Source organism: Streptomyces sp. NPDC005492, assembly GCF_040605995.1.
Taxonomy (GTDB): domain Bacteria; phylum Actinomycetota; class Actinomycetes; order Streptomycetales; family Streptomycetaceae; genus Streptomyces.
Map to the genome: position 1 here is coordinate 1 of NZ_JBEXDX010000061.1, position 45034 is coordinate 45034.

General features: G+C 68.5%; 37 protein-coding genes and 2 pseudogenes. 25 read left to right on the plus strand and 14 right to left on the minus strand.

Annotated features, from left to right (window positions below):
• The 12 genes from ABZT04_RS41685 to ABZT04_RS41740 all read left to right on the plus strand — a co-directional run.
• The coding region (locus tag ABZT04_RS41685; protein WP_356064705.1) for a helicase-related protein at nt 1-1513 on the plus strand (1513 nt) is incomplete at its 5' end.
• A gap of 495 nt (nt 1514-2008) precedes the next feature.
• Nucleotides 2009-3559: a type I-E CRISPR-associated protein Cse1/CasA gene (gene casA / locus ABZT04_RS41690; protein ID WP_356064707.1), complete on the plus strand. Its 1551-nt coding sequence runs from the start codon at nt 2009-2011 to the stop codon at nt 3557-3559.
• 58 nt (nt 3560-3617) lie between these two features.
• Entirely contained in the window at nt 3618-4316 is a 699-nt protein-coding gene (locus ABZT04_RS41695; RefSeq protein WP_356064710.1) for a type I-E CRISPR-associated protein Cse2/CasB, read from the plus strand.
• Between the two features lies 1 nt (nt 4317).
• Nucleotides 4318-5514, plus strand: coding sequence for a type I-E CRISPR-associated protein Cas7/Cse4/CasC (gene cas7e, locus ABZT04_RS41700; protein WP_356064712.1), 1197 nt, complete (start codon nt 4318-4320; stop codon nt 5512-5514).
• Nucleotides 5511-6302 (plus strand): type I-E CRISPR-associated protein Cas5/CasD, encoded by a 792-nt coding sequence (gene cas5e, locus ABZT04_RS41705; protein ID WP_356064715.1) that lies wholly within the window; start codon nt 5511-5513, stop codon nt 6300-6302. Before cas7e ends, cas5e begins: the two co-directional genes overlap by 4 nt.
• Nucleotides 6299-7009 carry a type I-E CRISPR-associated protein Cas6/Cse3/CasE gene (cas6e, locus tag ABZT04_RS41710; protein WP_356064718.1) on the plus strand — a complete coding sequence of 237 codons (711 nt, stop codon included), beginning with the start codon at nt 6299-6301 and terminating at the stop codon, nt 7007-7009. The genes cas5e and cas6e overlap by 4 nt, the downstream gene beginning before the upstream one ends.
• A 34-nt stretch (nt 7010-7043) precedes the next feature.
• On the plus strand, nt 7044-8651 hold the full coding sequence (locus ABZT04_RS41715; protein WP_356064721.1) for a transposase family protein: 1608 nt from the start codon (nt 7044-7046) through the stop codon (nt 8649-8651).
• Nucleotides 8648-9481, plus strand: a complete 834-nt coding sequence (locus tag ABZT04_RS41720) for an ATP-binding protein (RefSeq protein WP_356064723.1) — start codon at nt 8648-8650, stop codon at nt 9479-9481. The genes ABZT04_RS41715 and ABZT04_RS41720 overlap by 4 nt, the downstream gene beginning before the upstream one ends.
• 610 nt (nt 9482-10091) lie before the next feature.
• Nucleotides 10092-10568 (plus strand): RNA polymerase sigma factor, encoded by a 477-nt coding sequence (locus ABZT04_RS41725; RefSeq protein ID WP_356064726.1) that lies wholly within the window; start codon nt 10092-10094, stop codon nt 10566-10568.
• Nucleotides 10565-11422, plus strand: coding sequence for an ECF subfamily RNA polymerase sigma factor, BldN family (locus tag ABZT04_RS41730; protein ID WP_356064729.1), 858 nt, complete (start codon nt 10565-10567; stop codon nt 11420-11422). Before ABZT04_RS41725 ends, ABZT04_RS41730 begins: the two co-directional genes overlap by 4 nt.
• A gap of 735 nt (nt 11423-12157) precedes the next feature.
• Nucleotides 12158-17617 (plus strand): DUF6531 domain-containing protein, encoded by a 5460-nt coding sequence (locus ABZT04_RS41735; protein WP_356064732.1) that lies wholly within the window; start codon nt 12158-12160, stop codon nt 17615-17617.
• Nucleotides 17618-17619: 2 nt separating this feature from the next.
• A complete protein-coding gene (locus tag ABZT04_RS41740) occupies nt 17620-18030 on the plus strand; it encodes a hypothetical protein (RefSeq protein WP_356064734.1) in 411 nt (136 codons plus the stop codon).
• A gap of 560 nt (nt 18031-18590) precedes the next feature.
• On the opposite strand, the gene ABZT04_RS41745 is transcribed toward ABZT04_RS41740, so the two are convergent.
• The 9 genes and pseudogenes from ABZT04_RS41745 to ABZT04_RS41785 form a co-directional block, all read right to left on the minus strand.
• On the minus strand, nt 18591-19487 hold the full coding sequence (locus ABZT04_RS41745; protein ID WP_356064737.1) for a DUF6083 domain-containing protein: 897 nt from the start codon (nt 19485-19487) through the stop codon (nt 18591-18593).
• Nucleotides 19488-19647: 160 nt separating this feature from the next.
• On the minus strand, nt 19648-19911 hold the full coding sequence (locus tag ABZT04_RS41750; protein ID WP_356064739.1) for a helix-turn-helix transcriptional regulator: 264 nt from the start codon (nt 19909-19911) through the stop codon (nt 19648-19650).
• Nucleotides 19912-21388: 1477 nt separating this feature from the next.
• Entirely contained in the window at nt 21389-21613 is a 225-nt protein-coding gene (locus ABZT04_RS41755) for a helix-turn-helix transcriptional regulator (RefSeq protein ID WP_356064741.1), read from the minus strand.
• Nucleotides 21610-22188 carry a Uma2 family endonuclease gene (locus tag ABZT04_RS41760; RefSeq protein WP_356064743.1) on the minus strand — a complete coding sequence of 193 codons (579 nt, stop codon included), beginning with the start codon at nt 22186-22188 and terminating at the stop codon, nt 21610-21612. Before ABZT04_RS41760 ends, ABZT04_RS41755 begins: the two co-directional genes overlap by 4 nt.
• Nucleotides 22189-22199: 11 nt before the next feature.
• Nucleotides 22200-22426 (minus strand): annotated as a pseudogene (locus ABZT04_RS41765) (transposase); the annotation flags it as partial.
• Between the two features lie 43 nt (nt 22427-22469).
• Complete coding sequence (locus ABZT04_RS41770; protein WP_356064745.1) at nt 22470-23513, minus strand: alpha/beta fold hydrolase; 1044 nt, start codon at nt 23511-23513, stop codon at nt 22470-22472.
• A 407-nt stretch (nt 23514-23920) separates the two neighbouring features.
• Nucleotides 23921-24139 (minus strand): hypothetical protein, encoded by a 219-nt coding sequence (locus ABZT04_RS41775; protein WP_356064748.1) that lies wholly within the window; start codon nt 24137-24139, stop codon nt 23921-23923.
• Nucleotides 24136-24720 carry a hypothetical protein gene (locus ABZT04_RS41780; RefSeq protein WP_356064750.1) on the minus strand — a complete coding sequence of 195 codons (585 nt, stop codon included), beginning with the start codon at nt 24718-24720 and terminating at the stop codon, nt 24136-24138. Before ABZT04_RS41780 ends, ABZT04_RS41775 begins: the two co-directional genes overlap by 4 nt.
• A 534-nt stretch (nt 24721-25254) precedes the next feature.
• On the minus strand, nt 25255-25737 hold the full coding sequence (locus tag ABZT04_RS41785; protein ID WP_356064752.1) for a hypothetical protein: 483 nt from the start codon (nt 25735-25737) through the stop codon (nt 25255-25257).
• Nucleotides 25738-26015: 278 nt separating this feature from the next.
• On the opposite strand from ABZT04_RS41785, the gene ABZT04_RS41790 reads away from it, so the two are divergent.
• A complete protein-coding gene (locus ABZT04_RS41790; RefSeq protein ID WP_356064754.1) occupies nt 26016-29123 on the plus strand; it encodes a tetratricopeptide repeat protein in 3108 nt (1035 codons plus the stop codon).
• A 210-nt stretch (nt 29124-29333) separates the two neighbouring features.
• On the opposite strand, the gene ABZT04_RS41795 is transcribed toward ABZT04_RS41790, so the two are convergent.
• The gene (locus ABZT04_RS41795; protein ID WP_356064756.1) at nt 29334-29852 is read right to left on the minus strand and encodes a hypothetical protein; all 519 of its coding nucleotides are present in this window, start codon (nt 29850-29852) and stop codon (nt 29334-29336) included.
• Between the two features lie 98 nt (nt 29853-29950).
• Nucleotides 29951-32458 carry a Helicase associated domain protein gene (locus ABZT04_RS41800; protein WP_356064759.1) on the minus strand — a complete coding sequence of 836 codons (2508 nt, stop codon included), beginning with the start codon at nt 32456-32458 and terminating at the stop codon, nt 29951-29953.
• Here ABZT04_RS41800 and ABZT04_RS41805 point away from each other — a divergent pair.
• From ABZT04_RS41805 to ABZT04_RS41835, 7 genes are all read left to right on the plus strand, one after another.
• The gene (locus ABZT04_RS41805; RefSeq protein ID WP_356064761.1) at nt 32450-32695 is read left to right on the plus strand and encodes a hypothetical protein; all 246 of its coding nucleotides are present in this window, start codon (nt 32450-32452) and stop codon (nt 32693-32695) included. The genes ABZT04_RS41800 and ABZT04_RS41805 overlap by 9 nt on opposite strands.
• A complete protein-coding gene (locus ABZT04_RS41810) occupies nt 32676-32993 on the plus strand; it encodes a helix-turn-helix transcriptional regulator (protein ID WP_356064763.1) in 318 nt (105 codons plus the stop codon). Before ABZT04_RS41805 ends, ABZT04_RS41810 begins: the two co-directional genes overlap by 20 nt.
• Entirely contained in the window at nt 32990-34534 is a 1545-nt protein-coding gene (locus ABZT04_RS41815) for a helix-turn-helix transcriptional regulator (protein ID WP_356064767.1), read from the plus strand. The genes ABZT04_RS41810 and ABZT04_RS41815 overlap by 4 nt, the downstream gene beginning before the upstream one ends.
• The gene (locus tag ABZT04_RS41820) at nt 34527-35090 is read left to right on the plus strand and encodes a transcriptional regulator (RefSeq protein WP_356064769.1); all 564 of its coding nucleotides are present in this window, start codon (nt 34527-34529) and stop codon (nt 35088-35090) included. Before ABZT04_RS41815 ends, ABZT04_RS41820 begins: the two co-directional genes overlap by 8 nt.
• Nucleotides 35091-35439: 349 nt before the next feature.
• Nucleotides 35440-36591 carry a competence protein CoiA family protein gene (locus ABZT04_RS41825; RefSeq protein ID WP_356064795.1) on the plus strand — a complete coding sequence of 384 codons (1152 nt, stop codon included), beginning with the start codon at nt 35440-35442 and terminating at the stop codon, nt 36589-36591.
• Between the two features lie 80 nt (nt 36592-36671).
• Nucleotides 36672-36968: a DUF6247 family protein gene (locus tag ABZT04_RS41830; RefSeq protein WP_356064772.1), complete on the plus strand. Its 297-nt coding sequence runs from the start codon at nt 36672-36674 to the stop codon at nt 36966-36968.
• Nucleotides 36965-37231, plus strand: a complete 267-nt coding sequence (locus ABZT04_RS41835) for a hypothetical protein (protein WP_356064774.1) — start codon at nt 36965-36967, stop codon at nt 37229-37231. Before ABZT04_RS41830 ends, ABZT04_RS41835 begins: the two co-directional genes overlap by 4 nt.
• A gap of 150 nt (nt 37232-37381) precedes the next feature.
• On the opposite strand, the gene ABZT04_RS41840 is transcribed toward ABZT04_RS41835, so the two are convergent.
• On the minus strand, nt 37382-37585 hold the full coding sequence (locus tag ABZT04_RS41840) for a hypothetical protein (protein WP_356064776.1): 204 nt from the start codon (nt 37583-37585) through the stop codon (nt 37382-37384).
• Between the two features lie 656 nt (nt 37586-38241).
• Complete coding sequence (locus ABZT04_RS41845; protein ID WP_356064779.1) at nt 38242-38400, minus strand: hypothetical protein; 159 nt, start codon at nt 38398-38400, stop codon at nt 38242-38244.
• 156 nt (nt 38401-38556) lie between these two features.
• On the opposite strand from ABZT04_RS41845, the gene ABZT04_RS41850 reads away from it, so the two are divergent.
• The 3 genes and pseudogenes from ABZT04_RS41850 (at nt 38557) to ABZT04_RS41860 (ending at nt 41355) form a co-directional block, all read left to right on the plus strand.
• Nucleotides 38557-39477, plus strand: a complete 921-nt coding sequence (locus tag ABZT04_RS41850; RefSeq protein WP_356064782.1) for a hypothetical protein — start codon at nt 38557-38559, stop codon at nt 39475-39477.
• 18 nt (nt 39478-39495) lie between these two features.
• A pseudogene (locus ABZT04_RS41855) lies at nt 39496-39707 on the plus strand (transcriptional regulator); the annotation flags it as partial.
• A gap of 709 nt (nt 39708-40416) precedes the next feature.
• Nucleotides 40417-41355 (plus strand): hypothetical protein, encoded by a 939-nt coding sequence (locus ABZT04_RS41860; RefSeq protein ID WP_356064784.1) that lies wholly within the window; start codon nt 40417-40419, stop codon nt 41353-41355.
• A gap of 449 nt (nt 41356-41804) precedes the next feature.
• On the opposite strand, the gene ABZT04_RS41865 is transcribed toward ABZT04_RS41860, so the two are convergent.
• Complete coding sequence (locus ABZT04_RS41865; protein ID WP_356064787.1) at nt 41805-42323, minus strand: hypothetical protein; 519 nt, start codon at nt 42321-42323, stop codon at nt 41805-41807.
• Nucleotides 42324-42534: 211 nt separating this feature from the next.
• On the opposite strand from ABZT04_RS41865, the gene ABZT04_RS41870 reads away from it, so the two are divergent.
• Nucleotides 42535-43407 carry a hypothetical protein gene (locus tag ABZT04_RS41870; protein WP_356064790.1) on the plus strand — a complete coding sequence of 291 codons (873 nt, stop codon included), beginning with the start codon at nt 42535-42537 and terminating at the stop codon, nt 43405-43407.
• A gap of 660 nt (nt 43408-44067) precedes the next feature.
• Nucleotides 44068-44394 (plus strand): hypothetical protein, encoded by a 327-nt coding sequence (locus ABZT04_RS41875; RefSeq protein WP_356064792.1) that lies wholly within the window; start codon nt 44068-44070, stop codon nt 44392-44394.
• Nucleotides 44395-45034 lie beyond the last annotated feature (640 nt).

Sequence of the window (45034 nt, forward strand, 5' to 3'; positions counted from 1 at the left end):
GTCCGGGCGGACCGTCATCGTGGACGAGGTCCACGCGCTGACCCCGTTCATGCAGCAGATGCTGGGCCGCCTGCTGAACTGGCTGGGGGCACTGGGCTGCCCCGTCGTCCTGCTGTCCGCCACCCTCCCGGCCCGCACCAGCAACGAACTGGTGCGCAGCTACCTCGCCGGAGCAGGCCACTCCCGCGCCTCGTTGGCCGACCGCGACTGGGCGCCCGCCTACCCGGGCTGGCTGTTCGCCGCGGCCTCCGACGCCTCCCTCACCCGCATCGAAGCGCAGGCGGCCGACGAGCACGCCCGGCGTTTTCGCCGCACCGCCGCAATCCGCCTGCACCCGGTGCGCCACGACACGCACACCGACCCCGAGGGCACGCCCGTCCGCGAGAGCCGGCTGGAGCGCATCACCACCGAGATCGCCCCCGTCGTCGAGGGCGGCGGCTGCGCCGTCGTGGTGTGCGCGACCATGGCCGACTGCCAGCACACCTACCAGCACCTCCACGACGAACTGGACTGGCCCGGCGGAGCGGACGGCCAACTGGTGCTGCTGCACGCCCGCCTGCCCGGCCACCAGCGCGAGGACCTCACCCGCCGCATCCGCAACCGGCTGGGGCGCACCGGCGAACGCCCCGCCCGCCTCGTCGTGGTGACCACCAGCCTCCTCGACATGAGCCTCGACATCGACGTCGACGTCATGGTCAGCGACCTCGCCCCCCTGCACACCCTCCTGCAACGACTGGGCCGCCTCTGGCGCTTCGAGCACCTGTGGGACCCCGGCACCCAGCGCCGACCCGCCTGGCTGCGCGGGCGCGCACATCCCCGGCTGAGCGTCCTGCAGCCCACCGACCATGAAGGCGGCACCCTCCTGCCGGCCGGCTGGCGCACCCTGGAACCGCCCTTCCTGCCCCACGCAACCGCCGACCACCTGGCCCGCCAGATGGAGGGCACCCTCACGCTCACGCTGCCCGACGACGTCCAGCACCTGGTCGAAACCGTGCACGGCGACGCCGAAACCCTCGCCCGCACCACCCCCGCCCTCGAACACCGCTACCGCGCCTACCAGACCCGGCGCCGCGTCGAGGAACACCGCAGCGCCCTGCACCTCATCCCCACCGAGCGGCACACGCTCTCGCTGTCCGACCTGCACCGCCAGCGCCTTCACGCCCGTGACGCCGCCACCCGCCTGGGCGTCATGCCCCGCCGCCTCCTGCCCCTCCACCGCACCCCGGACGGCCGCCTCGCCCTCGACGCGGCGGGCAGCCAACTGCTTTCCCTGGAGCGGGAACCAGCCCTCGCGCAGATCCGCGCCATCCTCCGGCACACCCTGCCCGTCCCCGCCGCCTGGGTCGCCGATCTGCGCCCCGAACACCGCGCCCCCGCGGCCTGGCACAAGCACGCTCTGCTCGCCGATCTCGTCCTGCTGCCGCACACGGCCCATTCCCACGAGCCCGCGCGCTTCGGCCGCCACACTCTGTACGTCGATCCCGTGCTGGGACTGGTCCACGGCAGCGCCTGAACGCCTTCTCGCCGGCCCTGCGAAGGGGCTGTCCCTGCACGGCAGTTGGCCTTCACACCGGGTCTCGCGCCTGGGAGCGCGTGCAGTCAAGGAAGAGGGAAGCCGGACGAGTTGTGCTCAGCCTCCGGTTATGGCAGCCAAAAAAAGGGTGAACCCACCGGTATTTAAAGCGTGGACGAAGTGGTTCGAGGGCCTCTCATTCCGCGGCTAATATGTGAATGCGGCACCGGACACACGTTCGAATCGGTCGCCGTGTATTCCTCCTGTGCTGCCGCATGCCTGAGCACTACACCCCTTGGCGCTCTCATCGCGGCAACTCCGGCCCTGTCCGCGCGGCTTGACCTCCGCCTGCGCTCCCGGCCGGACCGTTAACCCTCCTTGCCTGCCGCCACCTCGGTGCCGTCACGGACCGGATCGTGCACATCACCGGCAGCAAGTATTTCCTCGTCTTTTCCATTCACCCTCCCTCCTCTGCCCGGCATTTGGAGCACCCCTGTGCCTGCGCCGCCATACCCCACAGACAAAGAACCCTGCATTCCCGCCCTGTTCCTCGACGGCCACCAGGAATACCTGGGCTGGCGCGAACTGCTCCTGCGCGCCCACGAAATCGAGGACCTGGCCCTGCCCCTGCCGCCGGCGGCCTCCGCCGCGCTCCGGATCCTGATCGCGATCGCCGCACGGACGACGGGCCTGGATGATCCCGAGATGAGCGCGGGGGAGTGGGCCGCCCGCCGCCGCGCCCTGCTGAAAGAGCCCGGCGGATTCGACCCCGACGTGGTCCGCGCCTACTTCGAGAAGTACACCTGGGACTTGTTCGACCCTGTACGGCCCTTCCTGCAAGACCCCCGGCTGGCCGCACAGTGCGAGCAGCGGGCCGGAGTCAACAAACACGTCTTCGGCCGCCCGGAGGGCAACAACCTTGCCTGGCTGAGCCCCCACACCGACACCGACCCGCAGCCCGTGCCCACCGAACAGGCCCTGTGGCACCTACTCATCCACCACTACTACGGCGCGTCCGGCACCTGTTCCATGCGCACCGTCGATGGCCGGCGCCTCGGCAAGGCCACGGCCGGCCCCTTGCGCTCCACGCTCTCCTTCCACGCGCTGGGCGCCACCCTGTACGAAACCCTCCTGGCCGGCCTGCCCAAGCCCGCCGACCACTGGCCCGATACCGCAGACCGGTGCCCGTGGGAGGAACCCGAGCTGCCAGACCCCCTGGCATCGCCACCCGCGGTGACCTGGCCGGGCCGCCTGCTGACCGGCCGCTCCTGCCACGCCCTCCTCCTGATCCCGTCCGCGGACGGCCGGGAGGTCACCGACGCCTACGTGACCTGGGCGAGCACGACCAAACTCCCTGCCGCCGACCCGTTCCTCATCCACGACGTCGACCCGAGCAAACCCGTCAGCCAACGCCACCAGCCCCGCCGTGCGGATGCCGACCGTGCCCTGTGGCGCGACCTGGACGCCCTCCTGCTCGCCGGTGACGAAACCGCTACCGTCCAGCGCCCCGATGCCTTCACCACCCTCAACGACCTGCCTCCCGAACTGCGCGCCCGCCTGCGGGTCCGCGTCCACGGCTTCGACCAGGAAGGCCGGACCAACAACCGCACCTGGTACACGGCCCTGACCCCGCCGATCTGGCCCTGGACGCAGGAACACGACCCGCGCACCGCCGAGTGGATCGCCGAATGCCGCAAGCAGGCCGAGGCCATCGGCACGCTGCTGGAGAAGGCCTCCAAAGACGCCTGGCGCACCATGACCGCACCTCCCACAGCAGGCCGCACCGCGCGGGCCCCCAAGCGGCTGCCGGCCTGGACCAAGCACGCCCGCACCGCGTACTGGCCGCGCGCCGAAACCGTCTTCTGGGAACTGCTGGCGCACCCCGATCGCGACGCGCGGTCAGCGTTCGCCACCGAGGCCGTCGCCGTCCTGAGGGACGTCACCCGCCCTGCTGTCGCCCAGCACTTCCGCGGCGCGCGCGCCGTCGCCCAGGCGGTCGCCGAACTGCGCCGCCCGCCGCGCCCCGCCCGACGCCGCGCCTCCTGACCGCCCCTCATATGCCCGGCCGCGGCCGGGCAGCTGCCGTCTCGACCGAGGACACACCGTGCCGACCCTCACCACCGCGCAACGCCGCGCCCACTACGACGCCTTCGTCGCCCAGGTCATCGAGCTGTGCGCCGTCAACGGCGTCCGTAGCGCCCTCGCCTCGGGACGAGGCCGCCCCGCCGAGGAATGCGACCGGATGAAGCCCTACCTGGTCGCCCGAATCGGCGCCTTCGGCGCCCGACAGGCGCACTACACGGTCGCCAGCCTGATCGCCGCCCAGCGCCACCTCGCGCACGAACACGAGCCCTACACTCCCGAAGCGGCCTTCCCCACCGACGCCGGCAGCACCGCCGAAGCCGACGGCCTTCCAGCGGACAGAGCCATCGGCCCTCTCCCGGACACCGGGAAGCGCGGCGACGGGGGAGCGGACAGCCCCGCCCAGCCCCCGGCCGGACCGGCCTGGCGGGCCCGCCCCAACCTCGGTACCACCCTGGCCCTCGCCGTGGCCCGGCACGGCTTCAAGCAGAACCGCATGGACGACCGCGTCAGAACCCTCACCCGGCTGCCGACCACGCTGCTGCACCCCCGCCTGTGGACGCTCACTGCCCACCTGAACAGCCGCGGTGCGGCCCGCCTCGACTTCGCCGTCCTGCTGGAAGACCTCGCCTGGTGGGACTACGACCGGCTGCCCATCGCCGACCGCTGGACCGAGTCCTACTTCCTCACCCTCGACCGCCTCGCCCCCCTGGAGAACTGACATGGCCCCCTACGCGCCCGCCCGCTACATCGACCTGCACGCCCTGCACCCCGTACCCGCCTCCCTCCTCAACCGGGGCGAAGACGACGAGCCGAAGACCATGCTGGTCGGCGGCACGGTACGCGCCATGGTCTCCTCCCAGGCCTGGAAGCGGCCCATCCGGCTGAGCATCGAGGAGGAACTCGGCGAACACGCCGCGCGCACCCGCAGGCTTCCCCCGCTCGTGGCCGACGCCCTGCGCGCGGCCGGCTGGCCGGACGATCTGGCCGCGTTCGCCGGAGCCCAGATCGCCCGCTCGGCCAACAGGGAGGGCCTGAAGACCGAAGCCAACCAGGGCGGTATCACCTCGGCCCTCCTCTACCTGCCCCGCGACGTCCTCGCCGAGCTGGTGGACCTGTGCCAGGAGCACCGAACGCAGATGGAAGAGGCCCGCGCCGAGGCGGCCGCCGCTGCAGCGGAGCCCAAGAGCGGCGGCAAGAAGAAGCCCGACATGCCCGCCGTCCTGCCCACCCGGACCGTCGCCGCACTGATCCGGCGCCGGACGGCGACCATCAACCTGTTCGGCCGGATGCTCGCAGAAATCCCCGACGGCGGCGTGGACGGCGCCGTGCAGATGGCCCACGCCTTCACCGTGCACCAAAGCGACCCCCAGCCCGACTACTTCACCGCTGTCGAGGACTGGTCACACCCCAACGATTCAGGCAGCGCGCACCTGCAGACCGGATTCTTCACCTCCGGCATCCTCTACCGCTACGCCACCGTCAACCTCACCGAACTCATCAACAACCTGGGCGGCGACGAGAAGCAGGCCCTGCACCTGCTCGGCCTGTTCACCGAGGCCTTCATCGAGGTCATGCCCCAGGCGAAGAAGACCTCCACCGCACCGCACACCCCGCCGCACCTCATCGCCTACGCCGTCCGCGACCGCCGCCCCGTCTCCTACGCCGCCGCCTTCGAACAGCCCGTCAAGCACGCCCCCGGCGGCGGCCACACCCTCCCCGCCGTCCGCGCCCTGTCCGAACACGCCGGCGCCCTCAACCGGCTGCTGGGCGAACGCCGCCGCGTCGCCCACGGCTACGCCACCGTCCAGCACACCCCCATCGACCACCTCGGCACCGCCCACGCTTCCTTCGAAGAGCTCACCAGCACGCTCACCGAGGCCGCCGCCCACCCCGCCCCGTCCCGAGCGACTGCATGAACGGCATCCTGCTGCGCCTGGCCGCCCCGCTGATGTCCTTCGGCGAACACGCCGCCTTCCGCTACCGCGACACCACCGGCTTCCCCACCCGCTCCGCCCTCATCGGCATGTTCGCCGCCGCCGACGGCCGCTCCCGCGAAGAAGCCCTCACACCCGACCCGGCCACCGGCGCCGTCCCCTACGCCGACCTGGTCTTCACCGTCCGTATCGACCGGCCCGGCCACCGCCACACCGACTACCACACCGCCGGCGGCGGCAGGCCCCACAAGCAGGGCCTGCGCACCAGCAGCGGCGACTACCGCAGCCAGAAGGCCTCCACCTTCATCAGTCACCGCGTCTACCTCGCCGACGCCGTCTTCACCGTCGCCGTCTGCGGCCCCGACCCGCTCCTGGAAAAGATCACCCACCGGCTGGAACAGCCCGCCTTCGCCCCCTACCTGGGGCGCCGCGCCTGCATCCCCGACGAACCCCTCGTCCTGCGCGGCCCCCACCCCCAGCCCGTCAGCGAACTCCTGACCCGCGTTCCGCTCAGCCTGCCCGCACCGCCCCGCACCGAACAGGCCACCGTGCCGGTCGACTTCGTCTGGGAGCACCCGCCCGCGCACGTCCCCGCGGCCAACGCGGACCGCGAACTCGCCGACGTACCCGTCGACTTCACCCCCACCCGGCGCTTCCACCACACCCGCCGCATCTGGCGCACCACCGAACCACTGCCCGCCGCCCTCTACGCCGCCCGGCCCCCGCTCGACGCCCTCACCGCCTACATCCAGCAGGACACCACGCCATGAATCCCGCACCCGCCGCCCCCACCGCGACCGCGACGCTGATCCGGATCCGTCTCAACCTCCGCAGCGCCGACGTACGCCGCGACCTGGCCCACCCCGACCGCCTGCACAAGACCGTCATGTCCCTGGCCCCCGACAACCTCGGCGAGCACCCGCGCCAGCAGGCCGGACTGCTCTTCCGTCTGGAAGACGCCGCCGGCCCCACCCCGCCCACTCTGCTGGTCCAAGCCCACCAGACGCCCGATCTCACCCGCCTGCCCCGCAGTTACGGCACTGCCGAAACCCGCGACCTCACCGCCATGTTCCACGCGCTGACTCCCGGCCGACGCGTGCGCTACCGCATCACCGCCAGCCCCCTCGTCCGCCGCAAGGTCCCGGGCACCGGCCGGGCCTTCGCCACCAAAGACCGCCACCGGGAACAACCCCTCACCGGTACGGACGCCATCGCCTGGTGGCAGAACAAAGCAGCCCAAGCCGGTCTCGGCCTCCACAGCACCGACATCACCCCGCAGCCGCGCAGCCGCCGTCCCACCATCCGCCGGCCCGAGCCCGGCAGCGACAAACAACCAGACGTCTTCCGCCACCCGCTGACCCGGTTCGACGGGCTGGCAACCGTCACCGACCCCGACCTGCTACGCCAAGCCCTGCTCGCCGGCATCGGCCGCGGCAAGCCCTACGGCGCAGGCCTGCTCTCCCTGGCCCCCGCCTAACCCGCTCCGGCGCCGCCGTGCGAACCGGCACCCGATGACGAGAAAGCACCCACCCGTGCCCGCCACACCACCACCCGACGGCCCCTACGACACCACCTCCCTACGCAACGCCGCCGTACGCCGCCTACTGCACCTGCGCGACGGCGAGCGTCTGACCCACCACGATGTGCGCACCGTCGCCGCCGCCTTCACCGTCCACTGGCGCACGGTGCGCCGCTGGATGGACAACGCCGACGCCCACCACGGCACTTACACCCCCCAAGGCCGCCGCCACTTCACCCTCACCCCGGCCATGCACGAAGCCCTGGCCCGATGGAACGGCAACGCGGCAGCCACCTACCGCGAACTCGTCACCGACGGCATCTTCGGCAGCCCTCCCTGCGTGTCCCAGGCAACCTTCTACCGCGCCGTAGACCGGGAACTCACCCCCGGCCAGCGTGCCGCCCTCAAGGGCGGAGAAGCAGCCCGCCGCCGACACGACGTCCACGCCCTGCGCCCGCACGGCAACCGCAACGACGTCTGGGAGACCGACCACGTCGAAGCCAGCGTCTTCGTCAACGTCGACGGCCGCCGCTGCAAACCCTGGATCACCTGGTTCATCGACCACGCCACCGCCGTCATCTGCGGCCTGGCCATCACCCCTCACCAGCCCAGCCAGGACGCCATCCTGGCCGCCGCCCGCGACGCCATCCTCTGCACTGATCACCACCGGCCCTTCGGCGGCATCCCCCGCAAGATCCGCACCGACCGAGGCCGCGACTTCCTCGGCAAGTGCGTGGCCGAGGCGTTCAACAAGTTCGGCACCGAACTCATCGTCCTGCCGCCCTACAGCCCCCACCTCAAAGGCACCGTCGAAGCCATCAACGGCGCCGTCAAGCACATGCTGTTCAAGGGCCTGCCAGGCTACGCCCACACCCCCCGAAGCCGCCGCGACCGCCGCGGCCAGCCCCTGTGGGCCCTTAACGAACTCCTCGACTACGAAACCTTCGTCACCGTCGTCCTGGACTGGGTGGACTGGTGGAACAACGACCACACCATCGCCCGCCTCTACCGGCGCACCCCTGCCCAGGCCTGGCGCGCCGACCTGACCCCCATCGACACCCTCGACGCGCACGACCTGCACACCTACACCCTCAACGACGGCGGCCCGCCTCTGAAGATCACCAGCAAGGGCGTCCGCTGGAAGAGCGCCTACTACGTCGGCACATGGATGCAGGGCCACGGCAGCGCAGGGGAGATGGTCCGCCTGCGCCACGAACCCCACCACTACCACCGCGTCGAGCTCTACGACGCCGACACCCTCACCTACCGCGGACCCGCCTTCCGCAGCGACGAGATGAGCCCCCGCCAAGCACGCGCACTGCGCAACGCCCGCCAGCGCGAAGCCGACCGCTACGCCGCCAAGGCCCGCCGGGCCCGCAAGAACGCCAAGCCCCGCTTCGCCGCCACGAGCCGCGCCACCGCGCTGGAGCCGCTCAACCGGCTCACCGCCAGCCAGGCAACCGCTCAACTGCGCGAGTTGCAGACACCGGAGCGGGACCTGCACGCCGAGGCCCGGCCCGACCTCCTCAACCGCCCCCAGCCCGCCTCCACCCGCTGGACCCAGCCCCTGCCCGCCCCCAAACCCCAGGACACTCCATGACCTTCACGCCCGGCGACCAGCCGGCCACCGGCTCCGGCTACCACTACATGGGACTGCCGGGCGCCCGCGCCATGCTGACCAGCGCCAGCGCAGAGACCTACGCCAACCTCGTCACCACCCTCAAAGCCGACGCCGGCAAAGGCGCCATCATGTGTGTCCACGGCGGCGTCGGCCTGGGCAAGACCTTCGCCGTCAACCTCCACCTCGACGAACTCGCCCCCCACACCACCCTGCGCATCAAAGTCGGCTCCGCCAAAATCCAGGCCCTGCGCGCCGCCCTGTACAAAAAGCTCGACCTGCCCGGCGAGGCCCCCCTCAACAGCACCCGCTGCGAAGCCATGCTCAAAGAAGCACTGTCCGACACCCCGCGCGTCCTGGTCGTCGACGAAGCGCAGTGGCTCGACACCCGCGCCTTCGAATTCATCCGCGAACTCTGGGACGACGAGGACACCCGTCTCGCCGTCGTCCTCGTCGGCGCCGAGACCTGCTACCAGAAGATCAAGAACCGGCCCGCGCTCGACTCCCGCATCCTCATCTGGCAGCGCTACAAACCCCTCACCCCCGCCGAAGTCCTCACCGTCATCCCCCAGTACCACCCGATCTGGGCGGACGTACCCACCGACGAACTGCTCTGGATCGACGATGTCGCCTGCCACGGCAACTTCCGTCAGTGGGCCAAAATCACCTACCTGCTCCGGGAAGCGCACGGTGACTCAGGCCCGAAGGGACCTGGCCTCACGGACCCGCCCGCACCGCTTGTTCCCTACAGCCGGGACCTTGTGCGCGCCGTCCTCAGCCGCCTCGACCCCACCCAACGCCACACAGACTGAACCGATCCGTCCCGGTATTGCGTCCCGGCGTACGGGTCACCTGCGTTGGCAGAGGAGCCAGATGCCCCGCCGCTGGCTACGGGTGGTCTCCCAGCCCGGCGGCTGGGACGCCGAACACCGCCCAGCCCGCCCAACCAGCATGCTGAGCAGGCCCGTTGGTCCGGACGTCTGGATGAGGGGGCCATCAACACCGCGACCGGTGCAGCGTTTTGACCGGCTGCCGCCTTTCCTGTGATGAGACCGCTCGCAGGCGGATGCCGGAACCGGCGGATGGAGACGGCGTGGGAACACTGACTGACGTGGCATCACTACTTGCTGCCGCGGCCGCAGCTCTGGCAGCCCGGTACAGGGGAGGGCATGCGTGGACGCTCCTCAAGGAAGCGATCCGCTCCCGTGAAGCGGTGCGTACCGAGCGGGAACGGCATGCCGGACTCATTGCCTTGGTGGAGTGCCTCCCGCCCGGCAGCAGGCTCGTTGTGCGGCAGGAGCCGGGCGGCCGCCGCAGTATGGAAGTCCGCACACAGCCGCACCCGCCAGCGCCCGACCGGTGCGGCACCCCATGACCGGCGCGCCATCCCGTCCACCGCAGACCGGGTACGAGGAGTTCTTCTTGGACCACGAGCCGCGCGTGCGCCGCTATCTCTTCGCCCGCGGCGCCCGCGACGGTGTACTGGAGGACGCTGCCCAGTCGACGATGGAGGAGGCACTGCGTTCCTGGAAGCGCCTCAAACACCACCCGAAGCCGCAGGCATGGCTGTTCACAGTGGCCGCGCAACGGCACGCCAAGATCCACATGGAACACCTACGGCTGGGCGAGCCGACCGATCCGGCCGATCTCGACCGGCTCTTGCAGGACGACGCCACCCTCTCCTGCGACGCGCGACTCGACCTCCTGCGCAGCCTGCGCGTGTTACCGCCGCAGCAACGTGAAGCCCTGGTACTGCGCTGCCTGTTCGACCTGCCCTACGAGCACGTCGCCGACGTCATGGGCGTGAGACCCAGCTCGGCGCGGTCCCATGTATCCCGCGCGCTGTCCCGCCTCGCCCAGATCTATGCCCAAGAGGAAGAGGAAGGGGGATGCACATGAGTGTCGCAGAGCGACTGGAGCAGACGCGCCACGCCCTGGCACAGATGTGGGCCGACGAGGAGGCAACTACCGAACGCCTGCAGCAGCTCCTGGCCCGCATCCACCCGGCCGCACCCCAGCCGGACACCCACGCCGCCGCCTCCGCCGTGCCGGGCGAACGGGCAACCGGCCACGCGGCAGTTGACGCCGCTGAAGACGAACTCGCCCGCCGCCCGGTATGCATGCGGGAAGCGACTGCCGGTACCGGCCAGCCGCGTACCATCGTCCTGGCAGATGTCCGCCTCTCGCCCCTGGCCGCGGAGCGCGGCAGTGACCGGGTGGCGGCTCTCGTGGAGCGTGCCCAGGCCGGAGAGGCCGACGCCTTCGGTCGGCTCTACGACCAGTACAGCGACACTGTGTACCGGTACATCTACTATCGGGTCGGCGGCAAAACCACTGCCGAAGACCTCACCAGCGAGACGTTCCTGCGCGCCCTGCGCCGCATCGGTACCTTCACTTGGCAGGGCCGCGATTTCGGCGCCTGGCTGGTCACCATCGCCCGCAACCTCGTGGCCGACCACTTCAAGTCCAGCCGCTTCCGCCTTGAGGTCACCACTGGCGAGCTGTTCGACACCGGCGAGGTCGAGCGCTCACCCGAGGACTCCGTCCTGGAGGCCCTCTCCAACGCCGCACTGCTCGACGCCATACGGCGCCTCAACCCACAGCAGCAGGAGTGCGTGACACTCCGCTTCGTGCAGGATCTGTCCGTCGCCGATACCGCCCGCGTGATGGGCAAGAATGAATCAGCCATCAGGGCACTCCAGTACCGCGCGGTGCGCACCCTGGCCCGCCTCCTCCCAGGCGACGCCGGCTGACCGCCTGGACGAGCCGCTGTTCTTGCAGCGGATGTCGCGGCGTGACTGTGCAGGGGGTGGGCTGTTCGCCGGGCGTCGGCGCCCGGAATGGCGCGGCGCCGATCGGCGTCACTGCGAGGGCCGTGGCGGTGATGGTCCTGGCGATCAGGCCGGACGCATCATCAATCGCAGATGGGTAGCTCGGCCGTCGTCTCATCCGCCGCGTCGATCGCACTGCCAGCCCGGGGGCACATGCGCCGCAACGGCAGCGTGCCGGCTGTCAGAAGCCGGTCAGGTCGTCGCTGCGCGGGTCGCAGGCGTGGCGGGTGCGGTAGATGTCGCCCTGCCGGGGGCTGGTTCGCTGGTTTCAGACCGCACCACCCCAGGTTCCGTGCAGGATGCAGCTTTCGGACATTCGCCCGGGCGGGTTGGGGTGATGCGTCGTGTGCACAGTCACATGCGTTGCCGGAGTTGGCCCTCGTTTCGGAATGCCACGGTCAACGCCCGACGAAGACCGTAAGCCCAGAGCAAAGAAGACCCCTGCCGCCACAGGCCGCACACAGACAACATGGGTGGCAAACCGCTGATTTCCACACCACCCGCCCATCTGGCGGAATCAGATCGCGCCCGCGCGGATCCGGAAAACGGACGCTGTTCCTCCTCGACGCGGCGGGAAATCATGCGTCGTGCGGCATGTTCATGACCGGCTGAGTGTCGCGGTGCCACGAAGTCGTTTCGGGCCTAGGGGGCTGTGTCATGAACATCCGCCGATTCAGAGCGCTCAGAGCCGGGGTGGTACTCGCCCTGCTCGCGGGTCTCAACGCCGCGATCCCGGCCACGGCGGTCGCAGCGCCCGCCGCGCCCGTCGCCGGCGGGGGATTCTCGGCCGGGGCGAAGCCGACGCCCGTCAAGTCGCAGCAGACGATGACGCTTTCGCAGCGGCACACCGAAATCGCGCGGGACCGTGCGAGCGGTACGCGTGCCGCGTCGGCGGTCGTACCCACCCACAGTTCACGGCCCACCGCGTCCGCGCTGCGCGAGAGCGTCAGCAAAGTGCGGAAGACCGCCTCCGCACACGATCACACCGCAACGGCCGCTGTGCGCACGGACGCGGCTGCCGCCGACACCAGCGTCTGGGGTGTCCCGGACAACGTCGTCATGTCAGGGTCGGGCGGCGATCCGCGCTCCTGGTCGGACAACGAGGTGTCACCCGGCTTGTTCAACATGGGTGTCGTCGTGCCCGGCGAGACCCTGACGCTGGCCGCGAACATCTGGGACTCGGTCGACGACTACGACTCGACGAGCGGCACCTATCTGGATGTCACCGCCACGGTGCACGTCACCTGGGAACTCTCCGGATGCGGCGTCGCGAACACCACCATCGACAACGGCCAAGTCGTCACCGCACACTCCTACTTCACGCGACTCAACACCAGCAACGGTGGACCGACTCCGGCCGCGCCCCGGGTGTCCACGACGTACACGGTGCCGCAGAACTGCGTAGCGAACGGGACGAATTACACGAGTCTGTTGGTGGTCGGCACGGTGACGGACACCGGCGGCACCGCCGGCTCAACCGCCGTCAACGCCTACGACTTCGCCTCTCTGCAGGCCGCCCAGACCTACGGCGGTCGCTGCGGCGGCACCGCCTCCGGTGCGGCCCGGCCGCAGGCGCTGGACTGCGACCCGGTGAACTCGGCGACCGGCGCCCTCTCCGAGGTGGCCACCGACGCGAGCGTGGCCGCGCCCGGAGTGCCGTTCACGCTGTCGCGCAACTACTCCTCGAACGACACCACTTCGGGGGCCCTGGGCGCCGGCTGGACCCTGCCCTGGGAGGCCTCGCTGACGGTGGCCGCGAGCGGTGACGTCACGGTCCGCGACGAGAACGGCGCCACCTTCACCTACACCAAGACCTCGACCGGCACCTTCACCACGCCGGTCCTCGGGCGGTCGATCCTGGCGGCGGTCTCAGGCGGTGGCTACACGCTGACCACCCTGGACGGCAAGGTGCTGACGTTCAGCGCCGCGGGCCAACTCACCGGCGAGAAGGACCGGTCGGGGCAGGGCCTGTCGTTCTCCTACTCCGGCGGCCAGCCGGTAACCGTGACGGACGCGGCCGGCCGCGCGGCGAGCCTGTCGTACAGCGGCAGCACGTTGAACCGGGTCACCCTCGCGGACGGCCGGCACGTCGACTACGCCTACTCCGGGAGCCGGTTGACGACGGTCACGGGACTCGACGGCGGCACCACCACCTACACGTACGACACCGGCGGCCGGCTCTCGAAGATCACCGACGCACGCGGCGAGGACGTGGTGAGCGATGACTACGACTCCTCCGGGCGCGTCATCACACAGACCGACGCCACCGGTGCGGTCACGTCGTTCGTGTACGGGAGCGGGGAGACGGACATCACGGCCCCGGACGGGGGCGTGTGGAGCGACCTGTACGCGGGCGGTCTCCTGACGGCCCGTTACGACCCCTTCGGCAACCGGACGTACTACGGCTACGACGGCCATGGCAACCGCACCTCCGTCCTCGACCCGCTCGGCGACCACACCACCTACACCTACGACGCCACGGGCCACATGCTCACCCATGTCACGCCCACGGCGACGGAGCGGTGGACCTACACCTCCGGCAACGTCGCCACCTATACCGACGGCCGCTCGGACAAGACGACCTACGGCTACGACACGACCGGCCGTCTGACGTCGATCACGGACCCGGCCGGCGGGGTGACCAACCTGACGTACACGGCGGCCGGGCTCCTCTCCTCCCGGACGACACCACGCGGCAAGGCCACGTCGTACGGCTATGACACGGCCGGGAACCTCACCTCGGTCACCTCACCGCTGAGCGAGAAGACCACCTACACCTACGACGCGTCGGGCAGGCGCCTGACCAGCGTCGACCCGCTCGGCAACACCACCACCTACACCTACGACGCCGCCGCCGACGTCACCTCGGTCACCGACCCGCGCGGCAAGAAGACGTCGTACGGCTACGACGCCGCGCACAACCCGACCTCCACGACCGATCCGCTGGGCGCGACCACGACGTTCACCTACGACGCCGCCGACCGCCTGACGTCCACGAAGGACGCGGCCGGCAAGAGCACCACCCGCGCCTACAACACTGCGGGCCTGGTCACCTCCGTCACCGATCCGCTGGGCGCGGCCACGAGTTACGGCTACGACAAGGCCGGCCGGCTACTGAGCACGACCACCCCGCGCGGCAACCTCTCCGGCGCCAACAAGGCGGCCTACACCTGGAGTTACGGCTACGACAGCGCCGGCGACCAGCTCACCGTCACCGACCCCACCGGTGCGACCACCGCCACCGCCTACGACGCCGACCACCGGCCGGTCAAGGTCACCGACCCGCTCGGCAGGGCGACGACGTATGCCTACGACGCCGACGACAACACCACCAAGGTGACCAACCCGCTGTCCCAGAGCATCAGCTGGACCTACGACACGACCAACCGCGTCACAGCCGTCACCGACGGACGCTTCTACAGCACCAACTACGGCTACGACACCGACCACGATCTGACCTCCGTCACCTCACCGCTGGGCGAGAAGACCAGCTACACGGTCGACGACGACGGCCGCCGCATCACCGCCACCGACCCGCGCGGCAACGTCTCCGGCGCCAACGCGGCTGCCTACACCTGGAGTTACGGCTACGACAAGGCCGGCAACCCGCTCACTGTCGCCGACCCGACCGGCGCCACGACCTACCGCTCCTACGATGCGGACGGCAACGTCGCCTCCACGACCGACGGCCGTGGCAACTCCACCGCTTACGCCTACGACGCCGCCGGCAACCTCACCTCCGTCACGGCACCCGACACCGGCGTGACGGCCTACACCTACGACGCCTTCGGCGATGTCACCGGCCGCACCGACGCGAACAGTCACGCGACGGCGTACACCTATGACGCCGACCACCGCCTCACCAAGACCACCGACCCCCTCGGCCGCGCCGTCTCCAACGCCTATGACGCCGACGGCAACCCGACCACGACGACCAACGCCCGCGGTCAGACGGTCACCGCGGCGTACGACGGCCGCGGCCGGCGGACCGGCGTGACCTACAGCGACGGCACGGCGGCCGCGTCCTACACGTACGACGCGGCCGGGCAGAACACCGGCATCACCGACGCCACCGGCAGCCGCACCGCCACCTACGACGGCGCGGGCCGCCTGCTCACCCTCTCCGCCCCCGGCAGTACCACGCCCTTCACCTACACCTACGACGCCGACAACGACGTGACGGCGCGCACCTACCCGGACGGCTACCAGGCCACCTTCACCTACAACTCCGACGACGAGGCCACCGCCCAGACCGCCAACTCGGCCACCACCAAGTACGCCTACGACGCCGCCGGGAACCTCACCACCACCACGCTCCCGACCACCAACGGCTACACGGAGACCCGCACCTACGACGGCGCGGGCCGACTGGCGACCATCGCCTCGGCCAACTCCACCAGCACCCTGGCGAGTTGGTCGACCACCCGCGACGCCAACGGCTCGCCCTCGGTGCTGACATCCACCCGCTCCGGCACCACGGCCCCGCCGACCAGCTACAGCTACGACACCAACGGCCGCCTGCTGTCGGAGTGCACCGCCCCCTCCGGCTCCACCGGATGCCCCACCGGTTCGTCGAAGACGGCCTACACCTACGACAAGGCCGGCAACCGCCTCACCAAGACGACCGGCAGCGCGAGCACGAGCTACACCTACGACGCCGCCGACGAACTGACCAAGGCCGTCACCGGTTCGACCACGACCGCCTACACCTACGACGCCGACGGCAACCAGACCGCCTCGGGCGCCAACACCTTCAAGTACAACGCCGCGAACCAGCTCTCCACCGCCACCGTGGGCTCCACGGCCTACGCCTACACCTACGACGCGGCTGGCAACCGCACCACGACCAAAACCAACAACACCCTCTCCCGCACCACCTATTGGGACGTCAACAACCCCCTGCCCCAGATCGCCGATGAGACCAACGGCTCCGGCACCCTGATCGGCGACTACCGCTACGACCCCCTGGGCGAGCCCCAGACACTGCGCACCACCGCGGGCACCTACTACGATCACCACGACCTGTCCGGCTCCATCACTGACCTCACCAGCTCGACCGGAGTCGACCAGGAGAAGTACGGCTACGACGCGTACGGCAACACGACGACCACCGCTCTGGTCACCGGCGCACCGGCCAACCCGTTCGCCTACACCGGCCAGTACCAGGACCCCGCGGGCACCGCTCTCGGCTACCAACTGCGCGCCCGCACCTACGACCCCGGCACCGGCCGCTTCACCAGCACCGACCCTGCGGGCAGCTCCCTCACCGAGCCCTACACGTCGTCCTACGCCTACACCGACGACGACCCGACCACCCTCACCGACCCGTCCGGCGCCTGCCCCGAATGCGTGAGTGCGGCGATCGGCGGCATCGTCGGCGGAGTCTTCGGCGGGATCAGCTACGCCGTCAGCCACCCCCACGACTTCAGCTGGAGCGGTCTCGGCACATCCGCCGGCAAGGGCGCACTGTACGGCTTCGGCGCCGGACTCCTCATGCCCGCAGCGGGCGCGGGCGCCGTAGACCTCCTGGGCCTGGAAGAGGGCAGCACAGCGGCCACGGTGACCTCGGCCACCGTCAACGCCGGCGTGGGCGCGGCCTACACCTGGGCCTTCGACAATGCCCTGTGCGAACCCACCACTCCCGGCGACCTGTTGCTCGGAGCACTGGGCGGCGCGTTCAGCGGACTCGGCCGCGGCGGACTGGGCGAACCGCGCGCCGTGGTCGACGGGGCCATGCCTGCGGGGAATCGCATCATCAGCACGTCGCAGAGCCTGGAGCAGAACATCGCATCGGTGAATGCCAGGGAACTGGGGGAGGCCTTCAGTGGTGTATACAGTCTGTCAACCGGCGAGCTTGAGGGCCGACTGAGCGGCGATTATCCAGGTACGCTGGTTCCTCGTAACGGCGGGCACGCAATAATTAATCGTGAGAGTTTCGGAAGGGCCGAGGACACCGTTGCCTTCACCGCGATTATCACAGAAGACGGGCTTAAGGTGACCTGGCGATCCTTGGGAGTCAACGGTATGAACTTCGGAGACCTGGAGGCGCCTGCCGAGTATCGCCAGGCGATACTCGACCTGTTGGAGGAAATTACCGGAATGACTGCAAGAGGGTGAGCGTGGACAGCAGTGTACTGATCGGTGAACTGCCTATCCCCGCCCGGTTGATTCAACTGATCAGGGCGGGGAAGTGGGTACCTCCGAGTGATGATGTCCTCCTCGAGGTCTTCGCGGAGGAACCGGTGCAGCCGCAGTTCTACGGAGAGGGCATGCTCATCCGGGAGAATCAAGCATGGCGGGCGTATCCGGAAAACGCGTGGCCCGGGAATCCTGATATAGAAGGGAATCTGGGAATCGCGGCTGAACGATCGATGGTAATCGCAGACCTCGGACCCGAAATGCCCATCGTCCTGGACTATCGTAAATCGCTTACCTCTCCACGAGTGATATACATGAGGGCCTCGTCGTGGGTGCAGGTCGCCGAAAATTTTGAGGACCTAATTGAGCGCTTGTACCCGAACTCATTATGAGGGAAGGCCAGGGCCCGCATTTTCAGGTAGTGGTCGTGTTCGAAGCGGACTGCGCCCTGCTCGGGGTTGTGCAGGTCGGTCCAGGCCTTGAGGGCGAACGGCAGGACCTGGTCGGTGAGTTGGGTGTGCTCGTCGGTGGTGTTCAGGCCGCGCGGGGATGGTAAGTGGTGGCGGGCCAGGGCGCGGTCGGCGGAGTAGCAGTAGCGGGTCACGGTGCGCAGCAGGGTGTGGGAGAACGACCTGGGGCTGATCTCGTGATCGCCGATGCGGATCGGGCGGGTGATGGGCGAGCACGCCGTCCAGCCGCCCCTCCAGCCTCCAGGCGCGCTCTCCCTCGCCGCGCCGGTCCGGATAGTGCGTGGTCAGGACGTCGGCCGGCAACCGTGTGCCCAGTCGGAGCCGCAGCACGTGCAGGGCGGCGCCCGGACTATGTGCCTGCTGAACGGCCAGCAGCCGGGTGCGGTCCGCGTTCGCGGCCAGCCCGATGGTGCGCCGCGCGTGCCGGAGTTCGCTGTGGGTGGCGGGCCTGGTCGGGATGATCTCGACGGCATGGCACCGTGTCATGGGCGGTCCGCCTCCTGCGTACAGCGGGCGGGACCGGGGCGGCGGGCGCGGCCGGGCAGGCGGGTGCGGATGTGCTCGTGGTGGCGCAGCGGGTCGAAGGGCTCCCAGTCGGCCACCGCCAGGTCGGCGGCCGTGGGCGAGGCTGCGTGCTGTAGGCAGCGCTGGGCGCGCCAGCGCAGCTGCTCGGCGTACGGGACGCCGCTGAGGTCGTAGACCGCCATGACCGCTGAAGGCAGGGCCAGCTGACCGTTCGTCGCGGTGGCCGGCATCAATCTCCAGGTGCCGGCCGGGGCGCCGGGGGAGAGCAGCGGGCTGGTGCAGCGGTGGCGGCGCCGGGTCTGGGCGACGCACTGGATCTCGTCCACCGCACAGGCCGCGAGGTAGCGGACGTACAGCAGCTGCACGACGGGGCGGGCTGGGCGGCAGACCGCTGCACCCTCTCCCCGGGATGCCGGTGCGTCCGGCGAGGCTGGGGGAGGGGTGAAGGAGCCGGCGTCGATCAGGCGGCGGGTGTTCACGGCCAGAGACCGGCGCAGCCCGGCCAGTTCGGGACAAGCCAGAGGGATCTCCCGGACGGGACAGACGACGGCGTGTGGCAGACGGCACCAGCTGCTGCCGTCTCCGGCCGGGTAGGCGACACCGGAGCTGACATGCCAGCGGCACCCGGCAGGCACCCGGGCGGCCGGCAGTTCGTGCGGATGGAGGCGTACCGGCCGGCGGTTGCTGCGGTGGTACCACTCGACCCGGTTGCCGCACTCGCGGCATCGGTCGCCTTGGCCGCAGCGCAGCAGCCGGCTGACGCCGTCGGGGGTGACCTGCAGGGAACGGCGCGCGCGGTGGGCGAGGACCGGGCTGCCGTCCCAGTGGCGGGAGGCGGGAGGTGTGGAGCGCATGCGCGTGAACCTGCCAGCCAACACGCCGCATCCGGGGCGGCGCTGCCGCCGGATCCCCCGCTTGGCCGCATGCGGTGGAACGGGAGCGCGAATGGGCGATCGCGTGTTCGATGCGGTCTCGCCGGTTCGGGTGATCCGCGGCGGCCCCTCGGGCGGGGTGTCAGTCTCCGCCGGACCCCGGCAGGTCGTGTCTGCGGCACAGGGTGCTGAAGAGCTCGTCGAGCGGGGTGTCCAGGGCGTGGGCGAGGGCGTGCCAGGTCTTCAGGGTGCCGATGGTGCGGCCCTGCTCGATCTCGATGACGGTGCGTCTGGCCAGGCCGCTGCGGGCGGCGAGCTCGTCGTAGGTCCACCCACGCGCGGCCCGCAGGCGCGCGAGTTCCAACCGCAGCGCGTCGAGGTCCGGATCGGGCGGCAAGATCGTCACCCGTCCATCCGACGGTGCAGACCCCTGCCCTGTCAGTGCAGACCTCTGCCCTATTTTCCCAGGTGACAGCAGCCATCAGAGGGCAGAGGTCTGCACTACGGTGGGCGGTCGCCCCCACCACCAAGGACCAGACCAGCACGGAAACAACCGGAGGAACACGCGCCCATGAGGCAGCGCACAGCATGCCCGGCGACACCACGCGCCTGGACCGTAGAACTGCGCCCACACTCCAGCGGGCTCGTCCTCGCATGCCAGCACTGCCCCCACGGCACCACACCCATCACCGCAACCTCCGCCCGCTCAGCCGCCCTCGCCCACCTCGCACGACACGCACGCGGCGACCTCCGCCCCCCGCACCTGCGGATCTGCCAATGCCACGAACGCGGCTGCCGCTGGCACCCCCGCCACCGCGGCTGCGCCGGCCCCATCCGCCTCCTCCTCGCATGCGAACACGGCGGACGGCTATGGCGACTCGTCGACGCCTGCACGGCCTGCGCCGCAGCGACAGCACAGGCCGCCGTCGTACCCGACACCGCCCTCACCCGCGCACCCCAGCAGCCGGCAACCGCTCGGCGACGTGGCAGACGCCGCCCCAAGGGCCCGGATGGACGAGTCCGGGTCCACGAAATGCTCAGCTACCTCGCCACCGCGCTCCCGGGGGACACCTCGCCCTCCGCGCACCTGCTGGCGCTGCAGTGCGCATTCCGTATGAACACCAGAATGCAAGTCCACCTGCCCAAAGGCGTGTTGCGCAGCCTCCGCCTCAACGCCACCTCGGGTCCGTGGCGCGAGTTGGAGCACGCGCGTTGGCTGCGTCCAGCCCCCGGGAACGCAACCAACGAGATCACCGCCCAACTACTCGACGTCACGCTGCTCAGCCAAGCCCCAGCCGGCCCCGACCGACGACGTGCCGCGGACTGGGCACTGCGCGTCGGATCCTCCTCTGCAGTCGGGGCAATCGAACCGTTGCCCCGACTGGCAGGCGTCTACCTAGCCGCACACACGGACCCCGAATCCGGCAGTGGTCTGGGCGAACTGGACCGGATGGCGCACGCCTGCGGTGCCCACCCCGCGGAACTGACCGGCACGCTTGACCAGTTGGCGGCAACAGGACTGCTGGGGTCATGGCAGGCCTGCCCGGACTCGGGAGATCTGCAGTGGACCCTCGCACGCGGCACGGGAATCCCCGCCGGTGATCCCCGGCGGGGAGTGGTCCGAGGAAACGTGCGGGGATAGGCCGGTGCCTCCGCACAAGCGACGCCGGCTACGACGGACCAGGTTCCGCGACATGCAGCCGTCACGCGTCCCCGTCCATGGCTTCATTCACGAAAATGAGGCTCTGGCACCGATCTTGGGGATCGGTTGCGGAGGGCCATCGCGGATCTCCTCAGAGGTCTACCGTCGTGAGTACAGCACTCCATGCGCCTGAGGGCGGCGAGTCCCGTGTCCGCGATCGTTTTCCCTTTTGATCATCTGGTCAGGATGAGGGCAGGGCCTGCCCTGAACCGGGCGTGAAGGTGACCGTCAGCCGGCAGTCCAGTGCCGAGGCGATGCGGCCCAGGAGTGCCAGGGTGGGCAGGTCCCGCCCGGATTCGATGCGTGAGATCGCGGCCTGCCCGGTCCCGGCGAGTTCGGCCAGGCGTGTCTGGGACATGCCCCGCTGCCGGCGCCAGGACCGCACCAGGCCGGCGGTGTCGTTCACCGTCCGGCGCCCGCGCTGTAGCGGGGCAGAGCAGTGGTGTCGATCTTCCAGCCGGCGACGGTGACGGTGTCTCCGAAGGTGTAGTGCTGCCTGTTGTCGTACGTAGGTTCGCCGGTGCGGCGTGCAGGCGCCCAGTGATGGACAGCCGTCCCGTCCCGGGGGTCGACAATCAAATAGTGCGGCACCCCCATGGCCGGATAGTCGCGCAGCTTGCCCTCGTAGTCATTGCCCGGGTTGGCCCGGGAAACGATCTCGATCACCAAGTGGCAGCGGCGCGGGTCGATGGCATCGCTGTCGGCCGTGGCCTCTTCCTCATCGATCACGACGAGGTCGGGGACCCGCAGGATGCCCAATGCTGCATCCTCCAGGTCGGTTCCGGGCATGAGGACCAAGTCCGTACCCAGTTGAGGCTCCAGCTGGGTACGCAGGCGGTGGGCAACGAGCTGATGCTGCTTCCTCGGACTCATCATCATCAGCAGCTGGCCATGACTGATCTCCGGCCAGGCCAGCGTCTCAGGCTTGTCGAAAGCCTCACGGAACTCACGAAGATGCCCGTAGATGCTCTGCTCCGTCACACCCCCACCGTATAGACGTCATGGTCGTAGCCGCGGTCGGCGAAGAGCGAGTCAGGTTTGCGGCGGGGGACGCCCGACCCGGCCGCGGACCGGCGGGATCGCGTCGAGCAGCGGCAGGAGCCGGGTGACGTCGTTGCGGTTTCCGACTGTCAGCAGGACTGCGAGCGCGGTGCCGTGGCCCGTCAGTGATCAGATGATGTTCCGAGCAGGGCCGGCCCCGGCCGGCCGGCGACGGGCCCGTGTCCTGGGCCCCACGGTTCGCGGTCGGGGGCTCGGCTGTTCTACGGAGCCGGGCTGATGTCGCCGTTGGTGTTCATGTTGAAGATGCCCTGGGTCTTGCCGTCGACTTTCAGGTGCTTGAGCCAGTGCTCCGAGAGGTTGTGCACGTTCTTGTGCTGCATCTCCCACACCACCGAATGGCCGGCGCAGTCCAGCTTGACCATCAGCTTGTGGTCACCGGCGATGGAGTTGTAGAGCGCGGGGACCGAGAAGTTGAATTCCGGATCTTCGCTCGACGTGTTCGCCTGCCTGTCGAACTCCCCGTACGCGATGAGGACCGGCACGCTGGCGCCGAGGACGGCGCCCTGCGCCGCGGTGGTCTTGTTCCAGCCCCACCGGACGAAGTTTCTGATGCGATTGCGCCCTTCACCGACCGGCCCCCACATGCTGCCCACCGGATCGCTTTTCATGATCGCGTCCCACACCTTGTCGCGCATCTCGTCTTCGCGCTGCCCGTCGCAGTGCACCTCGTTGCTCCACCCGTTCCAGGTTCCGTCTTTCGTGCTCAGGAACGTCGGGAAGCCGGGCTGCGGCAGCGGGTCGGGGGCGTTCGACGTGCCCTCGGGCGGGAAGATCGGCGCCAGCAGGAACAGGCTCGACACCTTGTCCGGGTTCTTGACCGCGTAGGGCCCCATCGTGAACGCGGCCGCGGACCAGCCGATGAAGGCGACCTTCTTCACCCCGCGCTCGCGGATGATCCACTCCACGACGGTGTTCAGTTCGTCCCGGTCGCTGTTGGAGTTGGTCAGCTGGAACGGATAGTTCGGCGGGCCCGGCGTGAAACTTGGAGGTCTCGGCTTCAGAAGGTACTGCTGGGCGGGGCTGACGTTGCGCGGGTCGTCCATCTTCGGCCGCGGCGACAGCCCCGAGCCCTGGAGGTCCATCATGAAGACGTCGTAACCGTCCTTCGCCAGCGCATCGGCCCAGCTGTACGACTTGTACTCGAGATCAAAGCCCGCGAGCACCGGAACGCTCCGGCCGTGGAGCATCAGGACGGCCGTGCGCTCGTCGAGGTGGCCGGGGGGCGTGCCGTCGCGCTCGCGCACGAAGAGTTCGACGTCCTCGTCCTTATTCGCGGGGACGGTGGACTTGTGGGGTACCCGGAGGTCTTTCACGGTGACGGGCATGAGGATCCGTTCTCTCCGCTCGGCCGGGGCGTCGTGGCCCCGCTCAGACCACACTCGATGTGCGAGACCGTCCGCGCCACAGCAGGGGGCCAGTCGTGTGACCTGCACTTTCTCCGTGCCGTTGGACCGGCGCTCCAGCCGTCCGTAGCCGACAGCCAGCGCCCTTTCAGCGCGCCCGAGTAGCGGACGGGCCGTTGAACAGGGTTTCTGGCCCCGTGCTGAACACGTTGCGCCCCACGGGCTTCATCGACCGCACCCCGCTACCGGACCCGGACCGCTCTCGCACCGCTCGCTTTACAGACCCGCCACTGAGTACGACGGACCCGCTACATCGGCCTGGCCAAGACACGCTCCGTGACCGAGTCCGCGACCGCCGATGACCAGGCGGAACCGTAGGCAGCCGACCGGGTCCGCGCCAAGTCCGGGCCCCGCGCGCGGCGGGTGTCCACGAGGGTGGTCAGCGCGTGGCTGAGGTGGACGTGGTGCTTCTGCTCGTCGTACGGCAGCCAGGTGTCCGACCGCTCGGGTTCGGGGAGCCGGTTCATGAGGGCGTCGGCGGCCGTGAGTGCGGCGCGGGCCTGCTCGCTCTGGTGGTTGAGAGCGTAGGCGCGGGCGGCGACGGCGGCGCCGGCACCGCGGCGGCGGTCGGCCGGGTGCCGGCGGCCCGCCGAGCTCGGCCGGCGAGTTCGGCGGCTGCCCTCGGGGCGCCGTAGTTGAGCGGCACCATCGCCTTCCGGCTCAGGACCCACGCGTGCAGCTGGTCGTCGTCGGATTCGGCGGCGGCCCGGGCGGAGGTCGCGAACCAGGCACGGGATTCGCGGCGGCTGCCCAGGTCGTGCAGGACGATCGCGGTCATCCCGGCCATCTGCCCGGCCGTCCAGCACAACCTGGTCCGGATGGGGGCGGGCTGCGGAACGGTGAGCAGCGGGCGCAGCGTCACGAAGTCGGTGACCAGGTCGGCCAGTACACGGGTAGGTGCCTGTCCGTGGTAGCCGTATCCGTAGCTCTCGGCTGCGGCCTCCAGGCCGGCCAGATCCTGGGGAGTGCCGGGGGAGAGGCTCTGGTCGACGTCGGTCCGGGCGGCGGAGAGCGCGGCGAGCGCCGGAGCGGTGAGGCCGGTGGCCAACGCGCCACAGCAGGTTGCGGCGCTTCATCGGATCATCTTCTCCATGGTCGGACTCCGTGCTGAGAACGGCGGCGTCCTCCCAGGGTTGTGCAGCAAGCCCCAGTAGGGCACCGGGAATGCGCCGTGAGGGGGGTGACAGATGTGATGCCCCGGGCGATCTGGCTGACCCGCTCGGCTTTGAGCGCGCACGCTTCGGCGATCCGGTTGAAGGAGATCCCCATGGCGTGGGCCATCGCGGACACCGCGGTGAAGTCCCGCTCACGCAGAGCCCGGACAATGCCGGGTCGGCCGGGGGAAGGGACGGTGCCGGCCGAGGCAGCCGCCCATCCATGAGCTCACTGCACCGGCGGGAACGCGTACATCGAGCGCACCTCCGGCGCGTTCACGCATCACCCGTCCCTCCCGCGACTCCGAGAAGCTCCCCCAGTCATGATCACCGTGGTGGTCCACCGCCGTACCGGCGAAGCCGAGCCCGCGCGCCGCGGCAACCGGGCCCCACCGGTTTCAGACCCCGGATCCAAGGAGCAGGTGTCTTTAGGCCTGGACGAGGACGGTGCACCAGACCTGGTTGCTGGCGCCGATGCCGCAGTCGGCGATCTCACCGGTGCGGATCTTCGTCCAGACGCCCTTTGCCCGCCAGTGCCACGTGCCGACCCGCGAGAACCGCTCGTGGTAGCCGTGCGTGGCGAAGGTGAAGGCGTCGACATCGACGCCGGTCCCGTTGCCGCCCCGCGTTCCGTTGCCGAACGTCAGCTGCCGGCACTTGGCGTGCTTGAACTCGCTCCCGGTGCCCCCGCCCCAGTTCCACACGTCGCAGTAGTGCGGGCCCTCGCCGAGGCTCGTCGTGTAGTGCATCGTCTCGCCGGTCCGGTTCTTGACCGCGCCGCACAAGGGGCCGACGCACCCGTCCGCGGAGGCGGCCGTGGCGCCCCCGACGACCACTGCGGACGCCATGAGGGCAGCGGTGACGGCGGCCAGGGCCGTCCGGTTCTTCACTCGGGACGTCATCGTGCGCATGCACAGATCCATTCTCTTCATCTCTCTTCATCGTGTTGCGCCGAGGGTCCACGGATGCCGCCGCGGGTGTGCCCCACAGCACGCGGCGTCCGTCGCGGTCCGCCTGACGGCAGATGACCTGAGGATCTACTGTGAATCTTGCGAAAATCTTGCGATGGTTGCCCTGCGGCGGCCCCGGAGCGAACCACGGAGGGCCGCCTGGAGCCCCGGCCGCTGCACGGCGCACGCAGTCCCTGCCACCAGCTGCCGCCCCTGCCGCCCGTCCCGCGTGAGGCACGATGACCCTTCACCTCCTCGGACCCCTGGAACTGCGTGTCGCGGGGCGCGTGGTCGACGTCGGCCAGCCCCGTCGCCGAGCGGTCCTGACGGCACTGGCGGCAGACACCGGCCGGCCCGTCCCCTTAAGCACATTGATGGACCGTGTCTGGGACACCGCCGCACCCCAGGGAGCCCGGTCGATCCTGTACGCGCACATCAGCCGCCTCCGGCGACTCCTCGACGGCGCGACACCCACGCGGGACGGGGCCGGGCCGCAGACACCCGCCCCGCCGCTCGGCATCCGCCGGAGCTGCGGCGGATACGTCCTGGAGGCCGACGAGGACGCCATCGACCTGCTCCGTTTCCGCTCGCTCGTCAAGCGGGCGGGGGAGGGCCACCTGTCCGACGCCCGCCGCGCGCAAGTCCTGGAAGAAGCCCTGCGGTTATGGCGCGGCACGCCGCTGGACGGGCTGCCGGGGGAGTGGGTGGACCGTACCCGCACCGCATGGACGCAGGAGCGGGTGGAGGCGGCCCTGGCCTGGTCCCGCGCCCTGCTGCGGCAGGGCGAGCCCGGGCAGGCGCCCGCCGTCCTGCAGTCCTTGCTGGCGGAACAGCCGCTCTGCGAGCCGCTCGCCGCAGAGACGATCCGGAGCCTGGCCGCTGCCGGAAGGACGGCCGAGGCGGTGGACACCTACACGAGCATCCGTCGACGGCTCCACACCGAGCTGGGTGTGTCGCCGGGCCGTGAACTGCGGTCGGTCTACGAGGACATGCTGCGCGCCACCGGGCCGGACAGGTTGTCGGCAGCGGGGTCCGGCCCCGTCACAGCTCGCGCGTCCACCCCGGCCCCTGCCGTGATTCCCGCCCAACTCCCGATGAAGGTCAGCGATTTCAGTGGTCGGGAGGAACAGCTGGCCGAGCTCACACGGTGGCTGGTGCCCGCGGACGGCCCGCAGACGGGCGGGAGTGGGTCGGCCGTGGTCGTCTCGGCCGTCTCCGGCACGGCGGGCGTCGGCAAGACCGCACTGGCCGTGCGCTGGGCACACCAGGCGAGGGAAGCGTTCCCCGACGGGCAGCTCTACGTCGACCTGCGAGGCTACGACCCGGACGAACCGGTCTCCGCGGCCCAGGCCCTCGTCGGCTTTCTCACCGCCCTGGGCGTGCCTGGCCAGGAGATACCGCCGCGGCTCGAAGACCGCGCGGCCCGCTACCGCACAGCGGTCGACGGACGGCGCCTCCTCGTCCTCCTCGACAATGCTGCCTCCACAGCGCAGGTACGCCCGCTACTGCCGGGCAGCCCGACCTGCAAAGTCCTGATCACGAGCCGTGACGCGCTGTCGTCCCTGGTATCGGTGCACGGAGCACACCGCGTGGTCCTCGACGTCCTGGCGCCGCACGAGGCGCTCGCTCTGCTGCGCGCCCTGATCGGGCCGCGCCTCGACGCGGACCACGCGGCAGCCACCGCCCTAATCGAGCAGTGCGGGGCACTGCCGCTGGCTCTGCGGATAGCGGCCGAACGTGTACTGACCCGCCCTCTGGACCCTCTGCCCCACCTCGTGGAGGAACTGCGGGACCACAAGAGACGTCTGGACCTCCTGGACTCGGCCGACGGAGACCCCCGGGGCGCCGTGCGGGCGGTCTTCTCCTGGTCCTACGACCGCCTGCCCGAGCAGGAAGCACGCCTGTTCAGACTCCTGGGTCTGCACCCGGGACCCGACGCGGACGTCTACGAGGCCACCGCCCTGGCGGGCGGGAGCGTCGAACACACACGGCGGTCCCTCGATGTCCTGTCCCGCGCACACCTGGTCCACCGCAGCGGTCCGGGCCGCCACACCATGCACGACCTTCTGCGTGCCTACGCCGCCGGACTCGCGAACCGGCCCGACCGGACTACGGAACGTGACGCCGCCCTGAACCGGCTCCTGGACCACTCCCTCGCGGCGTCGGCGGCCGCCATGGACGTGCTGTATCCCGCCGAACGCCATCTACGTCCGGCGGTCGCGGCACCGCCCACCGGCCTGCCGCCGCTGCGTACGGCCGACGAGTGCCGCGCATGGCTGCGCGCCACCCAGCCCACGCTCGTCGCCCTGTGCTCCCGGACCGAGGACCCCGGCCCGGCCCGCCACACCGTACGGATCGCCACCACGCTCCACCGCCACTACGAGCGCTCGGGCCACTTCGCCGACGCACTGACCGTGCACACCCACGCCTTACGCGCGGCCCGCGCGGTGGCAGACACCCGCGGCGAGGTCGACGTCCTCGCCTGCATCGGCGCCGTCCACCGACGCCTCGGCGACTACGCCAGCGCCCGCCGCCACCACACGGACGCGCTGTCGCTGAGCCGCCGGATCGGATACGAGGCCGGCGAGGCCCGCCATCTCACCAATATGGGCGTACTGCACGAACTGCAGGGCCGCTACCGGGAAGCCGCCGAACAGCACGAGAAGGCGGTCGAACTGTTCCGCGCGGTCGGCGACGCCCCCGGCGAGGCCGACGTGCTGAACAACCTCGGCATCGTGCAGGAGCTGCTGGAGGACTACCAGGCCTCGATCCAGCGCTACCAACAGGCATTGGCCCTGTACCGGCAGACGGGCCACACGTTCGGCGAGGCCAGTGCCCTCGGCAACCTGGGCATCGTCCTGAGGCGACTGGGTGACCACCCGGCCGCGGCCGGCCGTTTCGAGCAGGCGCTCGCCCTCTTCCGGCGCCTCGGACACACCGGCGGAGAGGCACACGCACTCTCCAACCTGGGCGACGCGAGGTGCCGCCAGGGTAGATACGAAGAAGCCGCCGAACACCAGCACCAAGCCCTCGCCCACTTCCGGCGCACCGGCGAAGCCTACGGAGAGGCCGGCGCCCTCAACGGCCTGGGCGAGGCACTGCACGGCACCGGCCGACACACCGAGGCCCTGGACGCCCACACAGCGGCGCTCGAAGTGGCCCGCGGAATCGAGGAACAGGAAGAACAGGCCCGCGCCCACATCGGTTCGGCCCGCATCCGGCAACACACGGGAAACCGGGACGACGCGATCGATCACTACCGGCAGGCGCTGTCCTTGTACACCGCACTTGGCTCACCCCGCGCGGAGGAAGCACGCAAGGCCCTCCTCGCCGTGACGGCCCCGTAGTCCGGCGTCTCGCGGCGCCTGCCCGGGACACCGCCACCTCGATGGCTTCACATACGTCCTGGGCCTGGAGCTGGATGATCCGGGGCTCCCTCGCGGCATGCCGGGTGGCCAGGGGGCGTCGCCGTCGTCGTCGCGTTCGGCAGCGGACAACATCCTCTTCCCCGGCCCCCGCGCGCCAGGAGGAACGGCCGGGCCGCCTGACACCTGCGGTCAGGGGGAGCCGGGACGCACGTTGGACTGCTCTACATCGACGAGCGGGAACTGTACACACCGCACCGGCTTCTCCTCGCCATCGATGAGTACGGTCACCGTGACGGTCTGCCCCCGGCGAAGGAGACTCGGCTCGACCAACAGGCCGCCTCGCTGCATACCCCCGGTACCCGGGATCAGCTCCTGCCACTTGTCGATCCCGGGCAGGAGGGCGTCCGCAGGATCGCTTGATACATCCAAAACCGCTGCCACCGCGTGATCGAAGTCGAACTTGATCTGCTTTCTCTCGTAGAACATCTCCGCGGTGACGTCCCGGTCTCCCGAGCAGCTGAGAATAAGCTCAATGATGCGAGGGTGCGTCAGCCGCGCAGTTCCCAGACTGACCGTCAGCATGGCCCCGTCGCCGGCCAGCCGCTCGAACAACGGGGTGTTGGACCGCACCCACCAGTTGATCTTCCGCTTGGGGTTCGCGGACCGCAAAGTAGCCCACACCGCCAGCCCACCGACCAGCACACTCACGGCACTCGTGATGGCGAACTGCCACCACAAGCCAGAATCCCACCAGTCGCCCGCAAGTCTCTCCATGGCTCCGGATTCAATCACCGGCAGGACAGCCGTCAGCCCGCCGCCCATTCCAGACCGAGCGCGGCCAGCTGCGCGCGGCGCTCCGTGCTCAACTTCCCTGCCCGGCGGCGGGTGTTGTCGAGGAACGCTCCGAGTTTGAATGGCTCGCCGTCCACGATCTCGACGTGCTTGCGCGCCGGCCGCAGGTGGCCTTCGCGGGCGTGGAACTGGCGGGCGGCGGCGAGGTTGGCGGTCCATCGGGCGTCCTGCGACCGCGGCCTACTCGCGACCACCTCGCCCTCACTACGAGGCTGCACTCCGATGGACTCCAGGAGGTACTGCTGCGCGGGCATCAGCCGTTCCCACCCGGTCCGCTGCCCGGCGATCCATACGCCCAGGTCCTCGCCCTGCACGAGTAGCTGCCCGGGTCCGGTCGGGAGTGTGCCGCCGGCCTGGACGTGGGCGAGGACAAGCCGGTAGCAGCGCTGCCAGCCGATCTCCCACGCCGGGCACCATCCCGGATCCACGTCCGCGAGGGCCTCCGTACGGGCCGCTGACAGCTCACCAGCGGCAGAGACGCCCGCTTCCCCCGCCTCGCGCCGTGCGGCGTTCTCCGCCGCCCTACGAGCCGCCGCCCGCTGATTTTTGGCCCACACCCCGAGCGGGAAGTCGTCCCAGACCACGGAGGCGGCAGGCAGGCAGTGACTGTGGACGGCCGCGTACGAGCGGGCCACGGCAAGGCCGGCATCCCACGCGGACGCCTGCACCGACCACACCATCCCCAGCGCCTCCAGCTCGACGACACGGGAGGCCTCCAGCACCCCGGCCGCGTAGTACCGGCGCTGATCGGCCACCCACACCCCCAGCGGATGCCCGCCGATCGCCGGCCAGTCCTCCGGCGTGACGTACGTGTACGGCACCCGCAGCTCACTGCTGCCACTCTCGCGCCGCCACCGGGTCGCCGCCTCGACCCCGCGCCGCCAGTACGCGGCCTCGGGGTCGATGACCCGCAACCGCACGAACTGGGTGAGCACGGCCGGGTCGCGTTCCTCGCTGAACCGCAGCACCCCGGCCGCCGCCAGCCCCACCCGTACGACGTCCTGCTCCTGGCCGTCGTCCTCGCCGCGCTCACCGCCCTCGCCCTGCTCGGGTTCGACGCTCTCGCCCGTCCCAGACCGGCTGTTGCGCACGCGCGGATCGGCGAGGGCCTCGATCGTCTCCGCGTCGTGCGCCCGCAGCGCCCCGAGGATCTTCGCGAGGGTCCCGTACGCATCCGAGGTGAGCAGTTCGTTGGCATCCTCGTTCTCTCCGAGGAATACGGGAACGATCAGCGTGGCCAGTTTCCCGACCCCTGGACGCATCCGCAGAGCACGCCCGACCATCTGCACGATATCCACCATCGACCCACGCGCGTCCGCGAAAAGAACCGCATCACACTCAGCAGTATCGACGCCTTCACCCAAAACACGAACCGAGGAAAGAACCCTCAATTCCGCACGCACATCCCGACCCTCGAATTCTGGCGTACCGAGGAAATCGGAGGAGAACTCATCGAGCACGTCACGGCGGTGCGCGGGCGCGTGCTCGCCGTATAGCCACTCCGCCCACACCTGCTCCGCGGGCGGGAAGGTCTCGGGGTCGTCTGTGGCGAGCCGGCCCGCCGTCACCGGCACCGCGGCCGCCATCGCCTCCGCCTCACCCACTCGACTGTGGAAGGACAACACCCGCCGGAACCGCTCCTGGGCCGCGGCCCGCATCAGCCCGGTCTGCACGGCCGCCAACCGCGCCCCGCGCACCGCGTCGGAGCCGGTCGCCTCCGTAGTCTGCGCCGAGTACAGCTCGGGATCGCGGATGTCCAGGCACAGCACCTGATACGGCGCCACCAGGCCCATGCGGATCGCCTCGGACAACCGGAGCTTGTACGCGACCGGACCGAAGACCTCGGAATCCTCATCCATCGACGCCACCATCCGCGGCCGGTCACCCTCCGCCTCCCACACCCGCGCGGTCGCGGTCATGTACAGCCGGCGGACCGCAGGAATCTGCGCTTGGTCGTGCACGGCAGCCCACGGCTTGCCCGCGTCCCCACTCGTGCGGTGCGCCTCGTCGACGACGACCAGGTCCCACACGGGCAGGCCTGCGGCGTGTGCGCGCTGGAGGGTGCCCATGCCGACCGAGGCGTACGACGCGAACACCGTGATCACCTCCGGGCCGGCCGTCCAGGCGACCAGTTCGTCCGGGTCGGTCGTGCAGGGCACACCCTGACTGTCGGCACCTCGCAGAGAACAGACCCCCACCATCGCGCCCCTGCGCCCGCCCTGACGCCACGCACGCGTCATCTGAGTGAGGAGATCCAGGGTGGGCACCAGGACCAGCACGCGGCGGGCGGACAGCCGGCGCGCCGACTCGACACCGATCAGCGTCTTCCCGGACCCGGTAGCAGAGATGACCTGCGCTCTGAGGCCATCGGCAGACATACGGCCGCCGGGGAGCCCGGAAAGTGCCCGGACAACCGAATCAACGGCCTCAACCTGATGCGGACGCAGCGTCACATGCGGCATCCGAACATCTTCCACCAGCACCTGATAGGTGCCCACCAGCAGCACCCTGCCGCCTGCGAAGACGCCGCCGACCGCATCGTGAAGACTGCCTCGAACCGGCCCGGGCCAGGTCAGGCCGCGATCAACGGCACCGGCTCCACCGCCACGCCCGGCAGCACCGAATACGCCAAGGTTGCGATATTCGCATTAATGGTGCGTATCTTGTATACTTCTCGCTATGAGTATGGCCCTGGATGAGCGGCTGCGGTCGGCGATCGCCGCGCTTCTGTATGCGACGGGTGAGTCGCAGGCCGATCTCGCGGCCTCGCTGGGGGTGAGTCAGGCGCAGGTGAGTCGCCGTCAGTCTGGAGCGGCCGCCTGGAGTCTGACCGACTGCGACGTCGTGGCCGCGCACTACGGAATCGACGTACTGGAACTGCTTGCCGGCCCCACCCAGGCCACAGAGTCCCTGCCCGCAAAACGCCGCCGACCGGTCGGCGGCACCGCAGCCCGCGCCCGCCGGACTGCTGCCGCGCAGGACGGGGGAGCCCGATGACGGACTTCGAGGCGATCGACGCCCTGCTCGCCCGAGCAGGGCAGGAAACCCCCTTGCCGCCCGTTGAAGAACGCCGCTCCCTGCGGAAGGCACTGAACGTCTCACGCGCTCAGCTCGCACAAGCTCTGGGCGTCGGCGCGTCCACGGTCGGGGGCTGGGAGTCTGGACGCGAACCGAACGGCGAAGTACGCGAGAAGTACGCGTACTTCCTCAACGCAGCCCGCACCAAGCTGGACACCGCCGCAACTGCAGTCACAGAGCCTGCCGTCGAACCCGCAGAGGAGTCGGCGGAAGCCGACGAGCCGGCCGACCTGGACGACGTCGAGGAGCTAGCCGTCCCGCAGCCGTGCGTACTGTGCGGGCAGCCAGCCCGCCACCAGGTCGAAGGATTCCCCCAGCACCTCGACCCCGCCGACTGCGGCCCTGCCCAACCCGCCCCGGCCGCCGAACCCGCCCGGGAGCCGGAGCCGGAGCCGGTCGGGCGTACCGAGGCGCAGCGTCCGGCGCCCGCCGGCAAGCCGGTACGGCAGGCCGGGCGCGGCGTGAAGGTCGTGCCGGTCGGTCGCCGTATGCAGCCCGCCGACACCCCGGACCTGATCGCGTCCGCGGTCGCGGCCGTCCTTGCTGAGCATGCCGGTGATGTGGAGGCGGCCACCGCGGCACTGGTGAAGCGGGCGATCCCGGACGCGATGGCGCTGCTGGACCACACACGCAAGGGCGGCCGCTACGACGTCGTCGCGCACCCGCCGCTGCCCGACGTGTTGCGCAAGCAGACCGCGCGCGGCGCCGACCAGGTCTGGGAGGCCCGCCCGAAATGGGCCCGCCCCGAACTCCCGGCCGGCGAGCACGAGGTGACCGCGCTCGATGTCAACGGCGCCTACTTGAGCGCGCTCAAGACCCACCTGCCACTCGGTCAGATGGAACACTCCACCGGCGGCCAGCACGACCGGCACCGCGCCGGCATCCACCTGATCACCCCGCCAGCCTGGGACCACGACGCGGTGCTGCCCAACCCGATCGGCAACCGCGATGAGGCGGGCCCGCTGTGGGTGACCGAGCCGACCCTGCGCCTGCTGCTGCGCATCTCCGGCCCGAAGTACGGACTGTGCGAGCCGCCGGTGATCCACGAGTCGTGGACGTCGGGCGCCACGGAAGGCCTGCTGGAGAAGTTCCGCATCACCCTCAAGGACGCCCGCGACACCGCGATCGCCGACGGCGACGACGTGACGCTGGAATACGTGAAGGCGATGTACTCGAAGTTCGTCTCGACCATGGGGGAGTCGAACTACAACCGGGAGCTGTACCGCACCGACTGGATGCACCTCATCCGCTCCCAGGCATTCGCCAACCTGTGGTGGAAAGCCCACCGCGCCTACGACGAAGGCCTTATGGTGGTCCGCGCCATGGGCACCGACGAATTGCATGTCATCGGCGACTGGCGGGCCGTCTTCCCGGAAGGGCGCGGCGTGACCGAGGTCAAGGTGAAGGACATTTACACCGTCGGCAGCACGACAGAATCAGAGGCGGCTGAAAATGCCTGAGCGCAATCTCGACTTCGGTAAATTCGGTGCGCGCGGCATCAAGGGCCACGAGGCTGTCGCGCGGCAGCTGGACGCGCTCGCCGGCTACATCGCCACCCCGGTCACCGTCCACCGCGGCCTGCTCGCCCGGCTGCACTACCTCACGCGGTCCGACCACGCGCGGGCCGCCGCCCGCGCGGCCGGCCTGACCGTCATGGACCGCACCGTGCGGGCCTGGCTTGCCGGCACCCGCACGCCCTCGCGGAAGAACCTCGCCGCGATCGAGCAGGCCTACCGCACGGTCCGGCGTGAGAACGTCGCTCGCTACCTCCTGGCCCGCCTCAACCGCGGCACCCGTGTCGAGATCCACCCGCTCAACCAGTCGCAGGTGGACCGTCCCCACCAACGGACGATGGAGTACCGGGCGATGAATGTCCGTCACTGGGACCGGATCGTCGCCGCGTGGGCCGCCGACGACGATCAGGGCCTCGATGACGCCTGGGTCGACCAGCTCGCCGACCTCGGCTCCCAGTGGGGCCAGTACGAGTACGTCACTAACATCGGCTTCGCCGCCTGAGCTAGGGCGGCGCGTTCGAGGTGCGCTGGTGCGCACGGTGGGACTGAGGGACAACTATTTGCACGGCTCGTACGACGAACCGCACGATGATCTAGAAGCCCATGTGTACCAGGTTCACCTTCATCGGCCTCACCCGAAATCCATGACGAGGATGGTCGTCTGACGTTACCGTTAGAGGCACATTTCCCTTTCACGGGGCGGAGTTGGAGCCATGGCGTTCCTGGTAAACCACGAAACCTGGGGCACTATCGATGCAACCGCCCCAGACCTTGGATGCGGCAGCTCTTGGGATACAGTGCACCGCGCTCGACCTGCCGCCCCACTTAGCTGCCGCGAGTGCCAGCACGCCATGGTCCCAGTTCGCTCTCCCCTCGGATTGCGTTTCTTCCGTCACGCACCCCGAGCCCCCCGCTGCTCCCTATCAGGCGGCGAGTCAATTGACCATCACCTGCTGAAACTCGAACTTGCTCATGCATCTCGCGCAGTGGGGTATCACGCTGAATACGAGGTTGCGGCACCGGATCGTTCTTGGCGTGCCGATGTGATGGCGACCAGTCCCGACGGTGCACAGCGGATGGCCCTCGAAGCGCAGCTTTCACCGATCACTCCGGAGGACATCCAGCAGCGCACGAATCGATATGAGCAGGATGGCGTCGAGGTCTGCTGGTTCGGCCTCAAGCCCCGCCTCTGGGTCGGGACTGTTCCCTCGATACTGCTCAATTCAGGCCATGAGGGTGGGGGGTGGTCTGTAAGTGCTGGAATCGCGCGCATGACGAAACTGGACCAGGATTCATCCTTCCAACAGTGGGTTCCTGTGGAAGGAGTAAGTCTCACTGATTCTGTGGCGTGGATTTTGACCGGCCGGATGCGGCCGCACAGGCCTCAGTCCCTGGCCAAGTCAGTTCTGGAGCAGGTAAGTCGGCAGTGGCCTTCGAGTTGGGTCGGCCAGAATTCTCACGGGTGGGACGTCTGGTGGACGACCTCCAGCCACATAGAAACCGATATCCAGCAGCATAACGATTACCGCGAGCAAGTTCACCTTGCAATTCTGCGTGCCGAATCTCCACTGAAAGCATTTCGCGTGCGTGCGAAAATTGAAAATATATCTGCCCTGGAAAAGCTAATATTGAAGCAATTCAACAATAATGCCATGCGTTCGCTCGCTGACTTTCAAATCCGACTTGATTCCAACTATGCAGACGGGCTAGCTTTCTACGGATACCGCTGGGACGGTTCTGGAACGATGCGGGACCTGAAACCATTTGTGGTTGTCTGCCCTGACATACTTGATCGCGGCAGCCAGTACTGGACCCATAGTGTGCCCGTGGCTTTCCCTGTCACCTATCGTGACCGTCTCGAAAATATAAAGAATGTGTGGCTGTTTGATCTTGAAAAGGGGGCCATATGGCCGATCGAACCGAAGAAATCAGTCACTGACGCTGCCCTCGAAAGTTGGAAATCTGTGAAGCCGACCGACAGCAGCTCGCCTGATATGACATGACGGTGGCTTCCGTGCGGAGAGCATCCCCGTCGTGGTCCCGCGCGCGTACCGTGACGAGGACGACCTGCCTGGAGGACGCCATGAGCGCGCAGTCCGAAGAAGCCCCCGCCCCGCCAGCCCCGGCCGCCGCCGCGCAGCTGCTTGCCGAACTCCGCGCCGACCGTCGCGCCAGCACATGGGTGCCGGCGTTCGAGCAGGACTGGGTTCGCGCACTGGACGACGCCCGGCACTCCTTCAGCCTCGCCCCGGTCCACGCCGTCGTCCGTACCTGGCGGGCCCGCCTCGCGGCGGCTCCGGCGGTCGACGCGTTCCTCACCGGCGGTTGCGACGACTCCGACGGCATAGACCTCGACCAGGTCTTCGGAGCCCGCACGTGAGTGACGGACAACCGCCCTGGCACGCCCGCCTGTCGCCCCAAGCAGCCGGTACCGCGCATGAGTTGCCCGAGCCGGTCCGCGAGATGCTGCGGGACGTCCTGGACATCGCCGGCCGCGACCCGTGGTCCTTCCCGCCCTTCGACGCCCGCGACCCCGAGGGCGAGGACGTCCGCGCCGCGTCGGTCGGAGGGCTCACGGTCGTCTACTGGGTCAACCGTCCGGCCGGACGCCTGTACGTCATCGACATCGTCTGGCTCGGCTGATCCCCCCACACTCGAAGATGCAGGTCAGAACACCTTGTCAGTGCGGCGTCCTACTGTGACAGCAGACAGGGAGGAGCTGGCGATGACCGTGTTGAACACACCAACCTTGAGCAGCGAGCCCGGGCGCTCCGTGGAGCGCCCGGGCATTGGTCAGCGCCGGATGTGCACGGTGATGTGGATGCCGCCGGCGGCGGCCCCCGCGGCGGCGACGGCCACTGCGGCCGCGGTGTTGCCGGTGAAGGCGAGGACGAGCACCGTGGCGAGGACCGCCAGGGTGCTCAGGACGGGCAGCCACGGGTAGTACTGGGCTGCGGAGGACTCCGTACCCGTTCGGGTACGGTCAAGGGACGTCACGCTTCTGGACTCCTTCGACAGGAACGGCAGCCCGACGTGAGGCGAAGGGGAGACCCCGGTCGCGAAGCAGCTTTCCTAGGGCATGGCTTCGCAGGGGTCTCTCCCTTCGTTGTCCGAAGGGCCGTGGACTTGCCCTTGACTGTAAAGGGCCTCACTGACACCCCGGAGGGGCATAGTTGGGGGCACTTGACCGCGTGTGGTCCCCACCTCTCGCAGTGAGCCCGAAGGGCCGTCGATTGCGAGGCTGTTGACCAGCGAGTCCATACTCTTGACGCCAGCGCCCACACCAGCGAGCTGTTCGCGCGACCACGCCGGCCGCAGTCCGCGGCGGCCCCGATGTGCATGTGCGTGTCGCTGCACTCCTGCGAGCACAGGGACTTGCAAGGGGGCCCACAACGTCGCGACCAGGTTCGAGAGCTTGAGCACCTCGAAGGAATGCACCGGGTACGTCACGTCTTTGGTCTTCACTGCGGAGGCGGCGTACCCCTCGATCTCACCCATCACGTGGTGCATGACGAACATGTCGAAGACATCCTCGACGACGTACTCCTTAGCCTTGCCCTCCTGGCCCTCGTACTGGCTGGACGAGGGCCAGGAGGGTCGAACTCGCGCCCGGCAGGCCCGGGCGCGGCATCTCTCTGGTGTGGCGGTAGGCCCTAGACGACGGACCTGTGGACCAGGTAGAGCAACTCGTGGATCAGGCCGCTGGCCAATGTGGCGGAAGCGGCGTAGAAGACCGTCTGCCAAAGGCCTTGGCCAAGGGGAGGGCGGGCGCGTCGCTGCTTCGCGTCGGGGCGGTGCGTACGGTGGGACATGACGGTCTCCGTTCAGGGGATGAGTCGGCTGGCCCCGCATCGCTTGTTCCTGGCCGGGATACGGTGCGGGGCGCAGTTTTTGCTGCCTCAAGCCTTCCGGGTGACGTCCGCTGAACGCAGCTCCTGGTGCTCGAATCTCGATGTAAGTTCGGCGCCATGAACGGAAATCGGCTCACTGCCTGGGCTGAGGGGACATCGGCGGATCTGGTCGCCGACGCTCTCGCTCTGGATGTGAAGGCCAGTCCCAGAATGGTGACCTCCTGGATCGAGGACGGGCTCCTCGCCAATCCTGAGCCGCGCAAGACGAGCGCGCACGGCAGCGATCCGCGGGTCTTCCCCCGCGAGCAGCGCGAGTTGTTCTCCAGGCTCCTGGAAGCGCGAAAGCGCTCCCCGCTGGGGCGTATTCCGCAGCGCTCCCTGGTCCGGGTCGTGCTGTACCTGTGGCTGATCGACGACACGGTTGTGCTCACCCCACAAGCACGCCGGGCCTGGCGTACCCACGCGCGCGCCATGGGCCAGACGACTGTGGTTAGGCGACGCGAGAGCAGCCGGGCGATTGTGGAGCAACTCGCCCATCCGTCAGCCAGCCTCAAGCAACGGCGCGTTGCCCAGCTCATCCTCGAAGAAGGCGAGCGGACCGGGCGGATCGACGTGGACAGACTGACGTCGGTCCTCACTGAGTTGTATTCGCCCTGGCCAACTCAGCCCGGCATGCCAAGGATCGAACGAGCCCTTCCGGGCCCGTTCGGGCCCGTCTCCGTCCAGCACCACATCACGATGTGGAAGGCCAGACAGCAGACGGTCCGCAGCCTTCGGCACGAAGAGATCGCCGAACCGGAACTCGACCGGGTACGCGCCATCTATCGGCCGATGTGGGCGGAGTATCAGGCCCGCCGGCCCACCCTGGCGACCATTGGCACCGGAGAGTTCGCGGCGTACTTTGCTGAGCCACACACCATGGAGGGTCGCGCGAACGAGGCGGTCGACGCCTTCGTGGGAACGCTGGCCGGCGAACTCGGCTTGATCGAAGCCGCGTCCCATGCTGCAGAAGCGGCACGCCTCAGACTGGCACGCTGAGACACCCCTGTGGGGATCCACCCCGCTCAACCAGTCACAGGTGGACCGTCCCCACCAACGGCCGGTGGAGTACCGGACGATGAATGTCCGTCACTGGGACCGGATCGTCGCCGCGTGGGCCGCCGACAACGACCAGGAGCCTGGACGACACATGGGTCGACCAGGTCGTCGACCTCGGCTCCCAGTGGGGCGAGTACGAGTACGTCACCAACATCGGCTTCGCCGCGTAATCCGAGAGAATCTAAAAGCATGGCGGACCGCGCGCTGGATCAGTAGATACTGCTGCATGGCACGGATGTTGGAAGACCTGCTCAACAACACCAGACGTCACGGGTGGGCCGCAGGCCAGGGCACCTTAGAACAGGTGAAACTGGATGCTGCGGCGCTTAAGTGGACTGAGGTTCCGACACGTCGAGGTGGCCCCACTGTGACCACCTTGCGTCCAGTCGATTCAGCTGAGGCTGCCCCCAACTCTCTCAGCGCACAGTATGGAAAGGGAGCCCAGCCGCTGCATTCAGACGGCGCTCATCTGCCTCACCCGCCGGACATCGTCGTCCTTTCCTGCGTCAATCCAAGCACTACGCCTACACGTCTGTGGTCCAGGAAGCGCTACGCGCGCTTCGTGGGAGGGCTACCAGATTTTGTCGAGCACGGAGTTTTCCTAATCAACAGTGGAACCGACAGCTTCTTTGCCACGGTTGCCGACGGCGGGCGTCTACGTTATGACCCAGGTTGCATGATGCCGTGCGATGCACGATCGCGCCGGGCGGTGCAGTTCTTTGAAGAACAGTATGAATCTACAACTGAGCACGCCTGGAACGAGCCGAACCTCATTCTCCTGATTGACAACCGGCGATGTCTCCACGCGCGGGCTTCCGCTGCCCAAGACCCGCAGCGGGAGATTCAGCGAATCGCCTTTCGCATGAATCACGAGGCATCATGAGCAATCCATTTGATCACGACGCTCTCTGGACGAAAGCCAAGCTTTTTCTGAACCGTGCCATGGACGACGACGCTAGATCGTTCGACGAGCAAGCCCTATGGGCTGCGCTGGCACTCGAACTACTAGCCAAAGCCGCCCTAGCGCGCGTATCACCCCTCCTGATCGCGGAACCAAATGAAGAGGGAACCAACCTCCTCATTGCGAGTGGACTTGTTAAAGGAGAGGCCAGATTCACTTCTGTCCGTGCGAAGACCCTGATGGCCCGATGTCATAAGGCGTTCAAGCCCTTTGACCAAGCCGAAGCAATGAAGATCATTAATGGACGTAACGAGTACCTCCACAGCAGTGGCACCGGTTTCATGTCGATTCCGTCGCACTCGTGGTGGCCCAGGTACTGGGCTCAGGCTGCCGTTCTTGTCACCGCACTTGACCGCGACATGGAAGAACTCGTGGGGAGCCTCCGTGAGATCGAAGTAACTAAGCATCTTGAACGGAACGCCAAGAACATCGAGCAGCGGACCGAAGCTCTGATCGAGAGGGCAAAGCAGCGTCGTCAGCAATGGCTTGACGGGAGTCTCCCGGCTAAGGTCGCTGCTGAGTGGAAAACAGCACAGTACCTCTCAGCGACCATGTCTCACAGCGAGGCCGCGACCTGTCCAGCCTGTGAATCGACCGGACTCCTCGAAGGCGAGGAGGTGGTCGAAGAGGAGATCAACTATCCGACGTCCGGCTACACCGACGATGGGGATACCTACTATCTGGACGACGGCTCGGTATCTCTCACCATCAGCGCCGATCATTTCAGTTGCGCCGGTTGCCAGTTGGTCCTGAACAGCTATGAGCTGATTAGACAAGCTGGATTGCCAACGGAGTTCGACGCGGAGGGCGACTTCGATGACTACGCTGCGCAAGAGCCTGAATATGGCAACGACTGATCTGAAATTGACCGTGCGTGTCGGCGTACACCTGAACGTGGCCAGAGAGGTACAGACATACGTCCCCACCTGAAGAGGGGCACCTGCAGGCCGGAGAGCCGGGGCCGCCCGATCTCTGAGGGTGCGTGACAGGACGGCCGGTCAAGGGCGCCCTTCGGGCGTCGCTGCGCGATGGGGTCTTGCCCCACCCTGGACAGTCCGCTCTGTCACGAGGCTGGCTGGCTATCGGCCGGCCCCGGCCCTGTGGCGACCACGCACTTGGCCACGTTCGCGTGTACCTGGCTGGGGAGAAAAGCCCGTACTCCGACAGACTCGGACACCTACGGATTCGTGGACGATGCGACCGCGAAAGCCTGGCTGCTCAACAACGGACTTCGTGACGCGGCTGAGCGCTGGTTCGGCGGACAGCAGCCAGCCTGAGCTGACACCAATCTCCCGAGACAGCCCAGTTAGACGGCGCAGTCCAGGACAGCCCAGACCTGGCGTCCGTCCGGGGTGAGTTCGGTGCCGCAGCTGACGGCCCCCAGCTCGTGCAGGCGCGACAGGACCGCGTCCTGGACGTCGGCCGCGTCGGGCTGGTGGCTGAGGGCGAGGATCAGCGCCTGGTGATCCTGCTCTCCGAGATGGACGCTGATGTGCCGGCCGCCGTCCCCGACTACGGTGGAGACGAGCAGCAGCACCACGTTGTCGAGTTCCGCCGGCCTGCAAAGTCCCCACTTGGCCAGACGCGCGGCGACGTTGGCGACCGCCTTCTTCCCCACCCAGGGCTGCGCCTCCAGGGACCAGGTGGCGCCCTGCCGGTTCGCCATCACCCGACACCCGCGGAACGCGTCCAGGCGCGCCGGCGCAGCGTCGACGCGGGTTTGCGGTGGGGGCGGCGACGGCGGCTTCTTCGGCGGCGGCGGTGTCTTGGGCGGGTAGTCGGGGCGCGGGCGGATGTCCTCGGTCCCGGTGTCCTGTGGCTCCACTGGTCCTCCCCGACGCCGCGCAGTGGTGCTGTTATCCATCGTAGGCGCGGGGACCTGGGCGTGCTCTGGGTCTGGCGATGTCCGTCCGGCGGAGGTGCTCGTCGCCTTCCGCAACATGTGACGGGTGTCACAGGCGGTGAACCTTCAAAACAGCTCTAGCGGCCGTTCTCCCCTATCGCACGAAGAAGTGTGAGCGAGCTGGAGACGGCAAATGACCAGTAGGGCAAAGGTGCCTGACGATGGGGAAGCCATGCGCGTGCGCGTGCGCGAACTCATCCAGAAGGCCTATCACCGTGGCGCGCTTGGGCATGAGGTGCGCGCCAAGCTCGACAAGGGGGTGTCGAAGGAGGACAACACCCCCGCTGTTGATGTCGAACCTCCGGTTCCGGATCAAAGGAAACCGCCTTGCGGGGACGGCCCGGATGAGGATGAGAGCGTCCGCGCTGAGGTGCTCAGGCAGAAGGAGCTGGTGGGTGAGCTAGCTGGCTATGCGCACAGCCGGGCGAGGCGACTTCGCGTTTCGCGTGCTGCGCGGCAAGACATTGCGCAGGACGCCATTACCAAAGCCCTGCATCGCATCGAAGGGGCCCCGCTCGTGCTCGACGAGCGTCCCGAGCATGCCCGGTACCAGATAATGAGGTTCCTTCGGCAGGCGGTGATCTACGCCTACCAGGATCATTATCGGAAGATCGCGGCCCGCGCTGTGACTCTGGCTGAGTACACAGAGGACATCGAGCTGCCGAGGACGATAGAGGGCGGGGAGAGCGCAGAGTCCGCGTTCTTTGCGGAGGCCGACAAGTCCATGGCGGAGGCGCTGACCGAAGGGTTCGCATCGTCAATGGACGACGCGATTAGGGAGGCCGAGCGCCTCGCCACCGCCATGCACAATCTGGTCGGTACGAAGGAATTGCTCTCCCTCATCCTGCACAGCGCGTTCGCAGTACCGGCGGACGTCGTCGCGGAGATGACTGGCTCATCAACAGCCAGCGTGCGAATGGCAGTCGGCGCCGCCAAGCCAAAGTTGAAGAAGCCAACAGCCAAGCGGACATTCCTGATGCGGCTTAATCGCGTAGACGCGGACTGAAACGGCTTGCTTCCAGGGTCCGGCGTCAGTGCACTCGTGGGCATTGAAGCCGGACCCGAGTGGGAAGCCGCTAGGGGGACGTTACCTCACCAATGACGTCAAAGGCTTTCCAGGAAAGAGGAGATCAAAAGTGAAACCCACCACTGAGTCCGGACCCGAACGGCCGCCTATTACCGTGCTACTCCTGACGGTTGAGCTGGTCGATTACCTGCTTGGCTTCGTTGGCGTCGTAAGGTACCGCACGGATCGGATGATTACCGCCGCGTTCGAAGCGTCCTTCGTAGTGCTTAGCTGGTTCCGAGGAAAAACAAAGCACTACCGGAACGGAGAATCAAACAACACCGCGCAGCCTGGAATGAGGGGTGTTACCGGATGATACGGGCGAAAATATAAACCACCCACGGGAGGGCCGTGGGAAATCTTCGCCATACGCCAGGAACGGAGCCATCGTGAAATATGTTAGTGCGTGCCGCAGTACATATGGATTACGCATCTATATGTAACTGCGCGAGTGTGACTTGAAACACAGGCCGGGCCCTTCGTTGAAGGGCCCGGCTGCGTTTTCTACGGGTGACATAGCAACCACCCGCTGCTTGTCCCCCGCGCGAGGGTTCAGCTCACCCGGAGGACGCGAGGCAGCACACACGAAAGAGCCCTGCCATGACCAGCATGCCCGAACGGCGCAACGAGGACGAGCAGTCCCCGCAGGACGACCTCGTCGAGGCCAAGGCCGAGCACGCCATGAATCGAGCCAAGACGCGCAAGTCCCGTACGGCGATCCGCGAGATCAAGCGAGACCGCCGCGCCAAGGCCATCGCCCGCGCCACGGAGAAGGCCGCGCCGATGACATGCGGAGGCCTGATGGCGGCCGGGACAGCATCCTTCGTCGGTGCCGCCACCCAGCTGGTCTCGGGCGATGGCAGTAGCGCCGCCAACTGGCTGAGCGCCGGCGTCAGCTGCTGGGCACTCGCCCTCATGCGTCGCTGACCTCCTACATCAAATGCGCTGCGCCCCCGGACAACACACTGTCCGGGGGCGCAGCGCATTTACAGCACAAGTCCGCTGCACGCCTGGTCCTCCGAAAATACGGACGATGTTATCGATAGCACCTCATCCTGATGCGGCCGCAATTCCATCCCGGCCATGAGACCTTACATCCTCGCATTACCCAAGAGGCAATCAACTCCAGACCAGATTTCATCCAGGCTCCAAAGTGACGAATTCTATTTCCTTCACCTGGGCACACTTTTACAATGCACCTTGACGGGATGGTAGTGGTCTACCATCCCAGAATCTAGCCACAAAATAAAGTGACGCACGCCATCTGTTCGAAAAGTTGGTGACGCATCGTCGAGTCCGAATCGCGTGACGCGATGCTGCACGAGGCCCCCGAGGGCCCCATTCCAGCCACCCTTGACCGGCGTGCGCATGACACCCGTCACCCCCTTTCCCAGTCAGATGCTTTTACAGGGCGGGGGCGCGGAGCGCACCGGTCCTGTCCGGGGCCGGCCGGAGGCTGGTCCCGTTGCCGGATCGCGGAGCGAGCCGGTGACCGGAACGGAGTTCCGGTCTTCCGCGCGGAGCGCGGTGAGTGTCGCGTAGCGACACCGCGTCGTGTCTGCGGAGC

Coding starts and splice junctions, on each gene's coding strand:
- ABZT04_RS41805 (WP_356064761.1), top strand. CDS start 32,450: ATGCGGCATCCGAACATCTTCCACCAGCACCTGATAGGTGCCCACCAG.
- ABZT04_RS41870 (WP_356064790.1), top strand. CDS start 42,535: ATGACCAGTAGGGCAAAGGTGCCTGACGATGGGGAAGCCATGCGCGTG.
- ABZT04_RS41860 (WP_356064784.1), top strand. CDS start 40,417: ATGAGCAATCCATTTGATCACGACGCTCTCTGGACGAAAGCCAAGCTT.
- ABZT04_RS41790 (WP_356064754.1), top strand. CDS start 26,016: ATGACCCTTCACCTCCTCGGACCCCTGGAACTGCGTGTCGCGGGGCGC.
- ABZT04_RS41720 (WP_356064723.1), top strand. CDS start 8,648: ATGACCTTCACGCCCGGCGACCAGCCGGCCACCGGCTCCGGCTACCAC.
- ABZT04_RS41875 (WP_356064792.1), top strand. CDS start 44,068: ATGACCAGCATGCCCGAACGGCGCAACGAGGACGAGCAGTCCCCGCAG.
- ABZT04_RS41745 (WP_356064737.1), bottom strand. CDS start 19,487: ATGCGCTCCACACCTCCCGCCTCCCGCCACTGGGACGGCAGCCCGGTC.
- ABZT04_RS41785 (WP_356064752.1), bottom strand. CDS start 25,737: ATGCGCACGATGACGTCCCGAGTGAAGAACCGGACGGCCCTGGCCGCC.
- ABZT04_RS41820 (WP_356064769.1), top strand. CDS start 34,527: ATGCCTGAGCGCAATCTCGACTTCGGTAAATTCGGTGCGCGCGGCATC.
- ABZT04_RS41730 (WP_356064729.1), top strand. CDS start 10,565: ATGAGTGTCGCAGAGCGACTGGAGCAGACGCGCCACGCCCTGGCACAG.
- ABZT04_RS41810 (WP_356064763.1), top strand. CDS start 32,676: ATGAGTATGGCCCTGGATGAGCGGCTGCGGTCGGCGATCGCCGCGCTT.
- ABZT04_RS41815 (WP_356064767.1), top strand. CDS start 32,990: ATGACGGACTTCGAGGCGATCGACGCCCTGCTCGCCCGAGCAGGGCAG.
- ABZT04_RS41830 (WP_356064772.1), top strand. CDS start 36,672: ATGAGCGCGCAGTCCGAAGAAGCCCCCGCCCCGCCAGCCCCGGCCGCC.
- ABZT04_RS41715 (WP_356064721.1), top strand. CDS start 7,044: ATGACGAGAAAGCACCCACCCGTGCCCGCCACACCACCACCCGACGGC.
- ABZT04_RS41850 (WP_356064782.1), top strand. CDS start 38,557: ATGAACGGAAATCGGCTCACTGCCTGGGCTGAGGGGACATCGGCGGAT.
- ABZT04_RS41800 (WP_356064759.1), bottom strand. CDS start 32,458: ATGCCGCATGTGACGCTGCGTCCGCATCAGGTTGAGGCCGTTGATTCG.
- ABZT04_RS41735 (WP_356064732.1), top strand. CDS start 12,158: ATGAACATCCGCCGATTCAGAGCGCTCAGAGCCGGGGTGGTACTCGCC.
- cas6e (WP_356064718.1), top strand. CDS start 6,299: ATGAATCCCGCACCCGCCGCCCCCACCGCGACCGCGACGCTGATCCGG.
- ABZT04_RS41775 (WP_356064748.1), bottom strand. CDS start 24,139: ATGAACCGGCTCCCCGAACCCGAGCGGTCGGACACCTGGCTGCCGTAC.
- ABZT04_RS41845 (WP_356064779.1), bottom strand. CDS start 38,400: ATGTCCCACCGTACGCACCGCCCCGACGCGAAGCAGCGACGCGCCCGC.
- ABZT04_RS41825 (WP_356064795.1), top strand. CDS start 35,440: ATGGTCCCAGTTCGCTCTCCCCTCGGATTGCGTTTCTTCCGTCACGCA.
- cas7e (WP_356064712.1), top strand. CDS start 4,318: ATGGCCCCCTACGCGCCCGCCCGCTACATCGACCTGCACGCCCTGCAC.
- cas5e (WP_356064715.1), top strand. CDS start 5,511: ATGAACGGCATCCTGCTGCGCCTGGCCGCCCCGCTGATGTCCTTCGGC.